The organism is Halobellus rufus (assembly GCF_000739575.1).
GTDB classification, from domain to species: Archaea; Halobacteriota; Halobacteria; order Halobacteriales; family Haloferacaceae; genus Haloquadratum; species Haloquadratum rufum.
This window is the reverse complement of record NZ_BBJO01000039.1, coordinates 1-57,671: the sequence shown is the minus strand read 5'-3', so window position 1 is coordinate 57,671 and position 57,671 is coordinate 1. Positions and strand designations below refer to the sequence as shown.

Annotated in this window: 44 protein-coding genes and 3 pseudogenes; 16 read left to right on the top strand and 31 right to left on the bottom strand. The window is 50.8% G+C overall.

Annotated elements, in window-relative coordinates; genetic code table 11:
• Positions 1–275: 275 nt before the first annotated feature.
• The 3 genes from glmS to ACP99_RS14870 form a co-directional block, all read right to left on the bottom strand.
• Entirely contained in the window at positions 276–2,078 is a 1,803-nt protein-coding gene (glmS, locus tag ACP99_RS14880; protein ID WP_049987352.1) for a glutamine--fructose-6-phosphate transaminase (isomerizing), read from the bottom strand.
• Between the two features lie 3 nt (positions 2,079–2,081).
• Positions 2,082–3,245: a sugar phosphate nucleotidyltransferase gene (locus ACP99_RS14875; RefSeq protein ID WP_049987351.1), complete on the bottom strand. Its 1,164-nt coding sequence runs from the start codon at positions 3,243–3,245 to the stop codon at positions 2,082–2,084.
• A gap of 418 nt (positions 3,246–3,663) precedes the next feature.
• Positions 3,664–4,149, bottom strand: a complete 486-nt coding sequence (locus tag ACP99_RS14870; protein ID WP_049987389.1) for a metal-dependent hydrolase — start codon at positions 4,147–4,149, stop codon at positions 3,664–3,666.
• 1,005 nt (positions 4,150–5,154) lie between these two features.
• Here ACP99_RS14870 and ACP99_RS19465 point away from each other — a divergent pair.
• The 5 genes and pseudogenes from ACP99_RS19465 (at position 5,155) to ACP99_RS14850 (ending at position 12,983) form a co-directional block, all read left to right on the top strand.
• The gene (locus ACP99_RS19465; protein WP_081927504.1) at positions 5,155–7,032 is read left to right on the top strand and encodes a Rieske 2Fe-2S domain-containing protein; all 1,878 of its coding nucleotides are present in this window, start codon (positions 5,155–5,157) and stop codon (positions 7,030–7,032) included.
• 879 nt (positions 7,033–7,911) lie between these two features.
• A complete protein-coding gene (locus ACP99_RS20615; protein ID WP_197052482.1) occupies positions 7,912–9,294 on the top strand; it encodes a hypothetical protein in 1,383 nt (460 codons plus the stop codon).
• A gap of 56 nt (positions 9,295–9,350) precedes the next feature.
• Complete coding sequence (locus ACP99_RS14860) at positions 9,351–9,908, top strand: acyltransferase (RefSeq protein WP_197052481.1); 558 nt, start codon at positions 9,351–9,353, stop codon at positions 9,906–9,908.
• Positions 9,909–10,127: 219 nt separating this feature from the next.
• Positions 10,128–10,887: pseudogene (locus tag ACP99_RS21015) on the top strand (IS5/IS1182 family transposase); the annotation flags it as partial.
• A 713-nt stretch (positions 10,888–11,600) separates the two neighbouring features.
• Complete coding sequence (locus tag ACP99_RS14850) at positions 11,601–12,983, top strand: hypothetical protein (RefSeq protein ID WP_231554306.1); 1,383 nt, start codon at positions 11,601–11,603, stop codon at positions 12,981–12,983.
• A gap of 1,264 nt (positions 12,984–14,247) precedes the next feature.
• Here the strand turns inward: ACP99_RS14850 and ACP99_RS14845 are convergent.
• From ACP99_RS14845 to ACP99_RS20125, 5 genes are all read right to left on the bottom strand, one after another.
• Positions 14,248–15,270, bottom strand: a complete 1,023-nt coding sequence (locus ACP99_RS14845; protein ID WP_049987349.1) for an N-acetylneuraminate synthase family protein — start codon at positions 15,268–15,270, stop codon at positions 14,248–14,250.
• Positions 15,263–15,955, bottom strand: a complete 693-nt coding sequence (locus tag ACP99_RS14840; protein WP_049987348.1) for an acylneuraminate cytidylyltransferase family protein — start codon at positions 15,953–15,955, stop codon at positions 15,263–15,265. The genes ACP99_RS14845 and ACP99_RS14840 overlap by 8 nt, the downstream gene beginning before the upstream one ends.
• Before the next feature lie 5 nt (positions 15,956–15,960).
• A complete protein-coding gene (gene neuC / locus ACP99_RS19460; RefSeq protein ID WP_081927503.1) occupies positions 15,961–17,139 on the bottom strand; it encodes a UDP-N-acetylglucosamine 2-epimerase in 1,179 nt (392 codons plus the stop codon).
• A 266-nt stretch (positions 17,140–17,405) separates the two neighbouring features.
• A complete protein-coding gene (locus tag ACP99_RS19455) occupies positions 17,406–18,824 on the bottom strand; it encodes a lipopolysaccharide biosynthesis protein (RefSeq protein WP_081927502.1) in 1,419 nt (472 codons plus the stop codon).
• 1,020 nt (positions 18,825–19,844) lie between these two features.
• The gene (locus tag ACP99_RS20125) at positions 19,845–21,311 is read right to left on the bottom strand and encodes a hypothetical protein (RefSeq protein WP_156105754.1); all 1,467 of its coding nucleotides are present in this window, start codon (positions 21,309–21,311) and stop codon (positions 19,845–19,847) included.
• A 401-nt stretch (positions 21,312–21,712) separates the two neighbouring features.
• Between ACP99_RS20125 and ACP99_RS19450 the strand changes: the two genes are divergently transcribed.
• Positions 21,713–22,606: a glycosyltransferase gene (locus ACP99_RS19450; protein ID WP_081927513.1), complete on the top strand. Its 894-nt coding sequence runs from the start codon at positions 21,713–21,715 to the stop codon at positions 22,604–22,606.
• Positions 22,607–22,612: 6 nt separating this feature from the next.
• Here ACP99_RS19450 and ACP99_RS20610 read toward each other — a convergent pair whose 3' ends face one another.
• The 7 genes and pseudogenes from ACP99_RS20610 to ACP99_RS14795 all read right to left on the bottom strand — a co-directional run bounded on the left by ACP99_RS20610 (position 22,613) and on the right by ACP99_RS14795 (position 30,464).
• Positions 22,613–23,785 (bottom strand): agl cluster protein AglQ, encoded by a 1,173-nt coding sequence (locus tag ACP99_RS20610; protein ID WP_197052480.1) that lies wholly within the window; start codon positions 23,783–23,785, stop codon positions 22,613–22,615.
• 91 nt (positions 23,786–23,876) lie between these two features.
• Positions 23,877–24,830, bottom strand: a pseudogene (locus tag ACP99_RS14830) (DUF354 domain-containing protein); the annotation flags it as partial.
• Entirely contained in the window at positions 24,716–25,963 is a 1,248-nt protein-coding gene (locus ACP99_RS14825) for a glycosyltransferase family 2 protein (protein ID WP_231554305.1), read from the bottom strand. The pseudogene ACP99_RS14830 and the gene ACP99_RS14825, both read right to left, overlap by 115 nt.
• Complete coding sequence (locus ACP99_RS14820) at positions 25,964–27,292, bottom strand: nucleotide sugar dehydrogenase (RefSeq protein ID WP_049987346.1); 1,329 nt, start codon at positions 27,290–27,292, stop codon at positions 25,964–25,966.
• Positions 27,293–28,233: 941 nt separating this feature from the next.
• Positions 28,234–29,025: a hypothetical protein gene (locus tag ACP99_RS14810; protein ID WP_049987344.1), complete on the bottom strand. Its 792-nt coding sequence runs from the start codon at positions 29,023–29,025 to the stop codon at positions 28,234–28,236.
• 257 nt (positions 29,026–29,282) lie between these two features.
• Entirely contained in the window at positions 29,283–29,528 is a 246-nt protein-coding gene (locus ACP99_RS14800) for a PRC-barrel domain-containing protein (RefSeq protein ID WP_197052478.1), read from the bottom strand.
• A 321-nt stretch (positions 29,529–29,849) separates the two neighbouring features.
• Positions 29,850–30,464, bottom strand: a complete 615-nt coding sequence (locus ACP99_RS14795; RefSeq protein WP_049987341.1) for a hypothetical protein — start codon at positions 30,462–30,464, stop codon at positions 29,850–29,852.
• Between the two features lie 202 nt (positions 30,465–30,666).
• On the opposite strand from ACP99_RS14795, the gene ACP99_RS20120 reads away from it, so the two are divergent.
• From ACP99_RS20120 to ACP99_RS21005, 3 genes are read left to right on the top strand one after another with little or no spacing between them, the layout of a single operon-like run.
• Positions 30,667–30,909: a hypothetical protein gene (locus ACP99_RS20120; protein ID WP_156105753.1), complete on the top strand. Its 243-nt coding sequence runs from the start codon at positions 30,667–30,669 to the stop codon at positions 30,907–30,909.
• A gap of 42 nt (positions 30,910–30,951) precedes the next feature.
• The gene (locus tag ACP99_RS14790) at positions 30,952–31,812 is read left to right on the top strand and encodes a glycosyltransferase family 2 protein (RefSeq protein ID WP_049987340.1); all 861 of its coding nucleotides are present in this window, start codon (positions 30,952–30,954) and stop codon (positions 31,810–31,812) included.
• Complete coding sequence (locus tag ACP99_RS21005) at positions 31,799–32,119, top strand: 3-methyl-2-oxobutanoate hydroxymethyltransferase (RefSeq protein ID WP_081927498.1); 321 nt, start codon at positions 31,799–31,801, stop codon at positions 32,117–32,119. The genes ACP99_RS14790 and ACP99_RS21005 overlap by 14 nt, the downstream gene beginning before the upstream one ends.
• A gap of 452 nt (positions 32,120–32,571) precedes the next feature.
• On the opposite strand, the pseudogene ACP99_RS14780 reads toward ACP99_RS21005, so the two are convergent.
• A pseudogene (locus tag ACP99_RS14780) lies at positions 32,572–33,869 on the bottom strand (RNA-guided endonuclease InsQ/TnpB family protein).
• The gene (tnpA, locus tag ACP99_RS14775; protein ID WP_049987338.1) at positions 33,869–34,276 is read right to left on the bottom strand and encodes an IS200/IS605-like element ISHmu6 family transposase; all 408 of its coding nucleotides are present in this window, start codon (positions 34,274–34,276) and stop codon (positions 33,869–33,871) included. Before tnpA ends, ACP99_RS14780 begins: the two are co-directional and overlap by 1 nt.
• Positions 34,277–34,666: 390 nt before the next feature.
• Between tnpA and ACP99_RS14770 the strand changes: the two genes are divergently transcribed.
• On the top strand, positions 34,667–35,089 hold the full coding sequence (locus ACP99_RS14770) for a hypothetical protein (RefSeq protein WP_156105752.1): 423 nt from the start codon (positions 34,667–34,669) through the stop codon (positions 35,087–35,089).
• Between the two features lie 6 nt (positions 35,090–35,095).
• Here ACP99_RS14770 and ACP99_RS14765 read toward each other — a convergent pair whose 3' ends face one another.
• The 6 genes from ACP99_RS14765 to ACP99_RS14740 all read right to left on the bottom strand — a co-directional run bounded on the left by ACP99_RS14765 (position 35,096) and on the right by ACP99_RS14740 (position 41,117).
• Positions 35,096–36,133, bottom strand: coding sequence for a cell division FtsA domain-containing protein (locus tag ACP99_RS14765; RefSeq protein ID WP_049987336.1), 1,038 nt, complete (start codon positions 36,131–36,133; stop codon positions 35,096–35,098).
• A gap of 248 nt (positions 36,134–36,381) precedes the next feature.
• Positions 36,382–37,632 carry an RNA-guided endonuclease InsQ/TnpB family protein gene (locus tag ACP99_RS14760; protein ID WP_049987335.1) on the bottom strand — a complete coding sequence of 417 codons (1,251 nt, stop codon included), beginning with the start codon at positions 37,630–37,632 and terminating at the stop codon, positions 36,382–36,384.
• 201 nt (positions 37,633–37,833) lie between these two features.
• A complete protein-coding gene (locus tag ACP99_RS14755) occupies positions 37,834–38,730 on the bottom strand; it encodes a DUF7139 domain-containing protein (protein ID WP_049987334.1) in 897 nt (298 codons plus the stop codon).
• A gap of 172 nt (positions 38,731–38,902) precedes the next feature.
• Positions 38,903–39,868, bottom strand: coding sequence for an AAA family ATPase (locus tag ACP99_RS14750; protein ID WP_049987333.1), 966 nt, complete (start codon positions 39,866–39,868; stop codon positions 38,903–38,905).
• 70 nt (positions 39,869–39,938) lie between these two features.
• Complete coding sequence (locus ACP99_RS14745) at positions 39,939–40,838, bottom strand: DUF4350 domain-containing protein (protein ID WP_049987332.1); 900 nt, start codon at positions 40,836–40,838, stop codon at positions 39,939–39,941.
• Positions 40,839–41,117 (bottom strand): hypothetical protein, encoded by a 279-nt coding sequence (locus ACP99_RS14740; protein WP_049987331.1) that lies wholly within the window; start codon positions 41,115–41,117, stop codon positions 40,839–40,841.
• A 38-nt stretch (positions 41,118–41,155) separates the two neighbouring features.
• Between ACP99_RS14740 and ACP99_RS14735 the strand changes: the two genes are divergently transcribed.
• Positions 41,156–41,800: a metal-dependent hydrolase gene (locus ACP99_RS14735; protein ID WP_081927497.1), complete on the top strand. Its 645-nt coding sequence runs from the start codon at positions 41,156–41,158 to the stop codon at positions 41,798–41,800.
• Positions 41,801–41,805: 5 nt separating this feature from the next.
• On the opposite strand, the gene ACP99_RS14730 is transcribed toward ACP99_RS14735, so the two are convergent.
• From ACP99_RS14730 to ACP99_RS20110, 5 genes are all read right to left on the bottom strand, one after another.
• Entirely contained in the window at positions 41,806–43,035 is a 1,230-nt protein-coding gene (locus ACP99_RS14730; protein WP_049987329.1) for an ABC transporter permease, read from the bottom strand.
• Complete coding sequence (locus ACP99_RS14725) at positions 43,035–44,174, bottom strand: ABC transporter permease (RefSeq protein ID WP_231554304.1); 1,140 nt, start codon at positions 44,172–44,174, stop codon at positions 43,035–43,037. Before ACP99_RS14725 ends, ACP99_RS14730 begins: the two co-directional genes overlap by 1 nt.
• 85 nt (positions 44,175–44,259) lie before the next feature.
• Positions 44,260–44,994 (bottom strand): ABC transporter ATP-binding protein, encoded by a 735-nt coding sequence (locus tag ACP99_RS14720; protein ID WP_049987327.1) that lies wholly within the window; start codon positions 44,992–44,994, stop codon positions 44,260–44,262.
• A gap of 66 nt (positions 44,995–45,060) precedes the next feature.
• Positions 45,061–46,101, bottom strand: coding sequence for a DUF1616 domain-containing protein (locus tag ACP99_RS14715; protein ID WP_049987326.1), 1,041 nt, complete (start codon positions 46,099–46,101; stop codon positions 45,061–45,063).
• A gap of 30 nt (positions 46,102–46,131) precedes the next feature.
• On the bottom strand, positions 46,132–47,994 hold the full coding sequence (locus ACP99_RS20110) for a hypothetical protein (RefSeq protein ID WP_156105751.1): 1,863 nt from the start codon (positions 47,992–47,994) through the stop codon (positions 46,132–46,134).
• 819 nt (positions 47,995–48,813) lie between these two features.
• On the opposite strand from ACP99_RS20110, the gene ACP99_RS19435 reads away from it, so the two are divergent.
• The 3 genes from ACP99_RS19435 to ACP99_RS14690 all read left to right on the top strand — a co-directional run bounded on the left by ACP99_RS19435 (position 48,814) and on the right by ACP99_RS14690 (position 51,196).
• Positions 48,814–49,824: a DUF58 domain-containing protein gene (locus ACP99_RS19435; RefSeq protein WP_197052476.1), complete on the top strand. Its 1,011-nt coding sequence runs from the start codon at positions 48,814–48,816 to the stop codon at positions 49,822–49,824.
• Positions 49,824–50,312, top strand: coding sequence for a hypothetical protein (locus ACP99_RS14695; protein WP_049987322.1), 489 nt, complete (start codon positions 49,824–49,826; stop codon positions 50,310–50,312). The genes ACP99_RS19435 and ACP99_RS14695 overlap by 1 nt, the downstream gene beginning before the upstream one ends.
• A 170-nt stretch (positions 50,313–50,482) precedes the next feature.
• A complete protein-coding gene (locus tag ACP99_RS14690; RefSeq protein WP_049987321.1) occupies positions 50,483–51,196 on the top strand; it encodes a hypothetical protein in 714 nt (237 codons plus the stop codon).
• Positions 51,197–51,201: 5 nt separating this feature from the next.
• Here the strand turns inward: ACP99_RS14690 and ACP99_RS20105 are convergent, their stop codons facing one another.
• Positions 51,202–52,275, bottom strand: coding sequence for a hypothetical protein (locus tag ACP99_RS20105; protein ID WP_156105750.1), 1,074 nt, complete (start codon positions 52,273–52,275; stop codon positions 51,202–51,204).
• A 107-nt stretch (positions 52,276–52,382) separates the two neighbouring features.
• Between ACP99_RS20105 and ACP99_RS14685 the strand changes: the two genes are divergently transcribed.
• Positions 52,383–54,287: a PGF-pre-PGF domain-containing protein gene (locus tag ACP99_RS14685; RefSeq protein WP_081927495.1), complete on the top strand. Its 1,905-nt coding sequence runs from the start codon at positions 52,383–52,385 to the stop codon at positions 54,285–54,287.
• A gap of 555 nt (positions 54,288–54,842) precedes the next feature.
• Here the strand turns inward: ACP99_RS14685 and ACP99_RS14680 are convergent.
• Positions 54,843–55,607 (bottom strand): TrmB family transcriptional regulator, encoded by a 765-nt coding sequence (locus tag ACP99_RS14680; RefSeq protein ID WP_049987319.1) that lies wholly within the window; start codon positions 55,605–55,607, stop codon positions 54,843–54,845.
• Between the two features lie 547 nt (positions 55,608–56,154).
• Between ACP99_RS14680 and ACP99_RS19430 the strand changes: the two genes are divergently transcribed.
• Entirely contained in the window at positions 56,155–57,159 is a 1,005-nt protein-coding gene (locus ACP99_RS19430; protein WP_081927494.1) for an NAD(P)H-dependent flavin oxidoreductase, read from the top strand.
• Between the two features lie 160 nt (positions 57,160–57,319).
• Here ACP99_RS19430 and ACP99_RS14670 read toward each other — a convergent pair.
• Positions 57,320–57,671, bottom strand: a 352-nt coding sequence (locus tag ACP99_RS14670) for a zinc ribbon domain-containing protein (protein WP_156105748.1), incomplete at its 5' end; no start/stop codon positions are given.

The window sequence follows — 57,671 nt, the reverse complement described above, 5'->3', positions numbered from 1 at the left end:
TATACGGAACGAAATTCACCGAATCTGTCGGTGAATAGGAGTAACGGCTGGTTGGCACAGCCTTCGACGTTCCTGTTTGACAATGAAACTGGTGCGTTCGCACCTCAAGAACAGGTCACGTCGTAAACCACATTATCCCAAATCGCCGGTGCGATACCGTGGGATTCCCGCGTCTTCAGGCGCGGGAGGATGTCAAGTGGCCACCACTGAGAAAACCAGCTCCAATATGCTGCCGTGGTGAGAGGCTCGTCCTCAAGAACACCTACATATAACCGTCACTCGACTGTCACGCTTTTCGCGAGATTCCGTGGTTTATCGATTGCCCGATCTTTCGCATCGGCTACGTAGTATGCGAACAGTTGAAGAGCGACGTTCGCGACGACGGGCTCGAGTGGCCCACACTCGGGAATGTCAAACGTCGTGTCGACGTGACTCGTCGCTGCCGGATCACTCGTTACCCCGATGACGGGCGCCCCACGGGATTCGACCTCATTAACATTATTCAGCGTCTTCTCGGCGGCGCTCGCGTTCGTGAGAAGTGCAATAACGGGCGTCTCAGGGGTGACGAGCGCCAATGGCCCGTGCTTTAATTCACCAGCAGCAAAGCCTTCGGCGTGATCATACGAGATCTCTTTGAGTTTGAGCGCGCTTTCGAGCGCTACGGGATACCCTGCCTGCCGACCAATATAAAAGAAGGACTCACTATCGGCGTACGTCTCGGCCGCGTCCTTGATCGTAGCTTCCCGATCGAGAATTTGTTGGACAGCCCCTGGAAGATCACGCAAGCTTTCGAGTAGTTCTGTCGTCGTTTGGGACGTAATGGATTGACGGACTTGTCCCAGATGCACAGTCAGCAGCGTCGCTGTCGCCACTTGGGAGACAAACGTTTTCGTCGCGGCGACCCCAATTTCGGGCCCGGCACGAATAAACACCGTATCGTCCGCATCCCGCGTCACCGTACTTCCTAACGTGTTCGTCACGGCGAGCGTTCGCGCCCCGGCGCGCTTTGCGTTCCGCAGGGCAGAGAGCGTATCGGCAGTCTCGCCACTTTGGGTGATCGCAACGACCATCGTACGCCACGGATCACGATCCCCACCGAACTCATACTCGCTTGCGATATGCACCGTCACGCGAACGCCGGCGTGTGCTTCGAGGAGTTCCTTCGCATACAAGCCGGCGTGATACGACGTCCCGCACGCTACGATCTGGATTTCTTCGATCGAGCGCAGATATTCCGCTGGAAGGTCGATATCGAGATCGACGCTCGTGGCGAGTTCGTCGATGCGCCCGGAGATCGCCTGCCGGAGCGCCCGTGGCTGTTCGTGTATCTCCTTGAGCATATAATGCTCATAGCCGCTCTTGCCGGCCGCTTCGGCGTCCCACTCGAGGGTTTCGATTTCTCGCGTAACCGGTTCGCCGGCGTTGTAGATCTCGATGTCCTCGCGTGTCAGCCGAGCAATGTCCCCAGATTCAAGGTAGGTTACTTGATCTGTGTGCTCGATGAACGCGGTTGCGTCGCTTCCGATGAATGTCGCGTTCTCGCCGTGGCCGACCAGCAGTGGGCTGTCCTCTCGTGCGACGACGACGCCGTCGTGACCGGCAGCAGTCACCGCGATCGCGAAGCTCCCCTCGAGTTGGGCAGTCGTTCGCTGGACGGCCGTGAGCAGTGAGACGTCATCGGCGAGGTGATTTTCGATGAGATGGGGGATGACCTCGGTGTCGGTGTCACTTTTGAAGATGTGTTGGTCGCGGAGAGCAGCTTTCAGTTCTTCGTAGTTTTCAATGATCCCATTGTGGACGACCGCGACGTCACCCGAGCAGTCGGTATGCGGATGGGCGTTCGTCTCGGTCGGTTCCCCGTGGGTACTCCAGCGGGTATGGCCGATTCCGCAGGCGACGTCGTTTTGGGCGGGAACTGGCAGTTCGTCCACCTCGCCTTCGGTCTTATAGACCGATACTGTCTCGCCGGCCAGCGCAATCCCTGCAGAGTCGTAGCCTCTGTATTCGAGGTTTTTGAGTCCTTGATGGACGATGCGACCGGCCGGTTCAGTACCAATATAACCAGTAATTCCACACATACGTTAGCCCCGTTCGACGTGCGTACTGTCGTCGATGCGCCCCGATACCAACGCTGCACTCCCGATGTGTGCATCGTTGCCGACGATGGATCCCGGCGTGATGGTGACGTTGCCACCGACGTCGACATTATCACCCAGCAGTCCCCCGAAGGTGACGTCGTGATATACCCTCTCGTTGAGGACGACGTCTGTACTGCCGCCTTCGACGGTGGTGTTGGGTCCAATAGTGGTGTTGGCGCCGACGATACAGTCTGTCACTACTGCTCCAGCCTTTAGTGTCACGTCAGATAAAATTACTGCATTTTCTAACACGACGCCCGGCCCGACGCTGACGTTGTCCCCGAGTGTGACGCCGCGGAGGACAGCTGCCTGCGGATGAACAGAGACGCCCTCGCCCACAATTGCGGCCTCTGCGACGACCGCAGAGTCGTCGACTCTCGCAGGGTCAGTTCCCGATGGACCCTCATAAGCGATCAGCGAGTCGTTCATTTCGAGTAGATCCCACGGCTCGGAGACGTCGAGCCACATCCCACGGTAGGTGACTGCACGGAGTCGCTGGTCGTCGATGTATCTAGTGAGTGTATCGGTGAGTGCCTGTTCGCCCGTTCCTTCGGTCTGTCGAATCGCCGCGAAGATGTCGGGCTCGAACGCGTACACGCCGGTGTTGATATATTCAGACGTCGTAAGCTGTGGAAGTGGTTTCTCTTCGAGACTCGAGACCATCTCACCGTCGAGTTCGACGACGCCGTAGCGGCTCGGCTCCTCAACCCGCGTGACGCTCAAGACGGGGTCGCCGGTTTCTTGATGACGGTCCCAGACGCGCTCGATAAGCGCCGCGTCAATGATCCGATCACCATTCATCGCAATGAAGGAATCGCCGATCTGTGCTTCTGCTTGAAGCAACGCGTGCCCCGTCCCGAGTTGTTGCTCTTGGACCACATACGAGATGTCGAGCTCCCAGTCTTGGCCGTCCTGGAAGTAATTTTGAATCCGTTCGCGGTTCGATCCGACGACGAGAATGACTTCGTCGACGGCTGCGCCGTCGAGTGCGTCGATGACGTGTTCTAAAATTGGGCGATTCGCGACGGGAATCATCGGCTTCGGGCGATTCTCTGTAAGTGGCCACAACCGTCTGCCCTTGCCGGCCGCCAGCACGACAGCTTTCATTGCTGAGTCGAACTCGGGCGGGATGCATAGCTCTTGGGTCACCGGGGCACTCCGACGGAGTCACGGTGATGAGAATGACATCGTAACGATTTCGAGGTCTTCGCCATCCCGACAGCTGCGATTCACTTCCTCACGGTCACATACCTCTGTCTACAGGGACGTCGATCGCGTGTGAAGCGTTACCGGTGCCGATAACTGCATTCCCCGAGGCGTCCACTTTCATTAGTCGGCGTCGACGATATCGGCTATGCTTCCGTTGGAGCATTTCATCGTCGCCGTGCTTCCGCTGTTGGTGATCGTTTTCGTAGTGGAGCAACGGCTCCCGAGTCTGCTCTTCGTCAGCTGTCGTCTTAACCCTCGTCCTGTACGTGTTGCGACTCGACATCCGCGAACAGTGGGGCAGATAGCGATCTGCAGCTTACATCCAGCGGTGATCGACGAGTGTCAGTCCAAGGACGATGACAACTGCGACGACAGCTGGCCACACGTCGGTGCTCAAGTATAGCCCAGGGGTTCGCGGGGCGACTGTCGACACCGGCCACAACAAAGGATAAGAATGTCCCGACGCTTTGAGCAAAGCGGCATCAGCGACTAGGTGTGTTGCCGCACCGAGCCCGAGTAGCCCGCCGACGCGTCGCCGATACGGGATGTCGACGATGAAGACACCGATGAGTACTGCCAAAAACGCCCCACCCGCAGTATGGAGCCCGCTCCAACTGAATGGCACTGCCCACAGAGCGGTTATGGCTTCGCCCGGAACCACGAGCGCGATTTTCGCGAGATCCGGAACGAACGTCCCCGTCATCACGACAGTCACATAGCGAGCATCAAGCCACGCGTATCGCCACGAGAGCACGAGTCCGACCGCATAGCCGAGCAACGCGTGGGTCAACAGGTCAGGCATCCCGGTCCTCCATCTCGCGTCCATTGCGCACGTGGTTCAGTCGGTCTCGGAGTCTGAGCGGGGAAGTTCGAGGGATTAGCGCCTGTTGGGCTCGATCGAATCGCCAGTGTCGGACGATTCGTGACAGCGTCCAGAGTCCAGCGAGGAAGGATATTGCGTACATATAACCGATATTTCGCGATGGTACCGTCACCATTCGAGTGACGCGAACGGTCCGATCGTCAGTGAGGGTTCCGAACACTTGGACCCGGTCACCCTCCCGAATTGACTGTGGGAGGTCACGAAGGGTGATCGTGATCGTTCGATCGAGAACGTCCCCATTCGAAACGGTCGTATACGGAACGGTAAGACGACCCGGCGCAGTGTTCACCACTGTCCCTGTGACCATCACGTCTTGGTGTAGCACTTGGTCGGGGTGCTCGCCAACCATCGCCACGTCAGGGTACCGGCCCTCGCTCGGATTCGGCTCCAGCGCGCCGAACCCAATGCAAACACCGAGTAACCCGACAACGAGAATACCTAGTGTGAGGAATCGAAGCCACTGTCTCCTCTCCATTGTGTTCCTGCTTCGAGTTTCACGCTATTAGTTGGTTAGCAACGTTATGACACAATTCTATCAGAGAAATTATGTACTGATGAGAGAACGCTGTCCATCTTATCACAACATCATCTATGGGGTAGAGAAACTGTGTGGTGAGTCGTTGTGATCGTTTGTCCGGAGTCTGCTGCCGAATATCGTCCGATCAAGGCTGACCGAAGCGCTTTACAGTCCTCGGTAAATGGTCCTGAATTCTCAAATTCAGATTTGAATTTGGTCATTCATTTTAGTAGTCACCGCCGAGTAATTCAGTCTCTATTTCGGCCGGTTTATATGACATATGAAAACCGTCCGCAGATCCCTAACTGGTTTGAGGTCAGATGGACCGTGAACTATGCCTACGTCGTTCACGGCTTTGGAGACTTCCCAAAGAATAATTGTAACTGAATTCTTTGCTCCATCCAAGAATGAGCACTCGTATCGGACCGGATTCGCTTCTTAAGAACTTACCGCAGTCTGTGAAGATTAGTGGACGAGAATATATTATCAGTCGGAACCCCGATGGTGATCCAATTATTTTCTCATCAGAGTGTCCCCACCAAGGAAGTGTTGTTGAAGTGGCCAATGAAGAGTGTCTTCGTTGTCCACGACATCAGTGGGAGTTCGATCCTGAGACAGGAGACTCGACGACAGTCCCAAACGAGTCATTATCTACTTATGATTTGAATCATCAAGATGGTCACCTCTATGCTGACCTTCCTCAAGTAGACGCAACATTAGATTTCAACGTATCGAATGATAAATCTCTACCCCCAAGAATCAATCTACTATCACACGCTACATTATCAATAGAATACAACGGATTCAGACTCGTAACTGACCCTTGGCTTGATGGTCCAGCGTTTCTTGACTCTTGGACTCAATACCCTCCCCCTACTTGTGATATCACCGCTGTAACATCAGAAACAGACGCCATTTGGATTACTCACGAGCATCCAGATCATCTCCACCCTCGAACTCTTGACCACTTCCATAATGAGACACCGATTTATGTCCCTGAGCTTAATTATAGGCGTTTGTCTACCCGACTCCACGATATAGGTTTTGAGAACGTCCATAGCTTACCGACGGACACGCCGTATGAACTTGCAGATGATGTGGAAGCCGTCTGTTTCAAATCGAATTCAACATGGAACGACAGCATTCTCGCACTGAATTGTGGCGGGTTCAAGATTCTAAATTTTAATGACGCAGGAGTCAACTGGAAAGTTAATAGAGCGATTCCAGACGCCGATCTAATAGCTGCTGGATTTGCTTTTGGTGCGTCAGGATATCCAATTACGTGGAGTCACCTTGATGTAGAACATAAGAAGCAGATGATTAAGGAGCGAAATGAACAGTGCCTCCGACAGTGTGAACAGCTGGTAGATATGTTTGATGCCGACTATTTCCTTCCCTTTGCCAAATTCTTTGAGCTCATTCAACCCAAGCATAATCGGTATCGGGATCTGATGGAAAAGAACCGACCATCCGACGTTGTGGAATATCTTGATGACCACAAAGTGACTGTCCTAGATCTCCTACCGGGAGAAGTTTGGTATGGCCAAAATGACAGGGTTGACCGGCGACCGAACCGAGAACAGTTCTTTGACGAGGAATTCAAAGAACAGTACCTTCAAAACACCTTTGAATCGCAGGAACCCGTTGTGAATAAATCGATTGATTTGACACATAATGAGCTGGAAGCATACTTCGAATCGTTAAATGATTCCGAATTAGTGTCTAAAATTGAAGATTTCGCACTAACCCTCTCACTAACTGGTGAGGACAAGAATCTAAACTCAATAATTCATATTACCAATGGTGATGTTGAATATCTGATAACTGATGGACCTGTCTCAATTGGAGAATTTGAGGCAGAAAACCACGTCAGTATGTCGTGTCCAGTCGAACTGGTGCAGTATGTAGTCCGAAATGACCGATCGTGGGATGATATACATATCGGATATTGGTGTGATTTTGACCGTCATCCCGATGAGTACAACCTTGAGTTTTGGCGTCTTCTACACGCACCTTGGGAAGCACGTAATGACACTATGCGTATCGCTGATCGATACGATATTGAGACTGAACTCACAGGCACGACGATAGCTGACTTAGTGGAAAAAGAAGATATTCAAGATATTCTCGCAACATATGGCCTGCACTGTGCCGGTTGCCCGCAGGGAATTGGAGAAGACATCATCGAGGCTGCTCGAATCCATGGTCTAAATCCTGACCAAGCCCAACAACTCGTTGATGAATTGGAAGCGAGAGTGTCAAATTCACATATTGTTAGCTATTAATACCAAACAGTTATCAAATTGTTTCAGCACCGCCGAAGCAAACACCGTCGAAAATTAGCTCCAAGCGTTTGTCTTCGTATGGAATCATCTAGTAATCCTTTTGTGTTCACCCCTACTATATTACTAAAATATTCACACTAATGTTACAACGTCTTCAAGCAATAGTTAAACTCGCGCTTCACTAAGCAAAAATTAATATGGTATGCAAATCATAGCGCCGTTAACTGGTAAGTCGTTACCATACAACCTGTCTGAACAATATTCTACACTATGAAAAATAATTCAACTAGAATATTTAATAAAAAGCCCAAGCCTTCTAGCTCAAGAATTGATAATTTATTTATATTAACAATACTGGCTGTATCAGTCACTGGGATTATACTATCTTTTTATATCACAAATCCATATACTCTTACAATCCCCAGTGCAATATTGGTCGGCATTCTATCATCATATGTATTGGTATATAATGAGCCAGATCGGGGTCTTAATTCGAGGGATATAATAGGTGAACTTAGGATTTCGCGTTTTAGATTAAAATGCTTGGTTACATTATATATACTTATCCACATATGTATCATAAATATTTACTACATAAACGGATTATCAAGGGGATTCCTCATACACATACTGACGGCTGGGGTGTATATTATCCCGGGAATTATTACAATAACATATCACCCACTGTTTGGTATCATCTTATCCTCAGTAACATCAATTTCGCATTACAGTCAGATAATTTATTCGAGCGAATTCCTCATAGGAAATGACATTTTTTGGCACCAAAGAGTCACTCAATCTGTATTGAATAGTGGGACTATCTCTACTGAAATACTACTAACAAACAGATACTGGTATACACCTTTACACTACGTCAATATGGCCTCGGTCAGCAACATTCTAAATGTCACCGTTCATAATTCTCTACTCATATATTATTTACCCGTTACTGTGATATTAGCCTCCCTCCTTTTGTACTCGGTGTCGAAATTGTGGGTTGATAAGGTATCTGCTGGTTTGGCTGTGACACTGTTGCTGACTTCAAGCGAATTTATATTTTATGGCGTTCAGCCCCAACCAACCCTGATGGGGTTACTATTGTTTATTATTTTCTTATATTCATTGTCAGCATACTTCACTTCCGGTCTTAGTAAGTACTTGCCAATATTGGGAATATCATTCATTGCTATCTTATTAGCGCATCAGATTACACCATTTATCGTTGTGATATCTACACTGTGTATATTTTTGGGTGTTGCCGTAAGTATGTGGAAATTTTCCACAACTAAAATTGTAATGAAGTCTGCATATGTATGTTTATCTTTATATATATTATATATAACATACTTTAGTACGATGAAATATCTTGGACCCAATTCCTCTAGAACATTCTTTGAATTCGCTGTGAACCGCATCTACACCACTTTACTAGTAGATTCCGCCAAAAGACCCGAAATTGCACTAGATATTTCGGAACTGGGCTTCGCCGTGACTGGGGCTCCATCGCATTCCATTATTACTGTATTTGGCACAGCTGTACTATTTGCGTTAGCAACTACTGGATCCGTGACCTTACTCAGAGGCAATAATCACCAATCGACGCTAATTGCCCTTGGAACTGGCATTCCGATCGCCGTATTATCTGGATTCACGTTTGTAGCTCCTTTAGTTGATGCAGATCTGTTTATATCTACAAGGTGGCTTCCGTTTTTGTACGTTGTTTTGGTTATCCCAGGTGGACTTGGTGTAAGCATATTATATACAGGTATAATTTCCAAGAGTAGTAAATCAAATATCGGAATTGCTGTGTTAATTTTAATTCTCATCCCATATATAACAGTAATGGGGGGTACCGATCGAGGTGCACCTGATGGTCCCCTATCCAATGCACCAACCGATGAAAGGTTCACCATAGAACAGTCAGAAGAACAGATGATTGACTTTGTGGTGAGATATGCCAATTCAAGGGTACTGTATGGCGATAACCGAATTATACCCATATTTGAACGAAAGTATGGACTAAATGCCTCTGCACAGAGGCTAGAATATCAGTCTGGAGAGCTTGTGGTAAATATGAGAAGTGGTTTACACATATCTAGGGAATACATATACACAGAAAGTAACCTAATATTGCTTCAGTATAACGATGCCGAAGTGACGATTCGAGGTCCGTTTCCCAAGGAGTCGATTCCAGTAAGATCACAATCTAGTATTTATACTAATGGAAAGGACACGATCACCACATACCATAACACTCTATGATTAAATACCTAGAACTATGCCAAATTTGAATATAAGGGATACAATAAGATATGGTTATGAAGAGTCAAGAAATTCGGACTGTTATTATAACATTCATAAAATATGTGTATAATGCAATTATGAACAAACGAAGGAAGGCTATCAAACTATACTACACCACTCTAATTAAGCTAACCGCAGAGGAGGTAAAAGATGGTCTAATGGTGAATCATAAAAGCTACGTATCATCAAACACACATATTGGGAGCAATGTCCATTTTAACGGAATGAACATCTCTGGGGGTGGTAAAGTTACAATCGGAGACAATTTCCATTCAGGCCCTTCGTGCCGGATAATTGCACAAAATCATAATTTTGATCGGGGAGATGCAATTCCGTATGGCAATACTTACATAAATAAAGATGTACATATCGGGGACAATGTATGGTTTGGCGCCGAAGTAACTGTAATTCCTGGTGTGAAGGTTGAGGAAGGGGCAATTATCCAAGCAGGTGCTACAGTCGTTTCTGATGTTCCTAAGGGCGCGATCGTAGGTGGAAATCCGGCTGAAATAATTCGGTACCGGGATATGGAACATTACAACAAACTAAAATCGGAAGGGAGTTTCCACTAATATTATGAGGGGTATATCAAATATAACTCGAAGTAGAGTTAGATTACAGTTTAACAACTATAACATAGTCCGGCTTTCTACTGTAGGTCGGTTGTGGGTCAGCCTATTATATTGACTAGCGGGCAGTTGCTCAGTGCCGGCTAACACTCAGTAGTATGTCGAATCGAATACAGCAGCTGAATATCGCTAAATCAATGGAGTTGATGCGAGAGACTTCAGTTGTATACGACCCAAATATCCTGCTTACTCGGCGAATTTGTGCCGGTTGCTCAAAGAGTTACTGGCGATCGAGGCAAATCCTCCGCCTTCCGGGGCAGCAGATCCACCGACTACGCCCTCGTTTCTCTCCATAGTCTCCGGGTTTCTCCACACATCTTATTAGATGACGATTGACCTGCTCAAACAGATACTGGAAATAACCGAGGGGATTGGCTTCAGCCGCCTATCATTGTCGCCGTCCAGTCGTCTAAGGCGTTCGACCGAATCAGTATGAGCGTCTGTCGAGTGCTGCCGCGTCAGTCGGCGCAGCTGTACGATCTTCCTGAGCACGGCGCAATCGACATCACGTTCTACGAACGCTTGGCAGCGATCACACCACTACTGCCAGCGATTCAGCTACCGTGTTCAGAAGCTCGATCAACTCATCGGGAAAAAGCGACGCTGATCTTGCCGAGTAGATCGACCACTAAAATGCGGGCGATGTGATCTTTCGCCGTCAATAACGGCTATGACAAGCAATCTCTTCGTAAAAGATTACGAGACTTCAGGATCAGACCACTGATCAACCGCCGTGTCTTCCTCCGTACGACCACACGCACAACGTCAGAATCGACGATACCCTCTATAATCATTCCTCTATGACCGAACTTTGAATTTGGTTGTGAAGCGCTCACTCTGCTTCGCTGTACGAGCGCAGTCGTGGTTGGAGATTGGTACGGCGAGGGGTAGAAAACTATATCTTTGGTGTCGGAATTTCAACTGTGACGTAGTGAACGTTGATATTTATCATTTAGAGCGTGAAAAACTGCGAAAGCATTTTGTTGACCGAAACAAAATGATCCTTGTCAAGAGCTATCCAGATCCTCAGATGTGATCAATGAGACTAACAGAGCATTTCCGGAAACGGGGTTAATGTACTATTCATCGAGGGTGATGACCCTTGCGACGGCGTAAAAAAGGATTTTCAAAACTATGCTGAATTTTCAGCGGACGAAGCTGTCGTCAATTTCTAAGATAAAATGTCATCCAATAAGTAATTAAATTTTGATAAGTAAAAGCACTTGTAATATATGGAAACACAAGACCATTTTCCGATGTTCGGAGTATTCTTTCTAACGGGTTAAATTCAGAAACGGCTGATCCATAATGGCTCAAAGTTACAATATGACTATGGGCAGGACCATTCCTGCAGTAACATACGTCTAGAGTGTGATACTACAATTTATAATGACTTCTGGATAGAATTACGTGTGATAACTCTTCCTAGAGTTAGAATCAAAGATAAGGTTATTCTTCAGACCAGCTCAACATTACCTCGTGATGTCTCGAAGGAATCGATCGCAGGAATTCATCCCACAGAGGTATTCACAAACGAGACATAGAAAACTATGAAAAACATAAAAGAGCACAATTTCCCTCGGATACCAACTAGTAAATGTAAGTGGTCATATGAATATTAAATATAAATTCGAGTTGCTTGAAAAAGAACTAGACCTATTTTCAGTACAGATCAATCAGACATTCCTCTGGGAACGAATACGCATCAGCGTATTCCGAGAGATCGCCCAAAAAAAAGGCCGCGGCCAAGCACACACACAGAAAGACAAATTGAAAGACTACGTCCACGGCTTCGGATTATGGCTGAAAAACATCATTCACAGAAATCCGTATTTCACTGGCGAACATAACTTCCTCTTTATTGGTCATCAACGCAGAAAACTCGAGGAGGACGGATATTGGTGGGATATCTACTGCGATCCGATCCACGAACAGGGCAAACTCGACTACATCCACTTGGAGATGCCATACCTCCTGTCCCACCGGATTCCTGCCAAGACGGAAAACCTCCGCTATCTTGAACTCATAAAATATGGAGGAACTCTCCAACAGAAACTCGGTCTTCGCTCTCCATCGCTCCCCGACGACATCATCTCCCAACTTCGAGATGTCGAAGCGGAGATTCGGCGACGCTTCGACGTCGAGGTCGATATCGTCTTAGAAGCTCGAGAAGCACTCCATATCCGGAACATAACGCTTCCATGGTACGAACGACTATTGGAACGAGTTAATCCAGAGGTGGTGGTCGTCCTCGTCTCATATGAAAATAAAACGCTCATCGAGGCCTGTAAACGAAAGGAAATTCCAGTCGTCGAACTCCAGCACGGCGTAATCCACGATCACCACTTCGGATACTCCTATCCAGACGACAAGATCAAGACAACGTTTCCCGATTACCTCCTCACGTTTGGCGCGTTCTGGAACGAGAACACTCGGTTTCCGATTCCCGACGACCGCATAATCCCTGTCGGCTACCCGTATCTTGAAGAGCAACTTGACAGATACGACGATATAGAACCGTCTGAACAGCTCCTGTTCATTTCACAGGGAACGATCGGTCGCGAACTCTCGCAGTTCGCCTTGAAGGTTCACGAAGACGATAGGGTCGATCACGAGGTTGTCTACAAACTGCATCCGGGCGAGTACGATCGGTGGGAGATTGAATATCCTTGGCTTGTAGAGTCAGATATACAGATAATCGACGAGTCCGAGCCGCCACTCTACCGGCTCTTCGCGGAATCGAGCGCACAGATCGGCGTCGGATCGACGGCGGTGTACGAAGGGCTCTGTTTCGATCTCCAGACGTTCGTGTTCGAGGCGGACGACGCAGACGTGCTCCAGCCCCTCGTGGAAGATGGGACAGCTTCGATGGTCAGGGACATTGACGAGCTGGCCAGACAGTTGGGGTCGAGCGCCACGAACCAATTTGATCACGAGCGGTTTTTCAAGTCGGATTCAGTTGCGAATATTCTCGAGGAGTTGGTTCGAATTCGTGACACACAGCGAGTAAAGCGATGAAGGTCTTGATTCGTGGGACACAGCGGTGAGAAAGCAATCGATTTACTAGGACGGATATACATCGGATTGATGGCGAACGGTTACATCTATTCATAGACAGAGTAGTATATAAAAAAGCCTACAGCTAGTGTTAGACGGTACCTGCTAACCCATCCTCGAGATTTCAACCCGGTTCTCATCTCAGCGATCAAATTGTGGTCGCATCTGATGTAGTGAATAGCGATCTTATCTCACGAGATCACCAGTTTAGAAGGGTGAAGTCGAAGAGACCGAATATTGCATAGAGATCGTACCCTTGACTTCGTTGAGCAGTGTCAGGTCGAGCCCGCCAGCGGTGAGTTTGTCCGCTGGATTTATGCCGTCATCCATTTTTTCGGACCGAAGACGTCCACAGCTCCCTGAAACCCCGAATTGACTGGAGTTCATAGTTGACGGTTGTGACACTTCGGCTTTGATCGGGACAATTTCTCCGATCACAGGCAGTGTAGAGATAAGGTCGAAGGATGAGGCGGTCAAAAGATCGGGTGGTTTATACTCACTTTTCCCCGCTTCACCGGTGATAGCGGTTGTAGAGAGTTAGTTCCTCTGGAGCGGGAGAAGACACTCGAGTCAGTGATGAAACTCGGTATCCAGCACCATCTACCTTGATTATCACTTTCAGATACTGTCTCGGTATACGTTCATCTATATTGAGCCGAGTACCGCTGAAAATTGGTTGCAAGCGTTCGCCTTCCCATAGAATCAGTTTATTTATCTACCGATTCGGCTGTACAATCGTCTCAACCGGCGCAAAGATTCTGGCGACAAATTTCACACTAGCCAAGCAGACATCTCAAGAGACGGCGATGCGCGTCCGAGTGACGTGCTTGACGTTAAAACGCTAATCTGGATGCTTGGAGGCCAGCCTACGACATTTTTGCTGACACGACTCTGTATCCAGCAGGAGGCCGTGCGAGTCGCCCAATATAACTCGCGCAACACTAACGAACGGAAAGATATCAAGTACAGAGTCAAAGACCGTGTTGAGAAACATAGAAAAGACGTTCAAATCGGGCAATCCATCCTAGAAGAGACATACGACCGGTATACAGGAGTCAAGCGAACCAACGATTCCTGCAAGGGCTGCGACCTCGGGCGCGTTCACGTACGAACAGAAGTGTGCATTGGGCTGTGTCTCTGGGTCGTCATTGCAATCACTAACTACGAACGAAGAGACAATCCAAGACGTTGGAAGCTCAAGCTATGAGTTGGGTATATGACACGCTCAGTCCCACCTAATATCCTCGTTGTTAATTACGACATCACCCGAAATCGATGTTTCCACCTGTTTCCCTAACACGTTAAAGAACTCATCTGCAGGAACCCCTGTACCAGGTCGTTTCGTAGTGATATTTTCTTTTGTCAGTTGTTCACCCTGTTCAATATATTGTGTCGTAACAATACTATGCTGAGCCCACTGCTTTATTTCAACTTCTTCGTCATCCAATTCGTCCTTCTTGCTTGAAGTCCAATCATACAATCTGGCAAATTCACACAAGTCGCTCAATTCCTTGGGTTCGATAGAGACTTCTTGATCAGGTCCAGGGAGGCGTCGATCAAGCGTGAAGTGCTTCTCGATAAGCGCTGCACCGTTCCCGATAGCTACTTTTGCTGCTTCAACCCCAGTCGAGTGATCCGAAAATCCAACAGGCACATTTCCCATCTCTTCCAAAGTCTCGATTGTTTTAAAATCAAAATCGGCAGCCGTTGTCGGATATGCTGAAACACAATAAAAAAGTGCATACTGACTTGCTACGTTATCCAAAAACTCACAAGTTGCTTTGATCTCATCAAGAGTATTCATACCTGTTGAGACTAACAACGGCTTGCCTGTACTGGCAGCATATTCCAGCAACTCCCGGTTATTCATTTCACCTGATCCAATCTTAATCGCCGGAACGTCAATTTCGTCCAGTATATCGACCGCCTCTGTCGAAAACGATGTGGAAAGGAACGTCACATTATGCATTTCTGCGTGAGACTGAAGTTCTTGATGCTCGTCAATTGACCATTCACAGTCCGCTACTGTATCATATACTTCACCTGCATCGATTGTTCTCATCTCCGACTCAACCATCTCTGCGTCTGCGATGTGCGTCTGGAATTTAACCGCATCTGCGCCAGCATCTGCAGCTATCTCTATGAACCGTTTCGCAAGTGTCAGATCGTTTCGAGCGTTAATCCCAACTTCAGCAATAATATACGGACGGTGTCCGGTTCCGATCTTCGTGCCTTCAATTTCAATCATATGTCGTCCACTCCGTTAGAATTTGTTCGGCCAACCATAGATCAAACGGTGTGTCAATATCTACTGACTCTCGTTCCGTCATCTCGTACATTTTCGTTATGCCTGCGATCGTCTCCTTTGTCTGAAGAAATTGTTCAACACCGTTTACGTATATCGCGCCGTTAATCACGTATTCTGGGGCTCGATCCTGTCTTCGTTTGGCTGCGTCAGTATAATTCAACTTCTTGGCACCCTCGGGCGTGCGTTCCAGACGGATATCGTACGTCGGATACACTGAAATTACAGAGTCTGCGTCAGATTCTTCGTAAAGCGAGTATGATTCGTCAATATGGGTTGCTGTCCGAAGCGGTGACGTTGGCTGGAGTAACACAAACGCATCGTACTCTTCACCCGCGTCGTGAAGTGTTTCCAAGGTATGGGTGATTACAGGTGCTGTCGGAGCCTCATCAGTTGCCAATTCATCCGGACGCATAAAGGGGACTCTCGCCCCGTGCGATTCTGCTACTGCGGCAATATCTTCGTCATCAGTAGAAACAACTACTGAATCGATTGCAGTAGCCTCACGTCCTGCTTGGATTGAGTGAGTAATAAGCGGGGTCCCAGCTAATTCAGAGATGTTCTTACGTGGAACTCCTTTCGACCCACCGCGAGCGGGGATTAGCCCGAGAACGTTTGATTCTGTCATTAGTATCACTCTCCGTGGTATCCCAGTAAATCTGGCGTCATTGGGGGCTTCAACTCAGGTTCGAGCTCAGCAATTGTATCTGTTATTTTCTGTGCAGCATTCCCATTTCCGTAGATTGTCGATTGAGGATACGACCCCTGCTGTAGTTGAGTTCTGATCCCGGCAGCGATCTCATTGGCATTGCAGTCAACGTCCAAAACATTCGGGCCACGCTCACGTGATTGCTGTCTTTCCCCAATGTTGACTGTCGAGACACCGAAGTAAGAGCACTCTCGTATACCGACACTCGAATTCCCCACCATACACGTAGCGTTCTTAACCAGCGTCAGGTAATCATTCGGATCGAGGCTAATGAAAAATCGAACCCCCTCAGGATTTTGCTGTTCACGGTACTCTCGCATAGCTTTCGATACCTGATCAGTACCAGCATCCATATTGGGCCAGAACCAGAATGCTTGTACATCTAATTGCTCGTAAGCCCGGATCAGTTCTTGCGTCTTATCATAGTTTGATTCATACTCTGTGGGTAGTGGATGATACTGAACAACAATATAATCTTGAGAAACATCAACCGTATCTCCTACCCCACCATACTCAGTTTGCGGGTCATACGAATCTCTTCCTTCTTGGATGATCTGTTCAGCTAATTCTATCGACGGACACCCAGTCCGATAAATTCGATTAGCAGGTTCACCGAGCTGTCGGACAATTTTTTTACTCCGATCAGTTGAAACCAGATGGTAATCAGCCATCTTCGTAGTAGCGTGGCGAACTTTATCATCAATGGATCCGGTGACCTCTCCCCCCTCTAAGTGAACTACAGGGATGTTCAGATACGATGCCGCAAGTGTACTCGCCATTGTTTCGTGCCGATCACCGCTGGTCAACATCACATCTGGATTAAACTCTTCAAACGCTGTCGCATACTCAACAAGCCCCATTCCCGTTGTTTTTGCTTGAGCGACGGGTTCACCAGCTTCTAACAGCGTGTGAATTTTTTTATCGATCTCCAATCCCGCATCTTCCATAATGTCTGATATATCCCCGAAACGGTGAACCAAAGCCCCCCCGGAGACAATTAGATAAAAGTCAATCCGGTCATCGTCATTTAGTGCTTGAAGCGCAGTTTTCACCCGCGCGTATTGTGATCGAGATGTAACGACTGCAGCTACGCGGTTAGACATTACCGAAGAGTCAAAAGTAGAGAATACTAAAAGTTGCCATAACGTCCAACGAAGGAAAACATTAGATGACGGATACGCCAACCCAATTGAACGTTTTAGCCTTCATAATAGCAACAGCGCTGGTCTAGCCAAACGATAGTAGGATAGGTAATTATCCGACAAATTGACCATATATGATGATTACTTATGAATCTAATTAATCAACTATAGAATTACTAATAATGAGACAGATCCTCGTCTAATAGGGTTAATTAAACACAATAACATTAGTAAATACCGTCTAAATGTCCTGATCTTAAATCTTCGGACATATACAGAAGAATAGTAAAATAAATTAAGGCCCCAACTAAAACCAACGCAATTATATTCAGAAGATTATTGTTGGTAATCTCGCTAACAAAATTAGAAATACTTAGGATATAAACAACAGCCCCCATTATAACTGAAGAAATTATCTGTTTCATAATAATTCGAGATGGGAAACTGATTCTTACTATTTTAGAAAGTGTCCAATAGGCGAATAGAAGTCCGATAAGTATCGAAATCAGAGATGCCGTGGCAACGCCGATCATCCCAAATTTCCATCCCAAAATGAGATTGAGAATTATATTTGAGGTAATAAACACAGCATTCGAGTTGAAAGAGAGATCTGGGCGGTTGATACCTGCTAATCCGTTTACACACTGGGTATAGAAGCTATATAGAAGAACAGACCCAATCAAGATAACAAGAACTTCTGAAGCGTTAACAAATTCAGCCCCATATACCTGTAAAAGCTTATGCCGCAGAATAAATCCACCAACTAAACCAGGAAATGCAAATAACCCAGAGTATCCCATCGAAAGTGTGATTATGTCCGCTGAAGAGTTTACCGATCCATTGCTGGAAATATTACTTAATCTAGGGAATACAGATTTACTTATCGAGGAACTGAAAAAGTGGAAAAAAGCAGCCACCGTCCACCCAATTGAATAGATTCCGACTGTCTCCGATGATGCAAACATACCTAGAATAATTATGTCTGATTGTCTAAACGATTTAGATTTAATTCGCCCGAGCCAAGAATACTTAGCATAGTCGACTAAGCTGTATATATGGCGTTTTCTTGGCATTTCTAACCTAAATTTTAGGAAGTATAATCCCAACGGTATAGTAATCACCAGAGATAGTAATATGCCATATAATAAGCCAAGAAGACCAATCCCCAGTATTATGAAGAGCAACTGTATGACTGTTTGGGCCGCTTGACGAAACGATTGTAGTATCCCTGAAATATGTACTAGATCCTGACCATCTAGCGCAACCTGTATGAATGAACCCATTAATCTGAAAAACACTAATATAGTCAGGAGATATGTAACATTACTTCCAACGTAACGATTAATTAGATCTCGAAATATAATTAATATTACTGCAGTTGATATAGAAATAACCGTGACAATGATTATACCTGCGGTGATGTAGGCGTATTGTCCTTGCCTCTCACTTACCCTCTTTCGAATTGCGTTTAATATTCCACTCTCACCAACAAGTGTTAGCCAAGCTAGCAACGCTATTATTGTATAATACTGGCCTAATATGCTAGCCCCTAGGCGACGAGCAAAATAAATAGTGGCAATGAATGTAAATATAGAGCCAAAGATTTTGGATATAAATACAATAAGGGTCGTTTTACGAAGTTCCATACTAAATATCGTATTTCTAAGATACTAAGGGTGCGTATGAGATCATCATCATATTGTGTGAGCTTGCTCTTCATCAATTACCTAAACTTGGATTCTTAAATACCTTCCAGTCGAACTGGATAATACCCGAGCGGCGACACCAAGGTGGGCGATGAAGCTAATATTCGGCCACATTTTACTGATCTATACTTTCGAATACCACCACAGGACTTGAGAGATTCGGTGTCGATTGGCTGTCTACAACTGCTACAAAAAGCAGGAATTAAGCCAACTAGGAGCAAGAGCCGGATCACGTTGCGTTTGATGAAGCAATGATCTAGATCGATGATTAATACTACTGTCTGTGCGCTTCTGTCAGTACCAAGACACATATTTTATTGAATCTGCAGAAATCGAGAGGATAGTGTCGCTCTGAAGTTGAAAGCAAATGGAAAGAGCCGAACGTAACTAACTTTTCCCTTCCGCTTCGTTATACAAGTCGTGTTTCTGGCTCAAAAGCACTGTTCGCTAGTCCAACAGCGGTAAGTGATTTGACTGGTGACCGATTTTCCCAGCTAGAAGTATGTCACGCTGCTTTTTGAGTGTTCATAAGGGTGTGACGTACTGCAAAAACGTAGCTAGTTGAGTGAGATGAATAGCTTTTGTGGCTTGTTACAGCTGGAAAGAACGACATTTCCTGCATCCCCAAGCTGTATCAGTCGTTCGAAAGAATTCCCATATCGATAGCGTGGATTGCTCTTTTGAATCTGTAGAAGGCATAGGATTGGTCGCCATAGTGAGGGGAGAACGGCTACTCTGGTGAGTTTCTCATATTGGGTTTCTTCTAGATTATTTCTGGCAGCAAGTACTGGCTGAGAAAGCTCATTTAAAGGGCGTCAGTTTCGGAAGAGTTGGGGAGCGGTCTCTCAAGAACTCCCGTGTCGTCATCAGATTCAACAAATCAGTCAAATGTAGTACTGTGAGTCTGTAAAAAGACATCACAAGCAGCCTTTATGTCCTTCCAAAGATATTCAAAATATATTAATTATAGTTCCGGTAGATTTGTTTCAGTTTGTATACTGTCTCAAACTTTCTCGACAAATTCTCCCCGATTTGTTCTAACCGTTCGACAGTAGAGTTCGGTGGATTAATTGGCTCAGACAAAAGCCTATCGTCAACCAGCCCCACAATATCTTGGCAGAGCTGGTAGTCCGGGGGCTCTCGCTCCTCACGGGCTGTTGAAAGTCCGAATAATAACAAATTGATATTATTAAATGGGGATATCTCCTCAATCGAGATATCTTTTTCATAGGACGATCTCGCGCCCCAACTACCCATCTTTATCTCCCAGTAGAGAAGGTCAAGCAATGGGATCCCATACTCTTGTGCGTACCCGTTCGCGTCCCCGAGCCACTCTGTTAGCGCATCAATGGCAAGCGGTTGGTCTTGGAGAGATAACAGACCTGCCATCGATGGCGGAGTTGTTCGCTCACTCGGAAGGGCGTAGTATCCACGCAAAATTTCTCCGACGTTCCCAGTAATGTCAACGCCCTCTTGTACACTGCTGTAATAGTGATTTTGGATATTCCGGGTTTGAGGACGAAATCGTGGACGGAGATAAGACTGTTCCATCTCACTCTTAAACTCATCAGTTAACTCACACGGACGGACAATCTGGTAATTGAGATCAAACATCCGCGAGAACTGGAGTGGGACATCAAAGTCACAGTGAGTTAATGAATAGTCACGGATAAATGTGTAATATAATGGTTCATCTGTTAAATTAAGGCTTGCCGCTAACAAGAGCCTCGAGTCCCATCCGGCAGTTAGTGGAATAGAAAGGTCATATCTATTTGAGATAGCTTGGAAACTCCCACGCAGTGATTCAAGTATCATCTCTGGTACGTCGCCTCTCGTAACATTTGGTAACGAAAGCGGCCGTCTAATTGCCGATTGTTCAGAGATGTTCAAATAATAGTTCGGGAGCAGTTGGGTTAACCGTGAGTCAATCGTCTGCGTGCCAATAAATTTGTTTCGTGCTGCGTCGAATTCCTCTACCGAGACGAACTCGCGGACCTGATCGGATATCGATGGTTCAAGCCCGAAACCTTCCAAGAATAGCTTTGGTGATGACGTAAACGTAGTACAGTCATCGGTATACAGTACACGCCGCATACAACAGGCATCCGGTATGACGACTGTACGGCTGGGCGTCAGCGAAATAACGACATATCTACCAGTGTATCGTTGCAGTTCGGTTAATAGATCCTCAAAATCCTCTATCCTCGATAACTGATATGCAATTTGTTTGTTGCTATCTGAGGGAGAGTCCGGATCAAATATATCCCCAATGATCCCAATCATTCGTGTATTTTCTGCAACGGAGACGGGTAGTACTGGTGACGTGTAACTGACGTAATTTCCAATATCATTGCTTTTGAATCCCTCTAGCGGCGAAATTACATCGCTTTCCGTGGTCAGGATGTATTGATTCCTAAAATTGTACATATATCAAATGTTTGTACAACTACCACACAAATCTTGTGGTTGAGTTACGCGTAGTGTAGCGATAAAGTTAAACGATGAGGCGGTCAAAAGATTGGGTGATTTATACTCTAATTTACCCGCTTCAGGGGTGATAGCTGTTGTGGAGAATTACCTAAATCTTTGAGCTGGTCAGCAGCCTACAAAATAAATATCAATTATTATATATGATGGTCGAAGATGATGTTTTTGCATAGTTAAAAATACCGGGGGTAACTCGAAGAACTCACGAATCTGGATTTGGGAATTTAGGATCCAATATTCAAGGACTGTCTAGCTACAGTATTGGTACTGTCTATTGATTTACCAATTACCATACATCTAAACGATAACTGTTTTTGTACGGCATCCTCTCTTTTCAAGATATGTCACCCCCATTCGTGTCCATCATTATCCCTGTATATAACGGAGCAGATAGACTAGAAAAGGTTCTCGAGGCTCTTCAACGGCAGACGTACCCCGACGAGCATTACGAAGTTCTCATTGTCGATAACGGGTCGACGGACCGAACTCCTGAAGTGATCGCAGACTCTCCGTTCCAAGGGTACGAGGAGACCGATATTCAAAGTCCCTATGCCGCTCGAAACACTGGTATCAAACAGTCTCAAGGGAATATTATTGCTTTATTAGATGCGACGTGTATTCCGGTCGATAATTGGCTTGAAGCGGGTATCGAATGTTTTGATGACGAAATGACCGACCTCGTCGGAGGACAAGTGACGTTCGAGTTGGGAGACGATCCTACTCCTGCCGAGATTTATGATTCAAAAGGGAATGTCCAAATGAAGCAGAACATTCGTGAAAGAGATGTAGCAAAGACTGGAAATCTATTTTTCAAAAGAGAAGTAATTGATTCAATTGGGATGTTTTCAGAGAACGTCCGTTCAGGAGGCGACGTTCTCTGGACTGGGAAGGCTACCAAAAAAGGTTTTAAACTTATATACTGCGCGAACGCGGAAGTTTATTATCCTGCCAAACGGTTTCAATCTTTGGTCCGAAAACAGTATCGTGTTGGCAAAGGACGGCCAAAAATCTGGAAAGTAAATGGTAAGAATACGTTAGAGGCCATTCTTTCAGGACTACTTGCGTTCCCAATGAAGATCGTAAAAACATTTGGCACAGATAGTGCGAGCGTCGATTCCAGCACGAACGATAACGAGTCGGTCTCGACAACAATAGTTGCAGTAGGTGCGATTTGTTACCTAGCTCAAATTTTAGGTACTCTTGTAGGACTGATTACAATGCTTCGAGATCAGTAGCATCTGTCATACCGTACTATCGGTAACGATTGGGCCTTCACTATCTCCTTCTGACGTTAAGTTGACTTCGATATCAGGAAGGTAAGTTAGTTCATAAATTCGAGCAGCATGGGTGGCTGGATCTGGTGTCTTGTTAGTCATTAATCTCTTTCCAGTATTATAACATTCTCTCAGTTGTTTTTCCAGCCACAATCGCTGATGATTACGATTTTCATTTTCTCCGAACGCCTCTAGAGCGTATGCATTTTCGATTCCTGTAGGATTATACGAATACCCATACTTATTGTAATATACTTTTGTTTGGTATTTTTTAGTTAAGATTAGATTTACTGTTTGACGTATCATATTTGAGTCCCAAATAGGCGAAGAGGGATAATGTTCCGCAAGAATAGCGAGAGCGTGAAGATTGAACGAATGATATCCCCAAGCCTTCTCAAGTAAATTCTCACGTCGAGTTTTAGCAATCATAGATAACGCGTGTAACACAGTTGGAGCGAATAGCCAAAAGCGTTCAGGTGAATTTAGATAGGAAAAATACTCTGAAGCACTATATTTGGGACGTAGTGGGTGTCGAATCCTTCCCTCAGAATTCACATCTGTGAGTTCTTCAATTCGCTCAACAAACCTCTGAACCTGTTTGTTTACCACTGTTATGCCTGCATCAGCTAGCTGAGCACCAGCAGCAGCGAACCAAAGCTGGTGGTTATATGTCAAATCAAATCGTTTTATTTCACCAGTCGGTTCAACTGTTCTCCATAAACCAACGTCAGTATGGAATGGATGGGCAGTGAATACTTCCTTAGCAACTTCAAGAGCACGGTCCGGCTTAATTCCTTGATTTGCCGCGGCGACCAGTCCTTCGATCGCCCAAGCTTGGCCAATTAATCCGTTACACGAATCCTTCCCATCAGCACTTCGACAATGATAGGTACACTCATTTGGTCTAATGTTTTCAGAAAGTAAATAGCCAATCGCATCCGCTATAGCGTCCCGAAATACACTGTCTCCTGTGATGTCATAAGCTTTTGAAAACGTGACCACCCAATGTGAGGTATTTCTCACGGGTGATTCAGGATCGTTGTATGGACCATTGTGTCCAGCCGGTGCTGCACCTTGCTTATTCAAAAGTGAAATTCCTTCGTAAGCCGTCTCAACAATTAAATCGTATGTTCCTTTCATATTTTTATTAATAGATTATAATACTTTTTCTACCTCAGTATCTGAAATGGCCATTCAGGCGAATACGGCTACCACTTCATCAGTGAATGGATTACCACTTCTTAACCTGCTCAAGGATAAAATCACTAGTATCGATTTTTTCATCAAGTATTTCATTTCTCTTTTTCTTCCATTGTTTATCGTCTGTCTGTCGAAGAAGTTCTACAGCCTTCACGATTCCTTTTATGTGCCGGTCATCATCCGAATAAGTAAACACCATCCGGTATTTGTCCTCCAACTCATTGGTATAGCCACGTCTTGTAGAAGAGACAAAAATCGCTGGTGTCCCAAGTACAGCACTTTCGGTAGCCATTGTCGCACTTTCCCCAACAAAGAGATTCGAGTAGTAAAGCACGTGATGAATGTTTTCTGGAGAGATATCTAATCTGTATGAGTCCAACTGATCGGCAACGTCGGTCTCAGCAGTGACCAGTACACGGGCACCAGTGGATTCTAGTTGATCAACCACTTCTTGAGGGTCAGAAAAACCGCTATGACCGACGTCGTGTGCAGCGTTCCACGCTACTAATCGAAGTACAACGAACTTTTCGTTAGGATCAATTCCAAGTCCCTCTACAACTGAGGGATCAGGCGTAAAGCGATTGGGATGCAGATATGCAAGCTCGTGATATCCAGGATAGCGGACTTGTTTCGGTCCGATATTGTCTTGATAGCAGTCGGGAGTATAGATCCGATCTGCGAAAGGAAACGCGAGCTTGTTCTGGAGAGTCCCAATTTCCGTATCAGTGAAGATGAGGCTACGAGCGCCAACAAGTTTAGCGATATGTGCGACGGCGGGCTCACCCATTGCAACCATCACATTAGGTTTGATACGCCAAGCTTCCTTAGCCAATCGAAATTCGTATTTTGCTTGCACAGCTGCCAGTTTGCCTAAGGAGTCAGCATCACCAGCAAGTACAGTGTAGTCAATGTCATAAGCCTTGAGAAGTTCGATCGCGATGTCCTTGTTACGCGCGTATACAGAGACTTGGTGTCCCTCTTCCTTGAGTTCCTGAATAGCGTTCCTGAATAGATGGACATGAGCAGGGTGCTGGATTGTGAATATAATCTCCATATTCTACTCTCGTCCTGCACCTCTTGACTCTCATTCACCTGCATATCGAACAGCATCGCGAACATAATGAACATACTCCCGACGCTGAACAGCAACAGACTTGATGTCGCCCGCACGAACAGCGGGTCACCGAGAACGACCTTCGCGAACAGCGACCAGCCACCTCCAAGCAGTCCCAGTCCAGCCATCGCTGCGCCAAACAAGTAGAACAGTGCCAGCGGGTGGAAATCCAACATAAGGTACTTCATCTTTAACCGCCACAGGAAGTTCTGCAGCAGCATCGCGCTCACCTTCCGTATGTATGTCGAGTACTGGATACTGCTGGCCTCGTTACCGTACACGGCGGGCATCGCAACGTCGGCAACGCGCATTCCCTTCGTGTTCAGTTTCACTAAGAGATCGTTACAGTAGCCGTAGTATTCGTACATCGTCTCAATTCCCACGTTATTCAATGCGTATCCGGAGATTGCGGTGTACCCGTTCTGTGGATCCATCGTCTTCCAGTACCCACTAGCGATCTTCGTGAGGAACGTCAGGATGGAGTTCCCCAGAAAGCGGAACTTCGGCATTTCTTTCCGATACTCCTTGTACAGGAGCCGGTTCCCTTTCGCGTAATCGGCGTTACCTTCAACGATGGGGTTGAGCAACTTCTTCATCTGGGACAGATCCATTTGGCCATCGCCGTCGACAGTTGCCGTCACGTCCATCTCTTCCTCACGCGCAGCCAAATACCCCGTTTTGATCGCCCCACCAGCGCCAAGGTTCTGCTTGTGCTTGATGGGTACAACTCGACCAATCATATTATGACATATAGCGCGGTCTGCAAGCGATTCACCGCCGTCGGTGACGGCGATGCGTCCCTTTTCAGCGGGTTCGTCAAGGCCGAGCGCCTCACGATCAGTGCGAGCAGCTTCTATCACTTCTGTCCACGTGCCGTCCGTGGAGCAGTCGTCGACGACATACATCCGATCGACGTACTCCGGCATCTCCCGGATCACGTCACCGATGAAACCCTCTTCGTTGTACGCGGGGATAACGACGCCGACCGTATGATCACGGTACATCTAAATCCTGTCGTAATACACGTCGAAGTCCCTTGCCTCTCTTTCGAAGGCTCCCTCCGTGTCGATCACAACGGGTTCACCCGCAAGCTCCGACGTGAGTTCCTCGAAATCGATCTCGTCATACTCATCATGCCCAGCGCCCAGAATCACCGCGTCATACTCCTCGAAGGTGAGTTCACTGGCGACCTCAATCTCGAACTCGCCACGGAGCGCGTCATCTCGCGCATACGGGTCGTGGCCGACCACTTCGATATCGTACTCTTCCAAGTGCTCAATTGTTCCGTCAATCGCCGACGTCCGAATATCTTCGACGTTCGGCTTGTACGTTAAGCCAAGTACTAGAACCCGACTCTCTTTGAGCACCTTCCCAGCTTGGTTGAGACCCTTAACCGTCTTCTTCGCGACGTGTTTGGGCATATACTCGTTCACGTCGCGCGCAGTCTCGATTAACTCCGGGTCGAAGCCGTTCTTCTTCGACTGGTAGATGAAGAAGAACGGATCGACAGGAATGCAGTGACCACCTACGAGCCCCGGACGGTAATCGTGGAAGTTCCACTTCGTCCCAGCCGCCTCCAGCACCGCGTTCGAGTCGATACCGAGCCGGTCGCACGCAACCGACAGCTCGTTGATTAGCGCGATATTTACGTCACGTTGAACATTTTCGATACACTTGGCCGCTTCCGCGACTTCCAGCGACGCCGCTTTGTGCACGCCAGCGTCGACGATGGACTCGTAGAGTTTGACGAGCTCAGCTAGTGTTTCGTCGTCATACCCACTGACGATCTTAACGACTTTTTCGAGGCTGTGTTTATCGTCACCGGGAACGAGTCGCTCAGGTGAGTACCCAACTGAGAACTCTTGGCCGAGTGTGAATCCCGATGCTTTCTCGATAGTCGGAGCAAAGACCTCACGTGTCGCACCTGGGAACACCGTCGATTCGAGAACGACGATGGTATCCGCAGTCATATGTTGCCCGACCGTTTCAGCAGCTGCCTCAACGAAATCGAGGTTCGGGTCGTTCTCGTCTGTGATCGGCGTCGGGACCGTAACTACGACGAAGTCAGCGCCGTCAATTAGCGATGGGTCCGTTCCGAATGTGATATCGCTTTCCTGAATAGGTCTATCGCCGACGTCTTTCGTTGGATCCACCCCGCGCTGAAGGCGATCGACTGTTGACTGTGAGATGTCGTAGCCCCGAACCTCGTGACCGGCACGATCAAAGCCGACAGCAAGAGGGAGACCAACATACCCGAGGCCGACCACTGAAACCCTGAATTGTGCCCCCTTCGATTCGTCCCGTGATCGAGTATTTATTGAATTATATGACATACAATCGATACCGATAGACGAACACTCTCGCATCTACCTGAAAGTGGTAGCCACCTCACGGGTGGGAGTTGTTAGCCTACCAATTCTTCTGTCTAATAGATGGTTTGAGTAATTGCTGATAAAGGTAGCGGATTATTAACAATAGAGAGTTGTGTAAAAATGAGCTCGTTTATACGATTGTTGAATCACTATCTTAAGCGGTGAAATAAGGTATAGACTGTTCAAGACGCGATTCTCGCCGATAGTGCCTACGACGGGGTTAATGAGACCCCTTGCAGTACGAGTGGTAACACGGGATGAGCGTCGATCCACATATCGCCCTGCACATTAGGGGGCGACTTAGGGAGCCTCGCCGCCGAAAAGGGCTACGATGATATGGGCTTCCACGAAGAATTCTGCGCTGAAAGTATCATATCGATAATTAAATTTTACGCCTTCCCAGCCATCACGCACTCAACGCGCGAATCAAAAATAACCCTACATAATCTCTACAATCAGGTTTCTATCTGCGAAACAGTGAATTCGGGAATCGAGCACTCTTTCGCTCGAACGCGAGGTTGGGATCGTCAGTCCAGGGACATTATGCTCGCTGAAGACGTCGACAACGTCGAACAAGCCGTCAAACAATGAGGCCCACCGCTATACGAATTCAATTGGACCATTCCTCTCACCCCCCATAGAAGTACAGGTGGCTGCTTGATCAGCACCACGAGATCTCCAAATTGTTTGAGAGGATATTCATTCTTAACGTGTTTTTCACAAATGAGATTCTATTGAAGAGTAGAATAACAGAGGTACAACCGTTATCCACCCGGTACAAGTACTAACTACTAATCTTGATATCATCTCATATAATGACAAGTAACTGGATACTGGCTGAACGAGTACGGCTACAACTCCGCATCGCGACTGTGTACGACCCATCACCACGACGAAGTGCCTCAGGACCTCGATTGGAAGGAACCACGGAGAACGCCGTAGATGACTCCAAAGACGACCCCATACCCGAGGAGTGCGATGAGGCTCCCCAGATGAAGTAACGGGAAGCCGACGTCCGTAAGCAGCGGCATCACACCCACAACGCCGAGAAGCCACGCGATGACGCCTTCAACGCTTCCGAGTTTCGCGGTTTCGAGGGGATCCCGAACAGCGGTCTCACTTAGCGCTATTTCGAGACCGAGGCCCCACACAACGCCGCCAGCAAGTCCATAGGCGATGACAATGATTCCGCCGGCGAGGACTCCTGATGTGGTATGCAAGAGTGCCACAGTCGACAACAGCTCCTGCACACTCACTAGCACACCGAGCGTGAGGGTGGCCATTCCAGCAGCACCGACAGTTGCAATGCCACGGGTTCGCAGTCGATTGGAATTGCTCGCAGCCCCATCTCCAGCAGTTCGGACTGATTCAGAGAACCACACGGCCCCAATCGCGATGAGAAACAACGCAATCGCGGCGAAAATGCTCTCGTGATACAACAACCGAATCGTCGTCCGATCGAGGGTGTAGTGAAGCGCGAATAGCTCGACCCACGAGGAGTTGTGGAACGCATACAGCGTCTCGCGTCCGAACGGTGCGATATGATGGAAGTCGGGGGCGATCCCCCAGATCCCACCGACTGGAATCACCCAGAGCATATACGCGCGGTCGATTCCATACCGGAGGATGAACGGGGCAATACCGAATAATAGGAGGGACGCACCGACGAGGAAATGCGCGATTGCGGGGGCCATTCACGTATTGATACGCCCGAGCACCCCAAAAAGCGTTGCTCGGTGGGTGCACCCATTGAGCGAAACCACGACGGATGGCTGATTGTGAGTCAGTCTCTGCACCTCGAACTGAGATGCCTCGGTGCTTGTCTGGATGGTGAAGAACCCGAGAGCGGTGCTCCTCAGGAGGTCTGTGTCCACGATTACGACACTTGCCCAACCAAAGAATCGAGAGACCGTCACGGGCACCCGTGACGATTGTACGTTCCGCTACTCGCTCACGTTCGTGGTGGTTTGACGAGGAGGTACTCCTGTTTTGATTTGATTCGGTGTGCAGGCACGAGCAAATTGCCCTCTTCGATCCGATGGAAGCCACCAGTTTCCTCACCATCAAGATCAATGTGGAGGTGTTTGAGCTCACCTGTGTCTGTGTCCATCGAGATCTGCTCGAGTGTCCCGAGCCCGACCCCGTCGGTTGTCATTACATAGCAGTCTTGGAGGGTAGATGCGAGGACCGAATCCATACGGTGACCCATCTGTGTTGACACTAGTAAATGTTACCGGAAGCTCCAAACTGATTCGTATGTACAGAAGCCAGCAGCGGCCTCCGGCTTTTCATAGCGCTATGTGGAACGTGGCTCGCCTTTCATCTCACACGTGCCGATCGCTCAACAGATTCCAAAAAAGGTTTATTACTGCTCTTGCATCGATCAACTGAGGATCGGGATCACACCGAGTGCGATCTGGTGTTCGTAGGTCCCCGTTCCTCTACCCTTTCCCCCCCCCTCGCCTTTTACAAGTAGAGCTGCTGGGCTATCACGCTGTGGGCGGTCTGTTTGTGTCTCTCAATAGTGCTTGAACAGCAGTTGGCGCACATCGTCTTTTGTGCGAGCAGCGACGGCGGTCCCATCCGGGAGCTCTACCTCATACGGTTCCTCAGAACCAGAGGCTTCACGCCACTTCTTACTGTGTGTTTCGAGTAACTGATTTGCAGCCGAGAGTATCGAATCGGATTCACCTGCGGGCTCACTGCTGGTATCCTCCGGATCCGATTCTGCCGCGGAATCGGTCGTCTCTTCGTGGGCGCCACCCGATTCATCATCCGATTCGGTCTCGCCGTCGGCCGTCGCGTGGTTCTGCAACCGGGCGGCGAATTCGTCGACGCCGAGCGTCGTAAGTAACATTCCACGCATTGTTGCACTCTCGATCCCACTCCCAGGAACCTCATCGACGTCGGCTGCGACGCGTTGAAGTTGGGGGAACTCCGCTTCGGCGATGATCTCATACGCGTTCGTGTCCGTTTGGTGTTGTTCTGCTGGTGGCGTGTAGGTATCGAGTAAATATTGCATCGCATCTTGCGGTCTGATATGCCCGTACGTGTCAATGTATGCCGCTTCGAGATCCCCCTGAATATCCTCAAGTGCAGCGAGTTGGGCGTCGGTAATCGTAACAGTTGGCATACCTTGACTCATATCGCCACCATCCTGTATTTTACGCGGGGGGCCTCGCGTTCTTGTCACGACAGATTCTCACACACTGACCGAACCACCCGCGTAAACTTTCGCGCACACACTGGACAGAAGACACTTATGACATATCCTGTGAGAGTCCGGATATGCCGGAAGTCACTCAGAGAGTGGCAACTTCGCCGGTAAGGGCTACTTGAACGACTTCATCCGCGTCGTCGGCGAGCATGTGGAGGTCAACACCAATACGATCACTGCCGAAGATGAAACGTCGAAAGTCAACGACACAGGGACACGGATGATCGAAAACGGATGGGGGGAGAACGCAGGCGATCCGAACAGCACTGGGGCTTGGAACGGTTCCGGTTACGAAGGGGCAGCAGTTGTGGACACCACGAACAACGTGAAGTATGTGTTCCGTAGCGGGGCGTGGGTATAGTGACCGATGCGTTTTTTTTCAATTCGACCGTTGGATCAGGTAATGGTAAAATACTCTGTCTGCGTTTGTAATTATAATATGGCGGATACGGTTGAGGAGTCGTTGCGCTCCATTCTGAACCAACTTGACGACCGATTCGAGATGGTGGTCGTTGATGACGGGTCGACCGATGGTTCACTTTCAATTTTGAATCGTCTTGAATCCGAATACGAAAAGCTCAGGGTTGTCATCGGTGACAACAGCAATCTTGCCGAGGCGAGAAATCAAAGTTTTGAGGTGGCGAAAGGTGATTATATTTTGGAGTCGTTAGATACCGATGACGTGTATGGAGACGGCATTCAAGATTTTGTGTTCATTTTTAAGGAATTGGATAGTCAAATAGATAGACAATTCTATCTCAAAGGAAACTCAATCAATATCGCGCCGAGAGAGTTGTTATTGTCTATCCCGTACCGGTCGCTAGGATGGGGAGAGGATCAAGACTTTTGGCGCCGGCTGTTTGCCAACGATGCAATCATCTGGCTTGATCATAAACCGTTCTACGAGTCAATCGGATACAACTACACTTCGGTCGACCAAGTGAAGTTGATGTACGAGAATCAGATTGTAGACCTTCGAGCTGGTATCTCATTTTGGAGTTTAGCACAGTACATTTGGGATAATTGGAGTCTACCTGCCGCCGTTCTCTATTCACTTATGTTGGTTCCGGCGTATTTTAAATCTCTAAATCAAGAGCGATACGACGCTCCTTCAGGGTTTGAGCGGAAACAAGATCTCCACAACGCGATTGATCGATGTTCAATGAGTCTATCCGAGATAGAGGATTACTACAACATCACGGTTGACCGTAGCGAATTGAGTCAATTTGGACAACGAGTGTTTGTCAATAATGACTTCATATGATGCACCGATCGCCCGGCAAGTCGATAAGGGGGGTGTTGATATGATTCTCGTAGGGGATGGTGCCGGCGACAAACACTTAGGATATGATGACACGATACCGGTTACGCTTCAAGAAGCGTTGTCGAATACAGCGGCAGTTGACCGGGCGGTAGAGGATGCTATGGTAATTGGCGATATGCAATTCTTATCATATGGAACCTCGGTCGAAGAATCGGTCAAGAATGCAGGCAAATTTATGAAGGAAGCAGGGGCAAATGCCGTGAAATTACGTGGGAACGACAGGAGCGGTGTCGGAAGAAGTAGTTGAACGGTATATCGAGGAGACAGAATATTAGGCCGGGTGTCGGGCTTCACCCCCGACCCCGGTGGGTCGGGGAACTCGCCCTCGAAGGTTTTAGAATGCGCTGCCATCACTAGCTTCGCAACCCTCATCAGCCGGCTGTCTCAGGTGGGAATCTATGTGAACACAGCAACTACTCAGCTCAAAAAAGCACTTCAGGTGCAACGATAGTCAGGCTCAGGAGCCCGAGTAACAGGAGAATCGCAGAGACACGCAATCCGCCTGCAATCCGTCGTTGATCCGTTGGAAGCGATTCAGCGAGTCCTGACAGCGCGAATCCGATCGCCATAATTAGCGAACTGATGGCGGACCCATCGCGTAGCAAGTCGTAGTAGATGAAAATACTCATCATAACAAGTGCGCCAGCGAACATTACAATTGCGTGAGTCCTCCCAGAGGGCTCAGTGAACTACCCTCCCCTACTCGCTCACGGCTGACGCCGTTCGCTCCTTGAGGGAAGGGCTTCCTGTTTCCACGACGCGCTTTGCAGATACAGACGTATCCACAGGGAATGCAGTCTCCACAGGCGTTGACGAATCGCTACGCGATTCGTCCGCACACCAGAAATCTTCGATTTCTGGGGACGTTGATTCGGAGTGTCCCACTCCTACATCTTCGAGGCCGCGAGAGAGAATGTTCCACGCCGCGTTCGCGTCCCTGTCCGCCTCAAACCCGCAGGCGGGACAGGAGTGTTCACGGACCCACAGCGGTTTGTCCGTCTTGACACCGCAGGACGCACACTCTTTCGTCGTCCCTCTCGGGTCTACGGCGACAAAGTGCGTCCCTTCACGGTCGCACTTGTATTCGAGCAACGAGAGAAACGTCCGCCACGCGGCGGACGCCGTGTTGCGGCTGTTCGACGGCGACCTCATCATTTCCTTCACGTTCAGTCTTCGACGGCTACGAGGTCGTACTCCCGAGCGTAGTAGTTCGAGAGTTTGTGGAGGAAGTCGCGGCGCTTCCGTCGGAGGTCGGCGTGACATTCTGCGACTCGACGCCGTTGATTCTCGTAGTTGTTTGACCCGTGTTCCTTCCGCGAGAGCTTCCGTTGCTCGCGTTCCAAGCGTTCGCGTTCGGCGGAGAGGTCGAGCGACCCGACCGCCGTGCCGTCGGTGTCGTGGGCGTACTTGAGAATCCCCACGTCAATACCGACGCAATTCTCGGGATTCTCAGGCGGTTCGGGCGGTTCACGGTCCATTTGGACGCCGAAGGTGGCGAACCACTCGCCCGTCGGTTCCTTCTTGACCGTGACCTGTTTGAGCTTCGCGTCGTCGGGGATGGCGCGGTGGAGCCGAATCGGTATGTCTGCGAGTTTCGAGAGAGACAGGACAGTCTGACCGCCCTTCTTGTCGAGCTTGAAGCCAGACTGACTGTACGTGAAACTGCGGAACTCCCGTGGCGGCTTCCACTTGAGTTGACCGACGCCGTAGCCGTTCTTCTTGAGTTTGGAGAGAGCGTTGAGGTTGTCGAACAGGCGTTCTACGACGGTTTGGAGAACCTTCGAGTACACGTCGGAGAGGCCATCCCACCACTTCTTCAGGTCGGGGATTTTCGACCGAAGCGTGGTCATAGACGGCAGTTCGCCGTGCTCGTCTTGGTACTCGTTGAGACGGTAGAGCGTGTGGTTGTAGAGTTGTCGACAAATATCGCGGTGGCGGTCCAACTCCTCGCGATGGGCGTCGGACGGCTTGAGGCGGTACTTGTAGGCGTAGTACATCAGCTATCCCGCTGGTCTTCGACGTACTGTTTCAGCACATCCAGCGACACCTGCCCTGTCGAGATGAGGCAATACGAGTCGTTCCAGAACGAGTCGCCCCACAGTTCGGTCTTGAGTTCGTCCGCGTACTCGTTACGGATACGGCGGGCGGTCGCGCCCTTGACCGTGTTGATGAATTTCACGAGGTCTGTGGTCGGCTTCGCTCGGAAGAGGATGTGTACGTGGTCGTCCTCTCCGTCAAGGTTCGTCAGTTCGACGCCGTAGTTGTCCGTGAACCCGCTGATGACCTCGTGAATGAATTGGGTTCGTTCCTCGGTTAGCACTCCGCGCCGATACTTCGTGGTGAGTATCAGGTGGTAGTGCAGGGAGTACGTCGAATGTGCTCCCGAATCGAGGTCGTATTCCATTGGGTTCGGTTAATTCTATGCCACCCTACTGCAAAACCGTTGTGATTGCGTGGGTCTGTGGGACTGCCATCGAATCGTGTATGAGAACTGTGCGGCGTTCACGAGAGCAAAGCTCTCGTGTGCGGACGAGACGCGAAGCGTCTCGTCAACGCTGTATCCCCTCCCTGCTCGCGCCTCCCGTTAGGTCGGCGCTCGCTGAGGAAGGGGGCTTAGCGCCTCAATTCAGCTATAGACAGTGTCTTTGATCGTGGAGGGCATCGACAAGCCAATTCTCACGACAATGTAAATAGATGGCTTTGTCAAAACCCGATTTGTTCGGCGCTACTCAAAGGGCCGACAGCGACCACAGAAAGCGGGAACGTTCAAGATGATCGCTATCGAAGGGCCGCTATGGATTGTCCGCGCTGTGAGACAGAACTCACTGCGTATGCCCTCCCCGATACCAAATCAGTCGCTGTCGTGTGTGAAAACTGCGGGTATGCTGATGTGCCCGCCTCACACCGCGACGACCTGCCACCTGTGGAGTCGTGGGATCACGCCTTTGAGCGGTTCGAGCGCGTTGTGGGCTCGCTCCGTGATGGAACGACGAACGTGCGAACTGCGAGTGTGGAGGTACCCACCGAACGCGACGGGAGTGCTGAGATCTCACTGGAGGAGAGTGGGGTATCTGTGAGTACTGTTCTTCGTAGTCACTCGCAAACCGAGACTGAGAACGACCAAACCGCCAGGAAATCCACTGTGGCGGATTCGAACGATCAAAATGACGATGACGATAGCGATGATGATACCGATACCGCTGAAAATAGTGAGTGAGCAGGCCTAGTCCGTTTGGGCTTCCTCCTCGGCGGCGTCCTCTGTCACTTGCGCTTGAGCGGATCGTTGTTCTTCAGAGCGGGCTGCAACGAGTGCCCCTTGTGCAACACTGTAGAGTGGATTCTCTGCTTGTCGAACGTCACTAATCGAGAAGGGGATGTTCGCTTCGTTGAGTCGTTCCTCAAAGAGCGCCTCGAAGCCGTCAGGACTCGAGGTCCCACCCGTCACAACAACAGGGACATCAAGACCTTCTTCGACGTCTTCCTCATCCACCTCTTTGATGAGGTTCTCGATCACGTAATCGAGCAGGTTGTCATAATAAATGCTGAGTGCGCCTTCGACACCGCCGACGTCGGTCTCGAAGTCTAATGAGAAGTCTTCTTCTTTCACAGAGGTGACCTTATCCACTGGCGTCCCCGTGGCTTTCGCGGCCTGTTCGTCAATCCAGTCACCGCCCCGTGCAATCGAGAATTTCATCACGGGGACCGCATAGTATGACAGACACACGTTCGTCATTCCCGCACCGAAACTAATTCCGAGTCCGGTGAACTCCCGGTTTGCGAGTTCAGAGTAAATGACTGCCATTCCTTCGTTGATCGGCTCGGGTTGATAGCCCATATCTGCAAGGAGGGATTCAATCGTCTTCTGGTGGTATAACGTCGAGGTATCGTCATCGATTGGATCCGCAGGAACGGAGAAATAGAGGAGTTCATCGTTGTATTTTGGGTCGCCAACGACTTGTTCCGTGATGAGTTTGATCATCGGAATGGCAGACTGTTCGTCGCTGGAGAGGATTCCCGCTTGCATCGGGCGGCGCGTCTCTTCGTTGAAGATGTTCGCGAAGTTTAGCGCGTCATCGCCGACAATATACACTTGATTGTCCTTTCGGATGTGAAGGACATCGCTCCGCGAGAGCATTTGCTCGGCCATATCGCTGTACTCGATTTCAACGAAGGAGTTCCGTTGTTGAACGAAAACGGTCTCGTCGCCATCCTGTCGTGCGGAAAGAAGGTTCATCGTCCCTACGTCTAGCCCTTGTGCCATAGGCGTCCCCTCACACTCAGTGGAAAAAAATCTACCCGTAACTTTAACGCAGATTTGTGCTATGATTACCCCTGTGAATTAACACACATCTCTCTTCGTTGTGTTGGACACACCCCAGCTGTTGGTGTCTCTCACGCTGGCCACTCGCTCTGAACCAAGCTCTGCGGGACTCGTCTAGATTCGCTGGTGACATCCTCCTCGCCGTAAACGGCGAGGCTTCCCGTACCGCAGGTGGGATATTTGCTGGTCTACGACACGGCCTGTTCTCTCGTTTTGAACGTCCCGTTCTCGCGGTCGAACAAGTATGTCGATGGCTGTGCCACACAGCCGTTACTCCTATCCTCACCGTGAGGACTCGGAGTTATCTTCTGACGCATATTCTCCGCCCCGTTACAATCCGCGTTCCCGACCAACCCACACGACGAGCAGACGTACAGCCCACGTTCGACGCGGTTCGATCTCGTGTCGTCTCCACACGCCGAACACGTTTTCGAGGTGTTCCACTCGTTTTCTTTCAGTACCTCGACACCGCGCATCTCGCCTTTGTATTCGAGGTACTGGTAGATGCGGTCGAACGCCCACGAGTGTAGTTTCTTATTCCCCGTTGTACCCCAGTCTGACTCTCGAACGTCTTCAGGCCAACTCACCGCGAGCGTGCCAACACCGCGTTCGACACACTCCGTGATGATGGTGTCCGTCAGTGTGTGGTAGAAGTGTGTCTCACGATCGGAGAGTTTCCGACGTGCCCACCTCGACTTCTCTGAGGGGCCATTCTCTCCCTCGGTGTCGTACTCGGCTCTGGTGAAGTAGTGTTTGTCTTCTTTGAGCGAGTTGCCGGGGTACAGCACGTATTCGTCGGGGAACGCGACTGTAGCAACGTTAGTGATGCCGAGGTCGATCCCCGCGACCTCGTCGCCAGCCGAATCCGCTGTTTCGAGTTCGACTTTACAGACGAAGTGGAGTTCCCATCTCTCACCAGTCCAGACGGCACGAACATTCTGGACGCTGTTGACTTCTGAGAGGTCAACGTCTGGACGAGTCTGGTACTCACAGAGCAGGAAGTCAGAGAAGTGTTCTTTCAGATTCGACCCCTTTGAGAGTCGGACGCGGTTGTTCTCAGGGTCGTGTTCGAACCCATCTTCTTTGAACGTCACCGTACTCTTGGGCCGAGTGGCGCCGTGCTTGCGGTAGCCGGGCGGATTCGCCTCATCGAACTTGTGTCGCAGATCGAACCACGAGTGGAAAGCGTCGGAAAGTTCTTCGATGACTTTCTGACTGGATTGTGCGTTCAAATCTTTCCAGCACGGCTGGTTCTTCATATACGATTTCAGCACACTCCCGTTCGGGATCTCGCCGCTTGCGTCCCAGATGCGGTCAGCTGTCCATCGCGCGACGTTCCAAATTTTGGAGGCGGAGTCTCCGAGCGAATCAAGGCCATCGCAAACCTGTTGGTGGTTCTTGATGGAACCAACGTAGGTGCGTGTGGCCTTAATCGCCATACATAGGCTATGTAAATACGCTTACTTAATGGTATAGATTAGCGTGGAATATCCAGTCTGCCATCGGTGAGAGGCCTGTGTCAGCGTTGTCGGATTCACCCCCGGCGTAAACGCCGGGATTCTCTCCTCGTAGAAAGATAGACAAGGTGGAAGCCCACGACGTCAGTCGTGGGTTACTGACACTCAAAAAGCAACGAAACCTCAAAAGAAGAACTTCCGAATACGACCGGTTAGACCGCTCGATTCGTCCACTCCAGTTTCGACAGCCTCTGTTTCTTGTTCCTCGCGGAACTCAGTGAGTGCTGCCACTTGATCCTCAGTACTCGTTCCTCGCTGGGTGTTCGTCTCTCCACCTTGGAGGCGTCGTAATCCATCCACGGCATCATCGACACTATCTCCTTTCGACCGTGTCGTCGTGGCCTCCACATTACGTGGGTCTGCACGCTCAATTTCCGCGTCTGTCCCCGTTGAGGTATTAAGTTTCAGTCGTTTCGTATTCGGCTGTTTCTCGACTCCACCCCACGACAGTTCAGTATCGTCGAGCGCTGCAGAGATGTCGGCTTCAACCTGGTCATCGGTAACGTCGGAGTCGGTGGCTGTGTTGGCTTCCGTTGTGGTGTCTCCTCCGTCTACGGTTTCTGATTGTGGTGCTGCACGTTCAATATACTGTGCAACGAGCGCCGTTCCTGTTGCGACCGATAACAAGATCAAGCCAAACGCATAGACGGAGATCATCCGAACACCCCCGTCAATCGTGGCTTCAGTTGACCACTGAGACGGATATGCGTTGATCAGAATGCCTGCTGCAATGACGCAGAAGATGGCCCCGACAATACCAGTGATGAGTGTTTGCCGACCAACGGGGAGCAACACGACGATGCTCAAGATTGCAGCTGGCAAGCCGAGCGTCCCAGCAACAAACGCCATAGTTCGTGACTGCCAGAATAACTCTGAGCCGGGGGGTTGAGAGCTACTGTGGACGTACAGTGCGAGTCCGACTATGCCGAGTGTGACACCGGCGAAAAACAATCCGAATCCAAGATAGATATCACGCTCTTGGTTTGGTTCACCGATGTATGTCCGGTAGATGCTAAGCATTCGGTCGCGCACACCGGATGGCTCGGGTGTGTCTTCGGAGTGTGACTCCGAGTTGGAGGGTGCTTCGGAGGGTGATGCATTGACCATTTGGTTGCTCCCACGAACTACTACGTGTTAAATGATAGAGATACGAGCGCATACCCCACCCTGCCTGTCAGTGATCCACGTACGCTCAGCTTGTCAGTTCTGCTGTGTTGACTTCTGGGACGGGTACTGTCGAGATGAGTTCTTCAAGGAGGCTTGCAACGGGTTGTTCGCTCAGTTCTGCTTCAGTCGTCAACACAAGCCGATGTTGGAGGACAGACACAGCTAACTCCAAGACATCGTCAGGAATTACGTAATCGCGCTCGTGAATCGCCGCATAGGCCTTACTTGCATTCATCAGCGCAAGCGACGCACGCGTCGACGCACCGTGGGCGATCTCTGAAGCCTCTCGTGTTTCAGCTACGATGTCAAGCAGATACTGTTTGACCGGCTCGCTTATGTAGACTGCTCGGACAGTCTCCCGAGCGGTCGTGAGCTGTTCTTGGGTGATGACTTGCTCGAGCGCTTCGGGCGTTAGGTCTGGCTCTGTGTCGAATCGATCGAGCACTTGCTTTTCGAGATCACGTGGAAGGACGTCGATATTGTATTTAAGCATAAATCGGTCTTTCTGGGCCTCCGGTAGCTCGTAGGTGCCTTCCATTTCGATTGGGTTCTGTGTGGCAACCACGATGAATGGGTCTGGCAACGAGAGTGTACGTCCATTGATCGTCACTTGTCGTTCCTGCATCGCCTCCAGCAGTGCACTCTGGGTTTTCGGCGTCGCCCGATTGATTTCGTCAGCTACCACAACGTTCGCAAAAACTGGCCCACGCTGGAGTTCAAACTCCCCAGTCGGCTGTCGATACACTTCTGTTCCGGTAATGTCCGCAGGGAGAATATCGGGTGTCATCTGCACGCGTGAGTACTCCAACCCGCTCGCTCGCGCGAAAATATTGGCCACCGTCGTCTTTGCCACCCCTGGAACTCCCTCTAAGAGCACGTGCCCACGCGTTAACAATGCAATCGTGAGCCCCTCAATGACTTCATCATTGCCGATCAGAAGTTTCTCAACTTCGTCTTGAATTGCCGTATGAACATCCGCGGGCGCTGTCATTGGGGCTATCGAAGAGACTCTAGAATGTCAATCCCCCGGAAATGCCACTCCAACTTGAGGCGGCTTCGAGTCACCGAAAAGCGCGAGATACCGTGGGGAGCAGATATCCCACCACACCCAACAGCAGGAGAAGGGCCCCTTGGAGCAGTGTACTCGAACGAAGGGCCAACAGTGCGGCGTGCAGCGGTGGCGTTGCAGATGTATGAGTGGTGTCGAGTACGACAAGTGATGATTCCGTAAGGAGGCCTCGAGTGAAGGCGTCGTTGTCAGCGCGCTCAAGCATTGCATTGATGAAGAGGCTGCCATCGCTGACTGTGATGACCGCTCCAGTACCGAATTCCTCACGGACGGCAACCGGATACGACTCAATCGATTCGGTCTCATCGATTTCCCCGTCGCGATCACTATCTAGATAGGAGAATTCCGAACTTCGGGCGAGAACGGTTCCAGTCGGTTCCTCAACGACAGTTCCGTGATTCAACTGAACTGACTCAGCTACCGACACAGCAGAGTCATTTGTGACGACTGTCGCAATCGGCATCGCAGTCGTACCTTCATAATTCCGGGGATCCCGGAGGAGTCGACCATCCAATCGTGCTTCGACACCAACTCCACTGAGAAGTTGGTTCCCGTCGCCGAAATCATCGGCAACAATGAGCGTCCCACCCTGATCAACGAATGCTCGAATGGAGGCGAGTTCCGCTGGCGTATACCGCTCTTGAGGCCCGATCACAACAGCGACGGTTTCGTTGGGCTCGACCTCGTCATAGACGGCCGTTGACTGCGCAACCTGCGTTTCGATTCCCTCCTCTTCGGCCGCTGTTTGGACGCCGGAGGCCCCATCCCACGAGGGATTGAACACGCTGAATGCAGCCGTCGACGTACTCGCAGTCACCAACAAGACCACACACAAGACAGCGACGAGTGTCCACAGGAGGGCACGTGGAGTGAGGAGTGTTCGAAGATCCATTTAGCCGATCACTCCCGGAGGGAGGATTTCGAGGATGCGTCGCACAACAATATATCCAAAGACCGCAAGGCCAAGGACGATTACATACAGGAGTCGGCGGCGCCACGCTGGTGAAATCGAAAATGGGGCGGTCAGTTCCGTAATCACGAGAAATCCGATGAGCGTCGTCACAAACAGGAGTTCATACGAAAGTGCCTCTAAGAGAGTTAAAATGAGCACGGCACCGAGTCCCCACGCCACCGTCGCGTGAACGAACCGTAATCGGTGCGCAATGGCCATACACACGATACCTCACCCGTCCCTTACCAAGGTATCGGATGCAAAAGAAATGGAGAAAAAGAAAGAAAACGAGAGCTCGAACGACGGGCCTATATGTTCACATAGCCACACATCAATCGATGTTACCGTGGGGACACGCTGCGTTTGGGTATCTATTGTACTCACTGTATTCGCGGCACGCTGTTGGTCGGCCGCCAGTGGGGTTGTCGGTTTTCGCCCTTGGATTCGGCACGCAGTTTCCGGATCTGATCGATAAACCACTCTCGTGGACGGTCTCGATCCTCCCCTATGGCCGAAGTCTCAGTCATTCGCTTTTTACATTGATACTGCTAGTGGGCGTGCTCTGGGTACTGTTTCAGTATCCCGATCAGCGGGCGCTGACCACCGCGTTTGGAATCGGATATCTTTCTCACGTGATTGGCGATGGAATCGGGCCGGCAATAACTGGGGACTATGTCGGATTGGGCTATCTGCTCTGGCCGCTGACGCCCGTTCCAACTGGAGACTCACGAAGTTTCATCGAGTTTTTCCTCACACTCGAACTCACGCCACAGGTATTCGCCGGACTCATCCTCGCAGTGATATCCATCCTCGTGTGGGTGTATGATGGGATGCCAGGGATCAAAGATCTCCTCTTCGAGTCAGAGCCAGCCCAAGATCCACCAGTATCCGACGATCTCTAGGTCCCTCACCCAAGTTGTTCGAGTGGGGAGAGCCGCGATACGCGCCAGCCAGCCACGAGTGCGCCGACAATACCGATTCCGAGCGCGATGGCAATTCCACCGAGAAGGATCCACGGTTGGATGCTCACGACATCTTCGAATCCGACTACCGTTTCGGCAACGATATTGAGGACGTTGATCGCCGGAATCGTCACCACTGCCCCAAGGACCCCACCGACGAGGCCGAGTAAGATCGCTTGGGTACCGATCACGCCGACGAGCGTAGATGCCGCAGCACCCTGTGCACGGAGCGCGGCGAGCGTGCGTCGTTGTTGATACACCAATGAGAGCAGCAGGTTCGTCGTGAGTGCGATGCCGGCGATGGCAGCAAGGACGACGAGACTCCCGCCAGCTGCGATTAAGACCGCTTGCCGTTCAAGCGTCGCTTGCAGTTGCTCGCGATTCGTCCGCACGTCGTATTCCGGATAGGTCTCTTGAAGCTCCGCTTCAACTTCAGCGATTGATGCATCATCACTGACGTCGACGGTGATCATCGTCGCTTGATCATTGCTGGTGGTTCCGGTAAGTTCCTGTAGCTCACTTAGATGCGTCACGACGGTTGGTGTCCCAAGGAACTGTGAGAACGTCGGTGAGATGCCAACGACGCGGAATTCATTGCGCTCGGCACCTCGGATTGAGCCGCCAATATAGAGCGTATCGTTGACGCCGACGTCATACTGTTCGGCAGTTTGTGGTGAGATGACGACCTCGTAGGTCATCGATCCATTATATGCTCCCCCCGCGTAATGCGTATCTCGTGCGGAGAACGGTTCTCCTTCGGTGATTTGCACAGACCCACCACGGGCTGGAGCCCCGGTTCCGATAAGGGTATCAAATTCCGAACCGTTCGCAGAGACATATACGGTTTGGAATGCCATCGGAACCGCTGTTTTGACATCCTCACGCTGTTCGATATCTCTAGAGATTTCGTGTGCGTCATATACTGTATTCTCGAATCCGCCGACACTCCCCGGTGCGAGCTGTACTGGTCCACCGGTAATCCAGAGATCTCGTCCAGAGGCATCGAATTTCTCCTCACCGGTTTCGATCACCCCGAGTCCAACACTCCCAAGCAGCGTCATCGAGAGGACAGCCAAACAGATTCCCAACACCGCAAGTACCGTTCGGCCCCGATCGTGTCGTAACTGCTGTATCGCAATTCCGATGACCGCACGAAGTTTCCGAAGCAACCGCATTAGCCGAGCACCTCCAACACATCCGTCCGCCGTGTCAACCAGACCGGATACAGGGAGGCTGAGACAGCAATGATCGTGGCGACGATGCCGGCTGCAAGTACCAGCCGTAGATCGAATAGTGCCACCGACTGGACGCCGAGGTACTGTTCGGCGAGGAGATTGGTGAGCTGAATCCCTCCAATCCCAAGCAGGATGCCACACACGGTTCCACACAGCGTCAAAATAAATGTTTCAGCCACGACGAGGAAGGCCCGCGAGCGAGTTTGATAGCCGATCGTTGTGAGCACTGCAAGGCGACGTCGGTTCGCGTGTAACTCCAAGCCCATCATCGTCGCGACAAAGAGCGTCCCGACAACCACCGCTGTAAGCAGGGCGGTCACCGCGATCGCAACTGGAAGACTTGACGTCGAGACTTCTTGGCCAGCCACCCCGCCTTTCGCGATAACGGTCGTTCGTGGATACAGGTCTTCAAGCTGTGATTTCACTCCGGCCCTCGTCGTACTCACGAGGATCTGATCGGCCGGATCACCGTTCGTACTGTCCGTCATCGTCTGCAGTTCGCTCTGATGCATCAACACGACCGGGAGTGGACCTGCGCCGGTCGTGTAACTGCCAGCTGAGACATTTTCTACGTGGAGTGTTCGATTCGACTGTTGTCGAGGGAACGTGACTGCATCTCCTTCCTCCAGTTCTAACAACTCAGCAGCTGCCCCACTGGCGACGACTTCCCCAGTCCACGGCCCATCGTAGGAACCGTTCGCATAATGGGGATCGCCAGGCGTCAACGGCGCAGTAGAAGTCCCTAAGATCTCGCGATCTTCTTCACCAGGAATGACTCCAGCAACGATGAGATATTCAGAGGTATTCGATGTGGGCGCGTTCACTTGGAGTACCTGCAATAATACGGGGGTTGCGTACGCAACTTCCGGATTGCGATTCAGCCGTTCTGACACAGCGTGTGTCCCACCTAACTGTGCGCTATCAACTGATACTGCAATCGACGATGCGGTGCGATCTTCGGGGACAATCCAGTAATCGACGTCTTCACCTTGGATTGCCGATTGTGAGGTCAGCCCTAACGCGACGCCGCCGACTGTGACCATCACCATAATCGCAATGGCCACTCCGAGGATGCTCACGAGGAGTTGCCGTCCATCGCCTTGACGGAGCCGTCCCCAGAGGCGACTAACAGCTAACCGGAGTATCCCCACGTACCGGTGGCGCCTACCCATCGTTTTCAACTTGGCCGTCCCGCAGTCGAATTACACGGTCCGTCTGTTCGAGCACTTGTTCGTCGTGGGAGGCGACGATGACAGCTCGCCCATCAGTATGTCTGTTCAGCATCCGAATGATCTGCTCGCCCGTTGCGGTATCGAGTTCGCCTGTTGGCTCGTCTGCAATCAATACGGATGGATCAGTTACGAGCGCACGAGCAATCGCAACCCGTTGTTGCTCTCCACCACTCAACTGGCCTGGCTTGTGCTCGGTGCGGTCGGCTAACCCGACCTCTTCGAGTAGTTCAACGGCCTTCTCACGACGCGTTGCCGTCCCGATTCCCTCTTCGACGAGTGGGAGTGCAACGTTGCTCCGAGCGGAAATCGACGGCAGGAGGTAGAAGTGTTGGAAGACGATGCCGACGTGAGCCAATCTGAGGCGAGCGCGACGCTGTTCGGAGAGGCCTGTCGTTTCTGTCCCAGCAAGCGTGACGTCCCCACCAGTCGGTGTATCCAAGCCCGCCAACAGATGCAGCAAAGTTGATTTCCCGCTGCCGCTTGGCCCAGCGATTCCGACGAACTCTCCGGGGTAGATATCTACTGAGACCTCATCAAGTGCCGTCACTGTCGGATGTGAACGGCGTGAAAACCGGGAGCTGGACCCGCGTGTGTATTGTCGGGTTACATCAGCACAGGAAACCACCGGTGTTTGTGTGGAGGGCGACATCTGGGTGGCTTCTTCCATCGTGTCTGAATCAAGTGAGTGACAGGATCTATTTAACTGTTTTCAGCATAGGCCACAGCCAGTGAGCTACTCTGTCTGACTCGTTACGTTCACCCACAAGTGAACTTCCCGATATGCGGACTCAACGGACGGATTTTGCGGTGGCTCACCTTGATACAGCAGGTATGTTAAGCGAAGTCGCTCGCCGGTCATCGTTGGTGAGACAGTATGTGGGTTGTGCCACGTGGTATTGTGCGCAACCGCAGGGTCAAACCGATTCAGTCGCTCTCGTTCAAGAACTGTCGTGGAATTATTCGTCGTTTCGACTCGATGGAGTTCGACCAACACGGTGTATTCAGCGCGTTCGTGTTCCTGATTGCCGATCCCGACGATCAGTGAGCGAGATTCTCCAACCGTGAAGTTTGTTGGATAACCATCTGCGACTAATTCGCCGTCTTCATCTTCAGTGAGCAAGTAAAACTCCGAGAAACTCTCACCTTGCTGTGGGACTGCGACGGCGTACCCGACGCTCCCAACGGCGAGCAGAATACTGATGACAAGTAAGATATTGAGTGCTGCATCACCACGAGTATCTGGTTCAAGTAATTCGCTTCGAGCGGCTGCAATCCACTCTGTGTATGGGACGTGGAATTGCTCATCAGCCGGGAGTTCCCAGCGTCGTTGAGCAGCAATCGCCGTCAGCAGAAGCGTGAACCCACTGACCGACACCATAATCGGAACTAATCGGATGCCGAATGGCGTGAAATTCAGTATCAGTCCCAATAAGGGAACAACGGCGATACTGAGGCCGAAGGATAACGCGACGCGTTCGATCCCATCGATCCCACTGTCTCGGAGTCCCGTATTCTCGGCGTCTGTGTTGGATGTCTCCTCTTGGTCGTCGATCGGTGTGGAGGATTCTGGAAAGAGCGCAGCAATCAACGCATATCCCGGCACGAAGAGGACCAACGGCAACCCGACGATGATCCGAAGTGGCGTCTCTTGAAGTCCTGGCGTGAACACCGCAATGTTCGTCACGAGCACCCAAATGAGGACCGCACTGAGATCTGCGGGCAACTGACGAAGTTGCTTCGGAAGTAAGAGTCGCCAATCGTGCCCGGAAGCCATACTCACACCCAACTGATCGGGGACAAAAAGTCAGTCGGTTCGCAACTCCGCCACCGAACCGTCAGCTCTCGACGTATCTGCGTTGCTGGTTTGTGGGTCAAGACCGTCGGCGATATTCGCTGCCGTCTCAATTGTTGTCTCTGCCGTTGCTGTAGAAACTGGCTCCGGTGCATACTGTGCCTGCTCATACCGGGTGGTGAGCTCCTCGAACTCAGCGCGAACTGGGAGGTCTTTGTCGACAGCAGCAGTATAGAACTGCCAGTGCGTTGCCTGCGTTGGCACCGAATAGTGATCGGCGATTTGGGCACGAATTGCTGTGTAAGCCATCACGACAGCCTGATCGGTTTCACCGCGATCTAACGCCGCAGTCGCTGACGAAAGCGCGACGTCCGTGTCTGCGTCGGTGGGTTGATCGGCTGTTGTGTCATCTTCGTGGGACGTCGTCGTCTGCTCTGATTCCGCAGTTTGTGACTGAGTCGTCCGCCGCTGCCGATATGCATAGACGCCACCCCCGGAGAGGCTGAGCAGTGTCCCAACGATCACGAGTACAGGCAGTGGTTGTTGGAGCGTCGTCAGGATACCACTCTCCGATGCTGTCATTCTGTGCGGGACTGTCGCGGTTGCAGAAGCCGAATTGAGATTCGAGTCCGTCGCTGCATACTGAACGGTAAGTGTCGAAGCGTTTTCTGGTAACCTGGAGAGTGCAATCGAACGTTCATATGTGCCGTCTGCACCGGTAGACAGCTCTGTGACGGTTTCGTTGTGTGCCTGTACGGTCAGGGTCTTCTCCGGCAATGATCGATTCTCAGGCCCACTCAGCCGCCCAGACAGCAGCATGGATTCGTTGCCGTCCGGAGATGTAGTCGCTGTCAGCGTCGATTCGTATTGCACAATATCGAGTGTCGTATTGGCAGATGAGACAGCAATACTCCGATTTTGCTGTGACGACGTAATCGTGAGCGGCTGTGCTCCTACAGCAGGCGACTCATCAACTCGGCCATCAATTACAAACGAACCATTAGGCATCGTTGTGCCCGTACTGAGAGTTTCCTCGTCGAGCTGAACCTCCAACGGGAGATTTCCTACTGGTGTCCCGTTCACGCTGACGGAACCACGGACTGTAACACGATCGTTGAACCCGGCGCTGTCGGACACATTCTGTAATTGGACCGTCGCAGTAGTTTGTGATACGGAGACGTTGATTGTGTCGTTCGCCCCGAGATACAGCGAGGCGTTGGATGGTTCATACGCCACTGTGACCGTCTCGAGGTCCACGGGGTGTGTAACTGGCCGATACGAAAGGGTAAATGAGCCACGCTCAGTCGTTTGGACTGAGTGTGTCTGCTCGCCTACTGAAATGGCGACTGTGCTCGATTCGATTGGCTCTCCATCAGCTGTTCGAAGTGCTCCGGTGATCTCGATCGGCTCAATAAACGAGCCGTGTGGCTCTTCTGTGCGCACAGACAGTTGTGTCGACGTGAATTCAGCCGATCTGATTTCTGTGCTCGTCTCTGAGACGTTCTGTGATACCGACTGGAGACGGTCGCGTTCCGTTGAGACGTCTACTTCAGTGGAGGTTTGAATTTCGGTATAGGTGCCATTCAGTTCCGATACGTTTTCTTCGAGTCCGTTCTGTAACGCAAGCAGTTCCCGAGCCAGTGCACGTGTTCGTGTCTCATTCCCGGCTGCTTTCGCCTCACGATACGCTTGGTACGTACGTTGGTATTCAGAGAGTTCCTCAGAAACAGTTTGTTGTTGGGTACGAGCTTGCTCGAACGATTCTGCAGAGGAGGTTCCATCTCCATCCTCAGAAACGTCAGCATATTGGCTGAGTAGTTGTGTGTACTCATCGCCAAGTGCCGCTTCTGCTTGCTCATACTGTCCTTCACTCAAATTGATGCTACTCCGTTCCAGCCGTTGGCCAAGCCGTGATGCAAGCGCCTCTTGCAGTGCAGCCGTCGAATCATCCTCGGTCGCGTTCTCGGGATTTTCGTGACGGATCGGCGTCGTCTCAGGAGTGTTCTGCTGGAACTGTGGTCCCTGTCCCTGTCTCTGATCAACAACCACCCCATCACCCTGAGGTGCCGAAGGGTCTGCGACCAACCCGGTAACGCTTCCGCTGCAAATGAGACAGATACCTACGAGAAGACAAACGTCCACAGCCGACGGTGTACGCACAATCGTCACATTACTCCGGTGATATAAATGTCCTTCTCAAACCCAAGAAGCCGAGAGAGCAGAATATTCAATGGGTGGGGTGCAGAAGGGCTTGTAATGCTCCCCACACGGCGGTTGCGATCGGTCGGTGGTCTCCTCCTCGCATTGCTCTGTGGGGCCGCACTTACTGCACGGCCAGTCGTCCTCGTGGGAACAACGACGATTCTGGCAGGCGGTATCGTTATTCAGTGGCAAGCAACATCCGAGTTCACCTCTGTCAAAGACAACCTCAACATCGATGTCGGCGCTGCGGAAAACCGGACTCTTCGTGGCGGTACCCTCCCAGTGACAATCACAGCAACACGTGAGGAAACGACAGAGGCAACGGTCTCTCTTTCGATCTCATATGGACCTGGACTTGAGGGACCAGAGGAAACGCTCACACTCGAGTCGGGGACGACACGTACGGATGTGCTCCACGAGGTCGAGTGTCCGATTGCCGGGCGGTTTTCGCTTCCAGCAATCAATTGCACAGTAACGGATTCAAGCGGCTCAGTGACCGAAACGTTCGAGATCGACCAACGTGTGACGGTGACAGTCCAGACACCCGCTCCCACGGACCTCCATATCGGACAGTATGGCGAGCGCTACGGTGGTCAATATGGTGAGCACCGCTCTGCACAGATCGGCAGTGGAACCGAAGTAGCAGAGTTGCGTGAGTATCGCCCCGGAGACAGTGTTGGGCGGATCGACTGGAAGGCCACTGCTCGGTTGAATGACCCCTACGTGCGGGAGTTTGAAGCTGAAACGACTCAAGATATCGCATTGCTCGTCGATGCTCGTGAATCGCTCTGGGTAGGACCTCGTGGCCGTTCAAAACTCGCGTATCTCCGTGAAGTTGCACTTGGATTTGTTACACTGGCTGAGTCTGCTTCTGACCCACTCTCGCTGACGGTACTCAACGACCAAGGACTCCATATCCAACACACTGCAGCAGAGACGGTCTCACAGTATCATCGAATTCGTTGGACCCTTCAGAACCTGACACCAGAGCAGTCATCTCCCACACCATCCCCACGAACCGCGCCTCGAGGTCCAGCAGAGGCTAGCCATCTTGCACAACGACTTGAAGGGAGAACATCCTCCCTTGGGAGGACACTACGGCCGTATTTTGCTGAACCGGGATCGTATATCGAGCGACTGGCTGAAGATCCGTTATTCGAGGCGGTGCGTCGGTCGGTCGATACAAACAATCGACATAGTTGGACCATTCTGTTCACTGACGATACGGATCCACGTCGAACGATCGAAGCCGCGAAGATGGCAGCCAAAAACGATGGGGTCGTGACCGTGTTCGTCACTCCGTCATCGTTTTTCACACCGCAGACACAACAGACGGACCAATCGATGTATGACGAGTATCTCGATTTCGAGGACTTCCGTCGTGAACTCGATTCGATTCCACAGGTTGCTGCGTATGAAGTCACCCCACGAGAGCGAATGCAGGCTGTTTTCGCTGCCGGGCGAACTTCCAGTCCCCAGCCTCTCGATGGGAGGGATGCATAATGCAGCGTCCGACGCTTCAGCGCCTCACTGTCGGCGCTCAGGAACGGCTCACAGGAGCCACAACCGCACTGATCGGCGGCACGCTTTTTGCTGTCATCGGCCTGAGCGTGGTACTAGGTCCACTCGGTAGTCTCGTGGCTCTATCTGGACTCGTTGTGGGAGTCCGAGGCAGCGGAGTACTCGGTATATTGCTACTCCACGTGGGGGCGATCCTTACCCCGGAGCCGTTCCCCCTCTGGGCGATTGGTTTCCTTGAAGCAGCATCCATCCTCTTTCTCGCTGCGGACTTTCGAACGCTGCGTCAATGGCGTGCACTGTTCGGAGTCGGGGGCTTGGTTGCCGTCGGTTCGAGTGGCATCTTCCTACTTGTCCAAACCAACGGAATCATCCTCGCAACTGTGGGTGTCGCAGCCACCGCAGGCGTCCTTCTGTACCTTGGGCACCGATACGAACAACTCAGCCTTGGATTACTCACAGCCGACCAATGAGTCACCATCACTCTCACCAAACGGCCGAACGCGACGAGACAGAATCGGATTCCGAAGAAGTAGCGGATGCTGAAACACTCACTGAACGGGTTGCATCGCTCAAAGCGGAAAATCAACGCCTCCGAGAGCAGTATCAAACCACACGGCAGAACACCTATCGTCGAACAGCAATGGGCCTTGCAGGCGTTAGCATCGTGGCTGGCGGCGCGGGGGTGGTCATCACGGCAGCCCAGCAACTCCTGTTTGCGCTCGCCGGAATCGGAGCCTTTGCAGCAGTACTGACCTGGTATCTCACCCCAGAGCAGTTCATTCCCGTTGAGATCGGTGAAGCGATCTATGAGCCCCTTGCGGCGAATCTCACCGAGATTTCGGGAGAACTCGGCCTCTCCGGAACCCGAATCTACGTAGAAACCGAAGAGGGTAGCCGACTCTACATTCCCGAAGGCAGCACAACTGATCTTCCGGAGTCGCTCACGAACGTATTTGTCGTTGGGGATTCACCTCAAACAACGGGAATCGCACTACAGCCAAGTGGCTCTCAGCTCGTCGACGAATTTGTACAGACTCATACCGGGACGTTACCCGAGACACCAGCGGCACTGAGTGCCCATCTTGTTGAGGGACTTGTTGAGGGGTTCGAGCTCGCGACAGCAATCGAGACGGACATAACCGCCGAACAACATCAACTCATATTCGAGATCACCGACGCACAGTTCGGTCCAGTATCTCGGTTTGATCACCCGATCCAATCATTCCTTGCTGTTGGCCTCGCCCGTGGACTCGATACGCCAGTGATCGTCGAGCAGGTGAGGACCGACGCGGACACAGCAACCATCGCCATCGAGTGGGCCGAATTCGCCGATACCGAGAATCAAGCCACGTAGCTGAACTATCGTCTCTGGAAGAGCAGCACGAACCCTACGACTCCAAGCATCGCAGCCAAGAATCCGAATCCAGGTGTTGCATTTTCCGTTGAATCTTCGGGTGACGTTTCTGAGGAGGCAGTGATCACACTGCTTTCAGTCGATGTTGAGGTTGTGGTAGTGGCGTTTGTTTCAGAATCAGTTGGTGTTTCCGAATCCGTCGTGTCGGTACTAGTGGTTGTAGTCGTTTCAGGCGTTACTGTGGACGTCGATGGGGTCTCAGTTGTCGTTGACTCCGGTCCAGTTTGGCCTCCCCCTGAGCCCTGACTTGGGCCTTGCCCATTCGATCCAGACTCCTCAGTGGTTTCTGCATCGGTAACGATCTCGATCGGATGTGAGTCAGAAACACCGACAACTTCGTGTCGATCTTCAACCATCGTCGTGTTTCGGACATTCGCATACACCTGATATGATCCAGTGTCACGATCCGAATCAAGTGTTGCTTCATATTCGCCGTCACCGGTACTTTCGGCATCCGTTCTGGAAACGACCTCGTCATCTCGGGTGAAGACCACTTCAACGGCTTCTGGAGAGGGCATCGATTCGTGTTCCTCACTCGATACCGTCACAGACAGCGTCTCTCCCTGTCCGATTTCATTCTCGGCGTTCGTCGAGGCAGATAACGACACATCCCAGCCAGCAACAACCACCGGCTGGATCGATTCAATCGCGCCGTCATCTTCGTTTTGGAGGACAAGAACGTATGATCCCGGAGTCAAGCCGTCCATCTCGAACGTCACATCTCCGCTTCCAGATTGTTCTTTGAACTCCACGATGTCTCGATCGCTATTGTATAGATTCACCTGCACAGGGGTGTCTTCTGGGGCTTCGACATCGACAGAAAGTGAGCCGTCTACAGGCACCGTTCCAACAGACCCGACTTGGTAGTCAGTTCCATCGACGGTGACCGTTCGCTCTTCGGTATCTGTCGAATCCGATGCAGCGATACTATACTGCTGAGCAGCTCCACCGAATGGCACGATAGCGATGGACAGTACAACAAGTAAAACCAACAAAAACGCAGGGACGCGATGGGCCATCCGTATTTCCTCAACCTCTGGTCACTCATATAGAGTTTGTGCCTTTGGAAAGATCGATCTCCCAGTTAGGCGAAAATATTATACGATATGAATATCTCGTGTATCATATGCCAAATAGATTAAGCAGTAGCTTACGGAGTCTAGCTGCTGTTCTGGTCATAATATTGATGTGTACATCCGTGGCAGGGGCTGCAGTGGTTGGGGCCGATTCCTCACCTGACCCAGCCAGCCTCTCCTCGGATGAGACGATCCACGCGACCGAAAACGTTGATGTCTGGGAAGAAGCGATCTTTCCGCTTCGAACGAACCAGAGCCAATCTGGGACCGTCGTAGAAAACAAAGAGGTCTTCGTGAATGCGGATGAGTCGCCCGGGGACGTGATGTTAAATAAGGATTACCTCTCGGTCTTCGACCGTGAGGAACAGATTGAGTTAACCTTTGATCCAACCTCAAACCAATTCGATACTGATGCAGATCTAATTATCGCGAAACTCGAACCAGATACCGCAACTAGTGACAGTGTCTCTGCGTCAATGGGTGATGTTGGTGAACTCACCGAGCTCTTAACCTCAGAGAACGCCAACGAAAACGCGACATTCGAAGAGAAATCAGTCGAACTTGAGTCGGATGGCAGTCTCACATACGAATATGACCCCCCGAGCTCCGGACACTATGTGTTTATGCTGGCAGAGCCGGAGACAAACGGAGGGTTAGAAGTCGATAACCAGGAGATCTCAGTCGCAGGCGAAGCGAATATCATCGGGCTTGAGGCAGCTACGGTTCAAGCTTCTGCCGCTGACGTCGACGCCCCCGAGAGCAGTGAACGTGGCGAAGATATCGACTTCGAGGTCGGGTCTAACCTTGATGCTGGCCAAACTAATCACTCGCTCGTCCTCTATGATAAAGAGGCCTTCACGGAGTCAAAAACAACGTTGACCCTAGAGGGAGAACTCGACGAAGATCAATCGACGGATAATCTCGATATTGAGCACGATCTCGAGTATGTCAACGGGGTTGCTGAGGCAGATGGCAGTGTGACAGTGGCCGGGACAACCATTGGCGACGAGCGTCGATCCGGCAATTTCACGGCTGCGAGTGTCATCGAATTCGTGGCTGACGAAACGAATCAACCGGTACCAGATACGGAGCCCACAGAATCGGAAACGCTTGATGCTTCTGTGGTCGCTGTCGAAAGTGATGAGGATACTACGACGCTCACAGTAGAGACATACAGTAATTGGTCCACTGGAGAGTACCAATACATCTACGCCTCACAAGGGGATGGAGTCGATGATTTCAGCACTGCCACTGGAACGATTGAGATCGTCGAAGCAGACGATGACGATGACGATGATGATGACCCACCAAGTTCAGGTGGCGGTGGGAGTGCTGACCCATCTGAGCCAGATACGCCGACCCGAGTAACGACTCAGATTGGAGACGATGGGACTGCAACAGCCCAGCTCTCTGGTGGAACGAGTGTCAGTCAGGTCGAGATTACGAATCCCGGTGTCAGCGGTGAGGTGACCGTCGAAGAACTGACTGACCTCCCCGAAGGGACACCGGAACCCACACGTCCGCGTGTTGCCGCGGTCGACATTTCGGCCCCCGACCCGGCTGAAGGTTCGACTGCGACAGTTCGGGTTTCAGTCCAATCCTCTGCATTGCCTGATGATGTGAGTCCCAACGAGTTGGTTATTGAGCACTACATCGACGGTCAGTGGCGGGATCTTGAGACTTCGGTCGTCTCGGATAACGGTGAGGTTGTCGTCGAAGCCCAGACTGACAGTTTCTCACCATTCGCAGTGACGTACCAACAGCAAACTCCAACTACGGAGGACCCAACGACTGACCAACCAACTACTGAGCAGCCGACTACCGAGCCGGAGCCAACCACGTCGACTCCCCAGCCTGAGGATGATGATGGGATGAGCCCGGTGTTGCTTATCGGCGTCCTCATCCTGATCATCGCCCTTGGTGGGGGTGCATACTGGTACCAACAAAATCAGTGAAGTAGGAGTAGGAGGAGGATACTCCGAATCAGCGTCCACAGAAACCTTCGGTTTCTGGTGTGTGAACGAACTATACGGCTGAACGATTCACGCAGTAATTCTTCCTGCCTCTGGAGACTGCGCTCTCAGTGGACACTCTGGCGTCTGGACTCAGGACGCCCTCCTCTCAAAAAATAACTGACGTTAGCTGAGCGAGTAGGACAAGCAGAGTGATTCATCGCCTCTTCTAGATAACCCCACAGGGATGCCTCTTGGGTCTCTATAACAATAGCTGAGAATCCTGATGTATGCTGTGAGTATGTCTTTGAAACGGCTCACTGCTTTCGTGGTTCTTGTGGAGTTAATTGGTCTCGGTGTTATGTTTAGTTTCTTACTTGGCGTCGCTATTACTCACGGCGGGATAATCACACTAGATACAACACAATTTGGTGAAATGTGGATCGAGTATTTCGTTATTCTTGGTGTCCTCGCTGTGACACCATACGCATTATACATCACTGATCAAAATATCACTAGAGAGTAATTCTATGCGGGCCTCGAATATTCCTAAGAAATTCACGGCAGAATTTCCGAAAGCACCGCAACAAAGAGCCGCGCAATAACGGTCTCAGCAGACCACAGTGCAGTGTCGGGAGTCGTTGTTTCTGCTGTCGTTGTCGACACTAAAAACGCCTGATTATCGACGAGGACGACACAGCCGACACCATCGAATATCGCTGCATCGATCGAGGGATCGACGACAAGAGCATCCAGCTCTCGAAGCACAGTTGCAACCGATTCGTTTGGACAGAGAACACGAACAGCGGTTTCAGTATTGGATTGCTGTTCTAACTGAGACACAATGGGTTCGGACAGGGCTGTTGGATCAAAGAACGCACAGACAATGGACTCCTCAGCCCCTTCAAGCAGCTCAACAACCCGATTTTGAATCGGAACACGTCCCCGTATAAGCCAGACGTCTTCATCGGTATTCTCCGCCGACCGGTTATGTTGGTTGGTCTCGAGAAATGAAAAGGCACGATCGGCTTCTGATTCGAGGGCATCAAGCAGTTGCTGGCGCGCAGCTGAGAGATCTACCGCCCGATATTTCTTCGGTGTTGATTGTTGTAACTCCACGAGACCGCGATTGATCAACTCTTCAGCTGCGCCATACACTTGTGATCGGGGGACGGCCGTTTCTTCTGTGAGTTGCTTCGTCGTTCCTGGGCCGAACAACTGCAGTGCAACGAACACCTGCGCAGCATAGTTCGAGAGACCAAGCCGTTCTAACGACTCAACAACCTCGTGTTCCGTCAGCGAGTGGGTGTCCTCAGAGCTCACACTGACGTGCTCTTATAGCTCAATGTGAATCGGTCTGTCGATGCCCACCTCAACAATTCGAACGCAGACTCTTCAGATGAATCGGTGTACTATCTGAAGTCAGGCCGGTCGTGGCCGCAAGTTACGAGCCCACTGTGGTGATGAACGGAGCCCGATATGGCTCGTGATGATGCCTTCGCGGCCACGAATCCAAGCAAACGGCGTCGGGGGCCGATTGCTCGGGTCGGACACGGGTGTCGTGCCCGCTTCTGTAATTTGCTTCGATCATTAAATAATTTCACCCTGCAGGTAGCTCCCACTTCTCGCCATCTGGGGTGTCCAAGCAAGGTTGGTGATGCTGACGATCGCAGCCACGACACGAAAGGACGGAACTGATAACCGATTGCCCGGTCGGACACGAGGTGGCGTGTCCTATCCGGATCTCTTTGCTTCAAGTGTGAAATCGCTTAAAAAGAGTTTCCCACACCTACAGGAAATCGATCAGGACAGAGTGTTCACGTATCAACAGAATCAAAAATTCTTCTATTAGATCTCTAACTGATTCACGATGTCACAACTGACCACGGCTTTCACTGATGCTCTCGGTCTTGACGTTCCCATCGTTCAAGCGCCGATTGGAAGCGCGACCTGCCCCGCACTGGCAGCTACTGTCGCTGACGCTGGCGCACTCGGAATGCTCGCTGTCACATGGCGAGACGAAGAGGCGACTCGCAAGATTCTCACCGATACGAAGCACAGAACGGATGGTATTTTCGGGGTGAACATTGTTGCGGATTCAGACGCAAAAGACATTCCGACGGAAAGACACGTTCAGGTCTGTCTTGACGAAGGAATTGATGTCTTCTCCTTTTCATTCGGGGATGCCGCGCCCTATATTGAGCAAATACACTCGCACGACGGGACTATTCTTCAGACGGTAGGGAATGCGTCAGAGGCGAAAGCCGCCGTTGATGCGGGTGTCGATATTCTCGTTGCACAGGGGTGGGAAGCAGGTGGTCACGTGCAGAGTACGGTTGCAACACTGCCACTGGTGCCACGTATAGTTGATGCAGTTCCTGACACACCAGTTATTGCGGCTGGCGGAATCGCAGACGGGCGTGGGATTGCCGCTGTACTCACGCTCGGGGCCGCTGGTGCGTGGCTCGGCACGCGGTTTCTCGCAACGGAGGAAGCCCACGTCCACCGACTATATCGACAGCGGGTACTCGAAGCGGATGAGACCGAAACGGTCTACTCGTCTCTCTTCGACGAAGGCTGGCCGGATGTGCCGCATCGAGTACTTGAAAACGCGACTGTCGCGGACTGGAAAGCGGCAGGACAGCCAGAAGCCGATCGCCCGGGAGAGGGTGAGATTGTCGCAGAAACGGATGATGGCACACCGATACGTCGGTATGAAGATTCGCTTGCAGTCCCTAGTATAGATGGGGCCGTCGAAGAATTGCCGCTTTATGCAGGACAGAGCGCAGGATTAACCCAGAAAGAGCAACCAGCAGATGAACTTGTGGTAACCCTCGCTGAAGAAACAATCGAGGCACTGGAACGGGCTAACTGATGGATATGCAGGTGGAACCTCACGAGTAAACTACCCCACCCTACTCCCTCGGCGCATACGCGCCTCGGTCCTTGAGGGTGTCGTCAGAAGCGGAGCTTCTGACTGCTAACCAGAAATCTTCGATTTCTGGTGATGGGGCTTTGATGTGGACTCCCGGCAATTAGTCGCCAGCAATAGGCTGGTGACTCTCACCGTTCAACGTCCCACCATTCACACGCACGTCTACTAGTGCGTCTCCGCTCCCCGACTTGGGCGAGGAACGGAGTCTGTGTGTTCGCTTCCGGGCGTATCGCACGCCAATGTTCTTCGCGCCGTTGTAGTCCGCGTTCACTTCATAACCACACTTCTGGCACTCGAAGTGTTCTCCCTGACGGTTGTTCTCGTGCGTGAACCCACAGTCTGTTCGAGAACAGCGTTGGGACGTGTGGTTCGGCTCGACTTGCTCTACGGAGACCCCCTGTTCAGGGGCTTTGTAGGAGACGTACTCGTAGAGGCGTCGGAACGCCCAAACG

Excerpts from the sequence above, each read along its gene's own strand:
- ACP99_RS14730 (WP_049987329.1), bottom strand. The coding sequence starts at position 43,035 with ATGCGGTTGCTTCGGAAACTTCGTGCGGTCATCGGAATTGCGATACAG.
- ACP99_RS14770 (WP_156105752.1), top strand. The coding sequence starts at position 34,667 with ATGGATTGTCCGCGCTGTGAGACAGAACTCACTGCGTATGCCCTCCCC.
- ACP99_RS14870 (WP_049987389.1), bottom strand. The coding sequence starts at position 4,149 with ATGCCTGACCTGTTGACCCACGCGTTGCTCGGCTATGCGGTCGGACTC.
- ACP99_RS19455 (WP_081927502.1), bottom strand. The coding sequence starts at position 18,824 with ATGGAACTTCGTAAAACGACCCTTATTGTATTTATATCCAAAATCTTT.
- tnpA (WP_049987338.1), bottom strand. The coding sequence starts at position 34,276 with ATGGAATACGACCTCGATTCGGGAGCACATTCGACGTACTCCCTGCAC.
- ACP99_RS14820 (WP_049987346.1), bottom strand. The coding sequence starts at position 27,292 with ATGTCATATAATTCAATAAATACTCGATCACGGGACGAATCGAAGGGG.
- ACP99_RS14790 (WP_049987340.1), top strand. The coding sequence starts at position 30,952 with ATGGTAAAATACTCTGTCTGCGTTTGTAATTATAATATGGCGGATACG.
- ACP99_RS14740 (WP_049987331.1), bottom strand. The coding sequence starts at position 41,117 with ATGGCCATTGCGCACCGATTACGGTTCGTTCACGCGACGGTGGCGTGG.
- ACP99_RS14755 (WP_049987334.1), bottom strand. The coding sequence starts at position 38,730 with ATGCTTAGCATCTACCGGACATACATCGGTGAACCAAACCAAGAGCGT.
- glmS (WP_049987352.1), bottom strand. The coding sequence starts at position 2,078 with ATGTGTGGAATTACTGGTTATATTGGTACTGAACCGGCCGGTCGCATC.
- ACP99_RS14875 (WP_049987351.1), bottom strand. The coding sequence starts at position 3,245 with ATGAAAGCTGTCGTGCTGGCGGCCGGCAAGGGCAGACGGTTGTGGCCA.
- ACP99_RS14800 (WP_197052478.1), bottom strand. The coding sequence starts at position 29,528 with ATGGATTCGGTCCTCGCATCTACCCTCCAAGACTGCTATGTAATGACA.
- ACP99_RS21005 (WP_081927498.1), top strand. The coding sequence starts at position 31,799 with ATGACTTCATATGATGCACCGATCGCCCGGCAAGTCGATAAGGGGGGT.
- ACP99_RS14760 (WP_049987335.1), bottom strand. The coding sequence starts at position 37,632 with ATGGCGATTAAGGCCACACGCACCTACGTTGGTTCCATCAAGAACCAC.
- ACP99_RS19450 (WP_081927513.1), top strand. The coding sequence starts at position 21,713 with ATGTCACCCCCATTCGTGTCCATCATTATCCCTGTATATAACGGAGCA.
- ACP99_RS14845 (WP_049987349.1), bottom strand. The coding sequence starts at position 15,270 with ATGATTGAAATTGAAGGCACGAAGATCGGAACCGGACACCGTCCGTAT.
- ACP99_RS19465 (WP_081927504.1), top strand. The coding sequence starts at position 5,155 with ATGAGCACTCGTATCGGACCGGATTCGCTTCTTAAGAACTTACCGCAG.
- ACP99_RS19430 (WP_081927494.1), top strand. The coding sequence starts at position 56,155 with ATGTCACAACTGACCACGGCTTTCACTGATGCTCTCGGTCTTGACGTT.
- ACP99_RS20125 (WP_156105754.1), bottom strand. The coding sequence starts at position 21,311 with ATGTACAATTTTAGGAATCAATACATCCTGACCACGGAAAGCGATGTA.
- ACP99_RS20615 (WP_197052482.1), top strand. The coding sequence starts at position 7,912 with ATGGCCTCGGTCAGCAACATTCTAAATGTCACCGTTCATAATTCTCTA.
- ACP99_RS14745 (WP_049987332.1), bottom strand. The coding sequence starts at position 40,838 with ATGGATCTTCGAACACTCCTCACTCCACGTGCCCTCCTGTGGACACTC.
- ACP99_RS14825 (WP_231554305.1), bottom strand. The coding sequence starts at position 25,963 with ATGTACCGTGATCATACGGTCGGCGTCGTTATCCCCGCGTACAACGAA.
- ACP99_RS14765 (WP_049987336.1), bottom strand. The coding sequence starts at position 36,133 with ATGGCACAAGGGCTAGACGTAGGGACGATGAACCTTCTTTCCGCACGA.
- ACP99_RS14840 (WP_049987348.1), bottom strand. The coding sequence starts at position 15,955 with ATGACAGAATCAAACGTTCTCGGGCTAATCCCCGCTCGCGGTGGGTCG.
- neuC (WP_081927503.1), bottom strand. The coding sequence starts at position 17,139 with ATGTCTAACCGCGTAGCTGCAGTCGTTACATCTCGATCACAATACGCG.
- ACP99_RS14720 (WP_049987327.1), bottom strand. The coding sequence starts at position 44,994 with ATGGAAGAAGCCACCCAGATGTCGCCCTCCACACAAACACCGGTGGTT.
- ACP99_RS20610 (WP_197052480.1), bottom strand. The coding sequence starts at position 23,785 with ATGAAAGGAACATACGATTTAATTGTTGAGACGGCTTACGAAGGAATT.
- ACP99_RS14695 (WP_049987322.1), top strand. The coding sequence starts at position 49,824 with ATGCAGCGTCCGACGCTTCAGCGCCTCACTGTCGGCGCTCAGGAACGG.
- ACP99_RS14795 (WP_049987341.1), bottom strand. The coding sequence starts at position 30,464 with ATGCCAACTGTTACGATTACCGACGCCCAACTCGCTGCACTTGAGGAT.
- ACP99_RS14750 (WP_049987333.1), bottom strand. The coding sequence starts at position 39,868 with ATGACAGCGCCCGCGGATGTTCATACGGCAATTCAAGACGAAGTTGAG.
- ACP99_RS20105 (WP_156105750.1), bottom strand. The coding sequence starts at position 52,275 with ATGGCCCATCGCGTCCCTGCGTTTTTGTTGGTTTTACTTGTTGTACTG.
- ACP99_RS14735 (WP_081927497.1), top strand. The coding sequence starts at position 41,156 with ATGCAAAAGAAATGGAGAAAAAGAAAGAAAACGAGAGCTCGAACGACG.
- ACP99_RS14690 (WP_049987321.1), top strand. The coding sequence starts at position 50,483 with ATGGGCCTTGCAGGCGTTAGCATCGTGGCTGGCGGCGCGGGGGTGGTC.
- ACP99_RS14810 (WP_049987344.1), bottom strand. The coding sequence starts at position 29,025 with ATGGCCCCCGCAATCGCGCATTTCCTCGTCGGTGCGTCCCTCCTATTA.
- ACP99_RS14685 (WP_081927495.1), top strand. The coding sequence starts at position 52,383 with ATGCCAAATAGATTAAGCAGTAGCTTACGGAGTCTAGCTGCTGTTCTG.
- ACP99_RS14715 (WP_049987326.1), bottom strand. The coding sequence starts at position 46,101 with ATGGCTTCCGGGCACGATTGGCGACTCTTACTTCCGAAGCAACTTCGT.
- ACP99_RS14860 (WP_197052481.1), top strand. The coding sequence starts at position 9,351 with ATGAAGAGTCAAGAAATTCGGACTGTTATTATAACATTCATAAAATAT.